The sequence below is a fragment of the Acinetobacter sp. KH_038 genome, from assembly GCF_057839405.1.
Map to the genome: position 1 here is coordinate 1,787,443 of NZ_CM174489.1, position 57,671 is coordinate 1,845,113.

Consider the following 57,671-nt stretch of genomic DNA (forward strand, 5'->3'; position numbering starts at 1 on the left):
TTTTTACCTGTATTAGACCATATTGGTGTTGAGTCATTGGTGACACCTGATTCGATTTCAGTGGTTTTAAGCTTTCCACTTTCATCAAATTCAATATCAGAATATACAGCATATTCTGGTAGATCCACTTTAGTATCAACTTCAAATCTGCGTTTAGCAATTACGTTACCATTTGATGTGAATCTGTGCAGTCTAACCTCATAGACACCATCAACTAATAATGCTTTATCAGCAATACTCAAAGTTTTTGCCCATTGGCTTGAACTACCTATTGATCCTAATTCTAAAACTCGAACACCTGTAGTTGCATTATATACATTGGCATATATTAGATTTGAACCTGAACGCACCCCACTAATAACTAGTGGGTTTACTGTATCAGCCTTTTCAGATGCATTAATGATGTCATCAGTAGCAGTAACACTAATGCTTGCACGATAACTTCCATCAACACTAGGTTCAGATGTAATTAAATTCGATGATGCAGTTGCTGTATTACCTGCAAGATCAGAATTAGTTGCCACAACTGTAAATGGTGCTGTTAATAGATTAGATTCTAAGGGAACTACATCTAAAACCCATTCACCGGCAGAGTTAGATTGAGCAGTTTTAGTGAATACGACAGTATTTGCACTATCTTTAAATTCAACTATGACATCAGAATTAGGTTCAGCTTTCCCTTTCACTGCAAATCCGAGAGCTTTTTCCTCTGGATTAAAGGCATTATTGTCTGCAACAGATGCAATCGTGACAGTAGGCGCAACAGTATCTATAACTACGACTTGATCCAGTAAACTAATAGAGCTATTACCAGCACTATCGGTTTGTTTTACTTGAATTTGACCAATTGGATATACACCATCCAAGCCAATATCAAGCTCTGCTTCTGTTGGCGTTACTGTAGATGAAGTAAATGTCTCAAATGTAGCACCACCATTAATACTATATTGGTATGTTGCACCTTCTTCTAAGCCTGTAACCTTAATTTTTTCATTGCTTGTAACGCCATCACCATTAATATTCGTATCATTTACTAATGTTAAGGTCGCTTGTGCAGGTGCTTGTGTATCACCAGTAATATCTTGATCTAATTGACCTTCTAGACCAGCTTTACCTGTTACTACACTTACGTAACTATTTGCAGGCACAGTGATCTCAACATCTTTAAGCTCACTAATTGCATTTGGCGTAAATCTTGCTGTGTAAATCAACGGATTGGTGACATCCTGTTGTAAACCTGTGAGTTTTCCACCTGCTACACGAATATCAGAGGCATCAAAACCTGACACCAATTCACTAAAAGCAAATGTAATGGTTGTGATTTCGCCTGCTTTAACCGTATAGCTATCAGATGTGATTGTCACACTTGGTGGCAAAGTCAGATTCACTAAAGGATTAACGACTGTCACTTGAGGGCTAAAGTTACCTGCTTCATCAGCAATTAGATCTTCTGCAACGATAACCTCTACGGCACCATAAAAATCTTCAGTATTTGGTTTAAATACAATAGCATCTTCACCTTCCTGATCTTTTCCTATAGCAAATTGACCTTGTTCACTACTTAAGATTGCAGCGAGCTCTGTTAAATCTGCAAGTTTAGGCAGACCTAGTGCATCAATCACATATAAATCTTCTGATGGATTAAAACTTACAATACCATCTTGGCTAATGCTCAAACCTAAATCAGGTGCTGTCTTATCAAGTGTATATGCACTATAAGACAGTGTGTCTGAAACGTTACCCGCTGCATCTACGGCTTGTACAGAAATATTAAGCTTACCATCTGCCAAAGTTGTTAATTCACTTGGATCAATTGATACATTCCAGCTGCCTTGCGAATCTGCGGTTACATTCAATGGCTGATTAAGACCCTCAATTTCTACTGTAACTTCAGCACCTGCTTCGGCTGTACCTTTGATGACAATAGCTTGTTGTTGCTCATCGGCATTAATAAACGAGTCTTGTTTGTATGCTGTACCAATCGATGCAGATGTCTCAATTTCAGATATTTTTGGAGTGATTGTTTTAGTATCAACAGTAAATACTTTTTCAACACGTTCAACTTCGCCAAGTGCGTCGGTTGATGTAATGACCAGTTTATTCTGACCTTCACGTACAACAACAGAAACAATCATCTCACTTGCTAAAAGATCATCAGCAGTTACAAGATATTTATCGCCATTTACACTAATGATATCGTCTTCTTGAGCATCCTCACCTAAGTTAATTTTGATATCTGTTCGTTGATCATTACCGATTTCAGCTTTATTCAACATGTCTAATGGCGCTAAAACATCATCAACTAAATCAATCGTCTCAATTTTATCACTATTAGAACTGATCAATTCAAATGAAATAATTTCTCTATCAATCTTCCCTGCTGCATCAACTGCTTCAACTAAATAGCTATTTTCACCCAATACAACAGGTACAGATAACTGAACAGAACCATTTGCAATGTCAGCTGCAGTCAAAGTATAGAGTGTAGTGCCGACAAGCAAATGATCACCCGCCTGAGCGCCCGTGATATCATTTGCTAAATCTACCGGGGTTAAATTAATCGTTAAATTAACTTTTCCTTGCGCATTTAGGTCTTGTTCTGTGATCTGAGCATTGTTGATCGGCTTACCAGTAACTTGAACACTTGTAATGATGTCTGTGAGACCCGTGCCATCAACACCATTTTGACCGTCAGTACCTTTTGCTGAGATGCCCGTATCCGTTGTACCAATGAACCAGTTACCGTTAGCACCAATGTATGGGGTTAAGCCATCCTTACCGTCTGTGCCATCAACACCATTTTGACCGTCAGTACCTTTTGCTGAGATGCCTGTATCCGTTGTGCCAATGAACCAGTTGCCGTTAGCACCAATGTATGGGGTTAAGCCATCCTTACCGTCTGTGCCATCAACACCATTTTGACCGTCAGTACCTTTTGCTGAGATGCCCGTATCCGTTGTGCCAATGAACCAGTTGCCGTTAGCACCAATGTATGGGGTTAAGCCATCCTTACCATCTGTGCCATCAACACCATTTTGACCGTCAGTACCTTTTGCTGAGATGCCCGTATCCGTTGTACCAATGAACCAGTTGCCGTTAGCACCAATGTATGGGGTTAAGCCATCCTTACCATCAACACCATCTGTGCCATCAACACCATTTTGACCGTCAGTACCTTTTGCTGAGATGCCTGTATCCGTTGTGCCAATGAACCAGTTGCCGTTAGCACCGATGTATGGGGTTAAGCCATCCTTACCATCAACACCATCTGTGCCATCAACACCATTTTGACCGTCAGTACCTTTTGCTGAGATGCCTGTATCCGTTGTGCCAATGAACCAGTTACCGTTAGCACCAATGTATGGGGTTAAGCCATCCTTACCATCAACACCATCTGTGCCATCAACACCATTTTGACCGTCAGTACCTTTTGCTGAGATGCCTGTATCCGTTGTGCCAATGAACCAATTGCCGTTAGCACCAATGTATGGGGTTAAGCCATCCTTACCGTCTGTGCCATCAACACCATTTTGACCGTCAGTACCTTTTGCTGAGATGCCCGTATCCGTTGTGCCAATGAACCAGTTGCCGTTAGCACCAATGTATGGGGTTAAGCCATCCTTACCATCTGTGCCATCCTTACCGTCTGTGCCATCAACACCATTTTGACCGTCAGTACCTTTTGCTGAGATGCCTGTATCCGTTGTGCCAATGAACCAGTTGCCGTTAGCACCAATGTATGGGGTTAAGCCATCCTTACCATCTGTGCCATCCTTACCGTCTGTGCCATCAACACCATTTTGACCGTCAGTACCTTTTGCTGAGATGCCCGTATCCGTTGTGCCAATGAACCAGTTGCCGTTAGCACCAATGTATGGGGTTAAGCCATCCTTACCATCTGTGCCATCTACACCATTTTGACCGTCAGTACCTTTTGCTGAGATGCCTGTATCCGTTGTGCCAATGAACCAGTTACCGTTAGCACCGATGTATGGGGTTAAGCCATCCTTACCGTCTGTGCCATCAACACCATTTTGACCGTCAGTACCTTTTGCTGAGATGCCCGTATCCGTTGTGCCAATGAACCAGTTGCCGTTAGCACCAATGTATGGGGTTAAGCCATCCTTACCATCTGTGCCATCCTTACCGTCTGTGCCATCAACACTATTTTGACCGTCAGTACCTTTTGCTGAGATGCCTGTATCCGTTGTGCCAATGAACCAGTTGCCGTTAGCACCAATGTATGGGGTTAAGCCATCCTTACCGTCTGTGCCATCAACACCATTTTGACCGTCAGTACCTTTTGCTGAGATGCCCGTATCCGTTGTGCCAATGAACCAGTTGCCGTTAGCACCAATGTATGGGGTTAAGCCATCCTTACCATCTGTGCCATCAACACCATTTTGACCGTCAGTACCTTTTGCTGAGATGCCCGTATCCGTTGTACCAATGAACCAGTTGCCGTTAGCACCAATGTATGGGGTTAAGCCATCCTTACCATCTGTGCCATCAACACCATTTTGACCGTCAGTACCTTTTGCTGAGATGCCCGTATCCGTTGTACCAATGAACCAGTTGCCGTTAGCACCAATGTATGGGGTTAAGCCATCCTTACCATCAACACCATCTGTGCCATCAACACCATTTTGACCGTCAGTACCTTTTGCTGAGATGCCCGTATCCGTTGTGCCAATGAACCAGTTGCCGTTAGCACCAATGTATGGGGTTAAGCCATCCTTACCGTCTGTGCCATCAACACCATTTTGACCGTCAGTACCTTTTGCTGAGATGCCTGTATCCGTTGTGCCAATGAACCAGTTGCCGTTAGCACCAATGTATGGGGTTAAGCCATCCTTACCATCAACACCATCTGTGCCATCAACACCATTTTGACCATCAGTACCTTTTGCTGAGATGCCTGTATCCGTTGTGCCAATGAACCAGTTGCCGTTAGCACCAATGTATGGGGTTAAGCCATCCTTACCGTCTGTGCCATCAACACCATTTTGACCGTCAGTACCTTTTGCTGAGATGCCCGTATCCGTTGTGCCAATGAACCAGTTGCCGTTAGCACCAATGTATGGGGTTAAGCCATCCTTACCGTCTGTGCCATCAACACCATTTTGACCGTCAGTACCTTTTGCTGAGATGCCTGTATCCGTTGTGCCAATGAACCAGTTGCCGTTAGCACCAATGTATGGGGTTAAGCCATCCTTACCATCAACACCATCTGTGCCATCAACACCATTTTGACCATCAGTACCTTTTGCTGAGATGCCTGTATCCGTTGTGCCAATGAACCAGTTGCCGTTAGCACCAATGTATGGGGTTAAGCCATCCTTACCGTCTGTGCCATCAACACCATTTTGACCGTCAGTACCTTTTGCTGAGATGCCTGTATCCGTTGTGCCAATGAACCAGTTGCCGTTAGCACCGATGTATGGGGTTAAGCCATCCTTACCATCAACACCATCTGTGCCATCAACACCATTTTGACCGTCAGTACCTTTTGCTGAGATGCCTGTATCCGTTGTGCCAATGAACCAGTTACCGTTAGCACCAATGTATGGGGTTAAGCCATCCTTACCGTCTGTGCCATCAACACCATTTTGACCGTCAGTACCTTTTGCTGAGATGCCTGTATCCGTTGTGCCAATGAACCAGTTGCCGTTAGCACCAATGTATGGGGTTAAGCCATCCTTACCGTCTGTGCCATCAACACCATTTTGACCGTCAGTACCTTTTGCTGAGATGCCCGTATCCGTTGTGCCAATGAACCAGTTGCCGTTAGCACCAATGTATGGGGTTAAGCCATCCTTACCATCTGTGCCATCCTTACCGTCTGTGCCATCAACACCATTTTGACCGTCAGTACCTTTTGCTGAGATGCCCGTATCCGTTGTGCCAATGAACCAGTTGCCGTTAGCACCAATGTATGGGGTTAAGCCATCCTTACCATCTGTGCCATCCTTACCGTCTGTGCCATCAACACCATTTTGACCGTCAGTACCTTTTGCTGAGATGCCTGTATCCGTTGTGCCAATGAACCAGTTACCGTTAGCACCAATGTATGGGGTTAAGCCATCCTTACCGTCTGTGCCATCAACACCATTTTGACCGTCAGTACCTTTTGCTGAGATGCCCGTATCCGTTGTGCCAATGAACCAGTTACCGTTAGCACCGATGTATGGGGTTAAGCCATCCTTACCGTCTGTGCCATCAACACCATTTTGACCGTCAGTACCTTTTGCTGAGATGCCCGTATCCGTTGTGCCAATGAACCAGTTGCCGTTAGCACCAATGTATGGGGTTAAGCCATCCTTACCATCTGTGCCATCCTTACCGTCTGTGCCATCAACACCATTTTGACCGTCAGTACCTTTTGCTGAGATGCCTGTATCCGTTGTGCCAATGAACCAGTTGCCGTTAGCACCAATGTATGGGGTTAAGCCATCCTTACCGTCTGTGCCATCAACACCATTTTGACCGTCAGTACCTTTTGCTGAGATGCCCGTATCCGTTGTGCCAATGAACCAGTTGCCGTTAGCACCAATGTATGGGGTTAAGCCATCTGTGCCATCAACACCATTTTGACCGTCAGTACCTTTTGCTGAGATGCCCGTATCCGTTGTACCAATGAACCAGTTGCCGTTAGCACCAATGTATGGGGTTAAGCCATCCTTACCATCAACACCATCTGTGCCATCAACACCATTTTGACCGTCAGTACCTTTTGCTGAGATGCCTGTATCCGTTGTGCCAATGAACCAGTTGCCGTTAGCACCAATGTATGGGGTTAAGCCATCCTTACCATCTGTGCCATCCTTACCGTCTGTGCCATCAACACCATTTTGACCGTCAGTACCTTTTGCTGAGATGCCTGTATCCGTTGTGCCAATGAACCAGTTGCCGTTAGCACCGATGTATGGGGTTAAGCCATCCTTACCATCAACACCATCTGTGCCATCAACACCATTTTGACCGTCAGTACCTTTTGCTGAGATGCCCGTATCCGTTGTGCCAATGAACCAGTTACCGTTAGCACCGATGTATGGGGTTAAGCCATCCTTACCGTCTGTGCCATCAACACCATTTTGACCATCAGTACCTTTTGCTGAGATGCCTGTATCCGTTGTGCCAATGAACCAGTTGCCGTTAGCACCGATGTATGGGGTTAAGCCATCCTTACCGTCTGTACCATCAACACCATTTTGACCGTCAGTACCTTTTGCTGAGATGCCCGTATCCGTTGTGCCAATGAACCAGTTGCCGTTAGCACCAATGTATGGGGTTAAGCCATCCTTACCATCTGTGCCATCAACACCATTTTGACCATCAGTACCTTTTGCTGAGATGCCCGTATCCGTTGTGCCAATGAACCAGTTACCGTTAGCACCAATGTATGGGGTTAAGCCATCCTTACCGTCTGTGCCATCAACACCATTTTGACCGTCAGTACCTTTTGCTGAGATGCCCGTATCCGTTGTGCCAATGAACCAGTTGCCGTTAGCACCAATGTATGGGGTTAAGCCATCCTTACCATCTGTGCCATCTACACCATTTTGACCGTCAGTACCTTTTGCTGAGATGCCTGTATCCGTTGTGCCAATGAACCAGTTGCCGTTAGCACCAATGTATGGGGTTAAGCCATCCTTACCATCTGTGCCATCAACACCATTTTGACCGTCAGTACTTTTTGCTGAGATGCCTGTATCCGTTGTACCAATGAACCAGTTACCGTTAGCACCAATGTATGGGGTTAAGCCATCCTTACCGTCTGTGCCATCAACACCATTTTGACCGTCAGTACCTTTTGCTGAGATGCCTGTATCCGTTGTGCCAATGAACCAGTTGCCGTTAGCACCAATGTATGGGGTTAAGCCATCCTTACCATCTGTGCCATCAACACCATTTTGACCGTCAGTACCTTTTGCTGAGATGCCTGTATCCGTTGTGCCAATGAACCAGTTACCGTTAGCACCAATGTATGGGGTTAAGCCATCCTTACCATCAACACCATCTGTGCCATCAACACCATTTTGACCGTCAGTACTTTTTGCTGAGATGCCCGTATCCGTTGTACCAATGAACCAGTTACCGTTAGCACCGATGTATGGGGTTAAGCCATCCTTACCATCAACACCATCTGTGCCATCCACACCATTTTGACCGTCAGTACCTTTTGCTGAGATGCCCGTATCCGTTGTGCCAATAAACCAGTTGCCGTTAGCACCGATGTATGGGGTTAAGCCATCCTTACCATCAACACCATTTTGACCGTCAGTACCGTCTTGACCTGTTTCGCCTTGTTCACCTTTTAATGATGCGAGCCATTCAGTAACTGTACCCACAAAGCCATTCGATACCGCAACGTCATACGCTGATTGACCAGCAGGACCAATCGCTGCTGAGGCCAAACTGTCTAACCAGTCTTGTAGTGAACCTTCGAAGCCATTTTCAACCGCCAATTCATAGGCAGATTTACCATTAGCACCATTCGCACCCGCTGCACCATTTTTACCGATCAGTGACGCTAACCATTCTTGTTCTGTGCCTGTGTAGCCATTAGCAACTGCAATTTGATACGCAGATTGACCAGCTTCACCAACTTGGCCGACTTCTCCCTTAAGAGTCGCTAACCATTCTGTTAATGAACCTGTATAACCACCTTCTACCGCAAGTTCAAATGCAGACTGACCATCCTGACCATCCTGACCATCCTGACCATCTGTACCTTTCAGTGATGCAAGCCATTCAGTAACTGAACCATCAAAGCCATTTTCAACAGCAAGTTCATAGGCAGATTGACCTGCAGGACCAATCGCTGCTGAGGCCAAACTGTCTAACCAGTCTTGTAGTGAACCTTCGAAGCCATTTTCAACCGCCAATTCATAGGCAGATTTACCATTAGCACCATTCGCACCCGCTGCACCATCTTTACCGATCAGTGACGCTAGCCATTCTTGTTCTGTGCCTGTGTAGCCATTAGCAACTGCAATTTGATACGCAGATTGACCATTAGCACCTGGTTCACCTTTCAGCGCAGCCAACCATTGTTCTAATGTACCGGTGTAGCCTTTATCTTGTGCCAATTCATAAGCAGACTTACCATCCACACCGTCTTTGCCATCACCCCCCTTGGCTACTGCAGCAATAACACCCACTCCTCCAGCCAAAGCTGCTGCTACTGGCCAAATAGATACTACTTCCCCACTTAGTTCTGAGGTTGGGTATAATAATGGCTCAATCTTATCAATCGGGTTATAACTAATAGTTTCAAAATCAAATAAATATAATTCTGAGTTTTCATTTCTAAAAACCAATGAGCTTTCTGCTTCATCAAATTTGTCAATTACTATTTTTTCACCATTTTTTAAAGTAATTACAGCTTGATTATTTAAATATTCAATCTTTTCTATATCTTCAACTTTTACATCTACTAAAACTATAGAATTTTTATTTAATACTATTTTTTTTAAGTATTTTTTTACTAATTGATTACTACCATCAACCTTTGAAATAACTTGAACTTGCATAAAAATCCAAAAAAAACCAACTATATTGGTGGGAATTAAACTGTGAAATACATCACTTTTCAAGTATTAATTAAGTATTAATTAAGTATTTTATAGGGTTAATTTTATTAATTTATGCTATAACACCCAAATAATTAAGTTTTTCTAAAATATTTTCATCAAAGAATTAATATGTATTTGATAAATAAATAATTTAAAATTATAAAAATAAAAATATATAAATTATTTTTAAAAATTACATAATATTTATAGCTTACATAAAATCTAATTATGCTCTAATTAACGTAATAAACCAAAACAATACGATTAATATTAATACAAAATAGAAATAAATATTATATAAATAATTCATCATCAAATTCACCATTTTTATATTCCTCATTAACTTCATGAAATACTTTAGTCTGAATTACTTTGGATTCTTCTTTCTGAAATGCTATGGTCAGCAAAATCCCCTATTCCTCACAATGTTATTGATTCATGAAGTATAAATTGAATGCCCGTCATCTAGTTTTAGACTTGTTATATGCGTCTCAAAATTCTACTGCCACTATCAAACAGCTGCTATGTGCTGCAGATTTACTGGATATTTCTCACAATAGCCTTCGGGTTGCCGTGGCCCGACTGAATCAGGAAAATATCATTCAGGCTGTAGAGCGCGGTGTGTATCAATTGCGAGAGAAAAAATTTGATACTTCCTTTATCAGCTTGAACAAACATCCCAATATGCAAATGGCATCTAGCTGGAAGGGAAAATATATGCTGGTCTATACCGGTGCTTTGGGACGCGTAGATCGCACTGCATTATCAAAAAGGGAAAAAGCGCTGCGTTACTATGGTTTTCAGGAAATAGAGCAAAATGTCTTTATTCGTCCAGACAATTTAATGCTGAGCCTAGCCGAATTAAAGACAGCGGTGATCCGGTTCGGACTAGATCCGGATGCACGTTTTTTTCAGGTTAGTGAGATAGATCCGGAACTAGATATCTGTAGGCTCTGGGATGTTCCCGCACTACATCGAACCTATCGGGAAGTTACTCAAGAAATTAATCAATGGTTTAATCATTACAAGAACTTACCCTTATCTGAAGCTGCAAAAACTGCTTTTTATTTAGCCAAACCTGCCCTATTCAGTTTACGCGCCGACCCCCTCCTGCCTGCAGAATGGCTAGATGCCGAAGCTCGGCAACAATTTGAGCTGGCAGTGCGTAAAATAGAAAGACAAGGACAAGTTTTATGGCAACAATATTTTAAAAATCAGGGCGTATAGTTTATTTCATATTTACTCACAAAAATAAATTGACTGTAATATTTACTGCAAATATATTGGAAGCAGATATAAGAATTAAAGACAGGCAGAATAATGAACAGCAAAGTCAGTGTTACCGAACTTTTTAGCCGTGAAGAAATCAAAGAACTTACGACAGGTTCTGACTTACATGGAGCTTGGGCTGTAGGTTCAACCTGGGCAGTGATTGTAATGACCTTTGGTACGGTGGCCTATAGCTGGGAATATTTGCCAGTATGGGGGAAAATTTTGATGTGTGCGCTGGCGCTGGCCATTCTGGCAGGTCGTCAGCTCGCCATGGCGATTTTAATGCATGATGCTTCACATCATAGTTTATTTAAAACCAAATGGTTAAATACACATTTGACAGATTGGCTCTGTGCACGCCCGATCTGGAATGAGGTCAACAAATATCGCCCTTATCATCTGAAACATCATGCCAAAACCTCTCAGACCGATGATCCGGATTTAGGTCTGGTGAAAAACTTTCCTATTACGCGAGGTTCATTATTAAGGAAATTTTTTCGCGACCTAAACGGTCAGTCTGGTCTTAAATTTCTGGCAGGCCGGATATTGATGGATTTAGAACTTCTGGAATGGAGTGTGTCCAATGACCCTCAACCTATCCCACGTGGCAATCGTAGCAAGTTAGATTTGGCCAGGAATCTGCTGAAAAACAGTTCCGGCATGCTACTCGCAAATGCCACGATTTTCTCTGCACTTTGGGCCAGTGGCCATCCTAGACTCTATCTACTTTGGCCTTTGGCGTATATCACACCATTTCCTTTATTTATTCGTATCCGGGCAATGGCTGAACATGCCGGTCTGCAAACCAGTCATTCTGCCCTAAGCAACACCCGTACCACCCGAGCAGGTTATCTGGCACGGGCTTTTGTTGCACCGATTCATGTGAACTATCATATTGAACATCATTTAATGGCATCTGTTCCGCATCAAAATCTACCCAAGATGCACCGGATGTTAAGGGAGCGCAATTATGTGGATGCTCCACCAAGTTATTTGAAGGTCATCCGCTCACTGTTAAAAAATGATTAAGCACTCCAATGCTCAAGTGGTTGTGCTTTAATGCTGATGTGGTTCGGTATGTGAATGCCGAGGCGGAGACTGTTCGCGCTGTTCTGGCAAGCAGTCTTCTGCCTCAATCTGTAAGGTCATTTCGGTAATATGATGCTGATGGCTTAACATCTCAAAAGCCTGATGATGCAGTTTTTTATAATCGACATGCGGCGCGACCAGATGTACCGTCAGCATGACTTTCTTGGAGGTAATCGCCCAGACTTTAAGCTGATGAATATCTTGTACGCCTTCGAGTGCTAAAAGGTCATGACGCAGTTTTTCAATGTCAATTTCATCCGGTACGCCTTCCAGCAGAATATTGATGCTCTGTTTGAGTAAAATCCAGGTGCGTGGCAAAACCCAAAATCCGATCAAGACCGCAATCAGTGTATCCACCCACATCCAGCCGGTAAAATAAATCACCAGCGCCCCGATTATCACGCCGACTGAACCCAGCGCATCACTCAGTACTTCCAGATAAGCGCCTTTGATATTCAGGCTTTCCTGACTGCTCGACACCAGAATTTTCATCGATATCAAATTAATGACGAGTCCTAAACTTGCCACGATCATCATCCCCAGACTCTGGATTTCAGCAGGATTGCTTAAACGTTGATAGGCTTCGAATAAAATATACATCGCCACTACAAAGAGCATTAAGGCATTAAACAAGGCTGCCAGAATTTCAAAGCGTTGATAGCCAAACGTGCGTTTGTTATCTGCCGGTTTTTGCCCAATCTTGATGGCCACCAGTGCAATGGCCAGTGCCGCAGCATCAGTAAACATATGTGCGGCATCAGAGAGCAAGGCCAGACTCTGCGTCAGAAAGCCGGCAATAACTTCCACAATTAAAAAACTGGTGGTAAGTGCCAGGGCAATCGATAATTTTTTGGCATTTTTTGCAGTCACGTTGACATGACTATGCTCATGATGATGTGAATTCCCCACCCCTGACTCCTTCCATATTTATTCAACCAGGATATGATTTTTCATACTATTCCACATTATTCTCATTCAGCTTAGGCTTGATATTTATCCATTGAGGTATTTTTTGTATCTGCTGGTTAATGAATCTGGGCAGACTCAAGCTTGAGTTTCTCATTTTCCATTATCCAGGCCTGGACTGAAACCCGCTGGAAATTGCGCTGAATATATGACTGAATTTTATCAGGCAGTTCAACCTGATGACTGCGCAAGCGGTGCAGCATAAAGGCCAGATCAAAATCTGCAATTGACCACTGCTCAGTCAGCCAGTACTCACTCAACAATGTTTCCGTTAGCGCCAATAAGCGCTGAATATCTTGCATAAGCTCAGCTGAGCCAATAAATAGTCCTTTAGGCGGCACAAAGATTGCGTCCGAAGGCATGGCCTGGCGGATCGCCATAAAGTCGGTTTTGACTAAAGCCTGAACTGCGCGACATTTTGCCCTGGCTTTGCTGTCTTGAGGATATAAGGCCGGATACTCAGGCGCTGGAAAAATATCTTCCAGATATTCGGTAATCGCCCAAGATTCAAATAAATGAAAATCATCCATCAGCAGACAAGGTACTTTGCCACTTGGACAAATATGCCGATATGCCACAGTTTGCTGCTCCAGCAGATCGAGATCAACTGCTTTTTCCTGAAAATTCAGACCTTTTTCTTTTAAAGCGACATAGACCGACATGGCATAGGGACTGATACGTTTTTTATCGATATAGAGACAGATAGTGTGCATTTTTTCTCCCTCAATCTTTTTATTCTATATTCCCCTCTACTGTACTGCCTTTCTGCTAAAAAATGAAAATCAGGCTGCATAATGCTACAAAGCCGGTTTAGAACCTTATAGCAGCATGCATTATTCAGCTTGAAAACATCTTCAGCTTTAAATTACCCAATGAAAAAGACTTCTATTTTTTTACAGAATGACGTTAAATAAATATTTCCCGTTTTAGATCAAATGACCATGCTGAACCTGGACCATTTCCCCGATACTGTATATGCAATCCAACATCTGGCTTTTGAAGATCTGGGTGCCTGGGAAGATGTATTTTACCAGCTAGGGCTACGCGTCCGCTATTTTGAAGCCGGGATTGATGACCTGCGTAAAGCATATGAGCACCCGGGTTTAACCGTGATTCTTGGTGGCCCGATTGGCGTATATCAAACAGAAGAATTCCCCTTCTTACAACAAGAAATAGACTTACTGAAAGTACGTTTGGATAAGAATTTACCGACTTTAGGAATTTGTCTGGGTGCCCAATTAATCGCTCATGCGCTTGGTGCCAAAGTCTATGCCGGACAGAGCAAGGAAATTGGCTGGTCTAAGCTGCGTCTTGCATCTATCGAGAACAATCCGCTGCAAAATCTGGAAAATACTGACGTGCTACATTGGCATGGTGATACCTTTGACCTGCCTGAACAGGCTGAATTACTGGCAAGTACTGAACTTTATTCAAATCAGGCTTTTCGTATAGGTACTCATATTCTGGCACTACAATTCCACCCGGAAGTGGCCAGTGACAGTCTGGAAAAATGGCTGATTGGTCATAGCTGTGAATTGGGTCAGGCTAAAATTGACATTCCTGCACTACGGGCTGCCAATCACCAATTTGCACCTGTACTGGAAACCGCTTCGAAAAGTGTACTAGAACAATATCTGGCGCAATTAAATATCACATCCTAGTTTCAGACAAATTCCAGGCTGAACCTTCCTTTTCAATTGTAGAAACCTTATGAGCGCATTACTCGGCATTGCCGTGATTCATTTTTTCGCCCTGATTAGTCCAGGGCCGGACTTTTTCTTTGTCACACAAAGTGCCATCCGGCAGTCCAGAAAGCATGCCTTATGCGCAGCCCTCGGAATTTCATTCAGCATTCTGGTCTGGTCAATTTGCGCACTCAGCGGCCTGCATTTTTTATTCCAGAAAATTGCCTGGTTACAGCAGGTGCTAATGCTATTGGGTGGCTTATATCTGCTTTACCTGGGTAGTTTGATGCTGAAATCGAGCTTTAAAACATCTCTGCCTTTAACAGAATCGAAGGTAGAAGCTCCTTCTATCGTTCAGCCCTCGTATCTTAAATTACTGCTTCAAGGTTTTTTCACCAACATGGCCAATCCTAAGGCCCTGATTTACTTTAGCAGTGTATTTGCATTGGCGATTAGTCCGCATGCAAAACTCTCAGAACAGTCTTCTCTTTTAGCTCTGGTCTTTATAGAAAGTTTGCTCTGGTTCGTGGTTGTAGCAGTTATTTTTTCAATGCCAAAGATGACGACTTATTACCAACAATTTGCCAAATGGATTGATGGGATTACAGGTGGAATCTTCATCAGTTTTGGCTGCCTGCTGATTCTAAATCGCGATTAGACTCACACCCAGTTGATACGATAAAAAAAGCACCTGAATCAGGTGCTTTTTTTATACTACTTATACAGAGAATCTTATTTCTTTGTAGGCGCAGGTACAGTTGCTTCAGTGGTAATCTGCACAGTAATTTTATCACCGACATTTGGTACGTTCGCACCTAGACCAAATGCAGAACGGTCAAATGAAGTGGTTGCATTGAAACCAATCGCTGGAACTTTCATCATTGGATGCTCGGCTTGCTTGTTTAAAACAGCATCCAGTACTACAGGTTTAGTCACACCTTTAATGGTCAGATCACCGGTAATTTTAAAGTTCTTTTTGTCCTGAGTTTCTACTTTGGTACTTTTAAAGCTAATGTTTGGATATTTAGCCGCATCAAAAAAATCGGCTTTCTTTAAATGATCATCTAAGGCTTTTACGTTGGTATTAATACTAGATACCGGAATTGTTACATTTACAGATGACTTTGCCGGCTGTTCATTATCTACTACGATTTTGCCCTGGATATCAGAGAAATTACCTGATGGCGTAGAAAAACCGAAATGATCCCAGCTAAATACAGTTGCAGTATGAGTCGGGTCAATTGTATAGCTTACCGGTTTTGCCATAGAAAATGTTGCTACCGATGAAACCGCCAAGCCTAGTGCTAATGTTTTGAAATTCATGTTTTTATCTCTCGTTTTGGATGTTTTCAAGTGTATAGAATTCAGAAATATTTACAGCCCTAAAGATAAAACGTTTTGTTGCAGCGATGAAACGATAAATTTGTAAGTTATTTTTTAAATTTCTACTATTAATCCATTCGGTATTGGATGAAGCCGGTTTTCTTGGCGACTTTATTATAGAGCAGCTGTGCCTGATGATTCGACTCCTGAGTCAGCCAGTACACACGGTCGCAATTACGTTGCTGCGCCACCTGATAGACATGCTGAAGCAACATGCTTGCCACGCCCTGCCCGCGATAATCCGGATGGGTAAACAGATCCTGCAAGTAAGCATAAGGCCTGACTGTCCAGCTACTGTTATGTTCAATCACATGTACAATCCCCACCACCTTTCCATCAATCAGTGCAGCAAAACCGTACATCGAATCCAATTCATAACTGCTTAATTTATTCCAGGTATTTTCACTTACTTCATCCGAGATTTGTGTTTGATAAAAGCGCTGATAACCTTGCCATAAAGGTAGCCATTCTTGCTGCGATATTTGCTCTAAAGATTTGATCTGAATGTGGGGATTTATTTTCATGTTTACCAACGTCTTCGACTTATTGCATTCATCTAGGTCATCTAGGTCATCTAGGTCATCTAGGTCATCTAGGTCATCTAGGTCATCTAGACAGGATCGCTGAGTCCGATCTCGCGTTATACACTTAGCTTTATCTCATCTGCTCCTGATAAGCAACTGTCAGCCAGAAATTAACTGGCATAAAAAAAAGTCCCGCTCAGGGACTTTTCAACGCTTCAGATTTAAAGTTTTTCAACCAGAATACGATCAATCTGTTTGAGGCCAGTGGTCTTTTCATGGTTTTTACGACGAACTTTAATGACCTTTTCTTCTGCTAGCTCTTGCAGCATTAATTCAACCGCAACCATCGCCTCAAGAGGCAGATCCTGTCCGATCCACTTCTGCTCACCAGCATCCATCAGAGTCACTTCATCGCTAATTTGCGCGTACAAGCTCATGTCTATCTCACTTATTTACATTCAATCATCAAGAGAATTTTACAACTCTTGTTCCAAGAAACCAGAGCTGAAAGGCAAAAACAAAAGGACGCCCCAAAATTGGGACGCCCTTTCAAAATATTAAATGAGTGGTTAAGCTGTCAGTTCTTTTACTGCTGCAACAACCGCTTCAGTAGTAATTCCAAAGAACTGGAACAGGTCTTTGGCAGGTGCAGATTCACCATAGGTCGTCATACCAATCACACGACCATCAAGACCTACGAATTTCCACCAGTAATCGACATGTGCCGCTTCAACAGCAACACGTGCACGAATATTCGATGGAAGAACTGCTTCACGGTACGCAGCATCCTGCTTCATGAACTCTTCAGCACATGGCATAGACACAACACGCACGCCTTCAAGTTGTGCATAAGCTTCCATCGCCAGAGATACTTCTGAACCCGTCGCAATAATAATTGCTTTTAACTCGCCTTTTTCTTCAGCCAGTACATAACCACCTTTCGCAGCGTTCTCGATTTGTGCTTGAGTACGGGTCTGGAATGGCAGGTTTTGACGAGAGAAGATTAACGCTGTCGGACCTTCGGCACGCGTTAATGCCGATTTCCAGGAAATTGCAGCTTCAACGGTGTCACATGGACGCCAGGTATTCAGGTTTGGTGTACCACGAAGTGATGCAATCTGCTCCACTGGCTGATGCGTTGGACCATCTTCACCCAGACCGATTGAGTCATGGGTATATACATGAATCACACGCTGTTTCATCAATGCAGACATACGTACCGCATTACGTGCATATTCCATGAACATCAGGAAGGTTGCAACATAAGGGATGAAACCACCATGCAATGCAACACCATTGGCAATTGCAGTCATACCGAATTCACGTACACCATAATGCACGTAGTTACCCGCCGCATTGTCTTGCACGCCTTGCGCACCTTTCCACAGCGTCAGGTTAGAACCGGCAAGATCCGCAGAACCGCCTAGCACTTCTGGCAATAATGGAACCAGTGCCTGCAATGCATTCTGGCTTGCTTTACGTGTCGCAATTGTTTCTTGTTTTGCATTTACTTCAGCGATATACGCATCTGCTTTTGCTACAAAGTCAGCCGGTAATTCACCCGATAAACGACGTTTCAGTTCAGCCGCTTCAGTTGGATATTTGGCAGCATAGGCAGCAAATGTTTCGTTCCAGGCTGCTTCTGATTCAGCACCTTTGGCTTTGGCATCCCAAGCTGCATAGACATCTTCAGGAATTACAAATGCTTCGTCAGTCCAACCTAATGCTTCACGCGTCAACACGATTTCGTCATGACCCAGTGGCGCGCCATGACTGTCTTCTTTACCTTGCTTGTTTGGTGAACCCAGACCAATCACGGTTTTACAAATAATGATGGTTGGTTTAGCGGTTTCAGCTTTGGCCTGGTTCGTTGCTGCACGTAACGCATCTGCGTCATGACCATCAACTTTAATTACTTGCCAGCCGTAAGCCAGGAAGCGCTGCTCTGTATCATCAGAGAACCAGCCTTCAACTTCGCCATCAATCGAGATGCCATTGTCGTCATAGTAAGCAATCAGTTTACCCAGACCCAATGTTCCAGCCAATGAACACACTTCATGTGACACACCTTCCATCAGGCAACCATCGCCAAGGAAGCAGTAAGTGAAGTGATCAACCACCTGGATGTCATCTTTGTTGAATTGTGCTGCCAGGGTTTTTTCAGCCAGCGCAAAACCAACAGCATTCGCGATACCTTGACCCAAAGGACCAGTCGTCGTTTCAATCCCTGGCGCATAACCCAGTTCCGGGTGACCCGGTGTTTTAGAATGAAGCTGACGGAATGCTTTTAGATCTTCAATTGAAAGATCGTAGCCCGTTAAATGAAGAAGCGCATATTGAAGCATAGAGCCATGACCATTTGACAATACAAAACGGTCACGGTTTGCCCAATTCGGGTTGCTCGGGTTGTGGTTCATGAATTCACGCCAAACCACATCCGCGATATCTGCCATCCCCATTGGAGCACCTGGATGTCCTGAGTTTGCTTTTTGCACAGCATCCATTGCCAATACACGAATTGCGTTTGCAATACGACGTTCATTAAGCGGGGTTGTCATAAATCAGAGTCCAAAATATTCAGAAATAGGAAATGATGAAAAGACTTTCAAAACTGCCGTCTATTGTCTTAAAAAAACAGCGAGGGGTAAAGACTAACCAACAATATTTATCAGTTAATTGATAGTCTCTTGGCTTATCGTACAATTATTCCACATTTCTTCTTCGGCTTCGATGCACCCTGCCTGTTTTAAGGTTGAATTATTCAGTATCTCTCGGATGATTTTATTTTATGGATCTGGGTTTTTAGCTGATCCACAGGATTGGATTTTTACTTATTTTCTCCCTCTCATTTTATGAAAGTTTCTCTATTCAAAGCCAAGCCAGATCATTCACTGGTCTCTTTATGCAGCAATTTATACTTAAATTTTCTAAAATATGAATCAAGGATCTGTATATAAAATCTGAATATAGCACCCGAACCTATTTGCTTAGGCTAAATTTCAAGATCGGCACCGCCTATTGTCCTTGGCAGCTTTTAGGTAAATAGCGCGGACTAATGTCTGCCGAAAAACATTTGCCGGTATAGACATCGAATGCAATGGATTTACCCCGAATCGCTGCATCTACCCCCTGTTGCTTCAATTTAAATTCAATTCGGCACCCGGCATTAATGATGACTTTTTCGACATACTGAGTGCCGCCGCCAATCTGACGCCCGGCATCACAGTATTGCTCCGAGGCAATAAACCGGGTTCGATATGCTCCGGCCTGCTCAAAAACTTCAGCCAATTGAGTACGTACGATATAGCCTTGATAACTCATCACGGCCATTGTCGCGAGAATGACTAGCATCGTCAGTACGATCATCACCTCAATCAGGGTAAATGCTTTCTGATCAATCATGTTCTATCTCCGTATGGTCTTGCTAAAAGCAGTCCATACAAAAGGATCTTGGCTCTTCTTGAGCGGCCAATGTTCAAGACTTAGACCTAATATGCAGAGAAGTCCACGTAACCACAATACAGTCAGTCCAGTAGCGTCGAGGCACATTCGAGTTTATTAATGTAATGATCACTTGCTAAATATTGCCCAGATTTTTAGCTTTATATTTGCTCTCTACACTATCTTTTAAAATTTTACTCAAAAATATAACTGTTTAATTCTGCTACATCCGGGAAAATCCGGCTGGATTTGTCGATCCCTGCAAAATCGTTAAGGCAGCTTAAATCGGCATATCAGTTTTTTTAATTCTAATAATCAATTAAAAACACAATAATTTGAAACAATTTCCGCCAATTTTGTCCTGTTAAGCTAGTCCTAGAGCGCAACTCGATGTAACATATCGGGTCTTTAAAATTAACTGTGATAGGACTATGCGCGAGTACGCTGTATTTACTTCGGAATCTGTAAGCGAAGGCCATCCAGATAAAATGGCTGACCAAATCAGTGACGCTATTTTGGATGCAATCTTAAAAGAAGACCCATATGCACGGGTTGCTTGTGAAACGCTTGTAAAAACAGGTGCGGTTGTACTTGCCGGTGAAATCACAACGACGGCCAATATCGATTTTGAAGCGGTGGTACGCCATACCGTGAACGGCATTGGTTATCACCATTCTGATCTTGGTTTTGATGGTTCGACCTGTGCTGTCATCAATATGATTGGCAAACAGTCACCTGAAATTGCTCAGGGTGTCGACCGTCAGAAACCTGAAGACCAGGGTGCCGGTGACCAGGGTCTGATGTTTGGTTATGCCAGCCGCGAAACTGACGTGCTTATGCCAGCCCCGATTTCTTATGCGCATCGCCTGATGGAAAAACAGGCAGAGTTGCGCCGTAATGGCAGCTTGCCCTGGTTACGTCCAGATGCGAAAAGCCAGGTAACCTTTGCCTATGAAAATGGCATGCCTGTTCGTCTCGATGCAGTGGTGCTTTCTACCCAGCATGATCCTGAAATTTCACAAGCCAACTTAAAAGAAGCTGTGATTGAAGAGATCGTGAAGAAAATCATTCCGGCTGACATGTTCCATGCAGACACCAAATTCCACATCAACCCAACCGGTATGTTTGTGATTGGCGGTCCTGTGGGTGACTGTGGTCTGACTGGCCGTAAAATTATCGTAGATACCTACGGTGGTATGGCACGTCATGGTGGTGGTGCGTTCTCCGGTAAAGATCCATCCAAGGTTGACCGTTCTGCTGCGTATGCAGGTCGTTATGTTGCCAAAAATATCGTTGCTGCCGGCCTTGCAGACAAGTGTGAAATTCAGGTGTCTTATGCGATTGGTGTTGCTGAGCCAACGTCGATTTCAATCAACACCTTCAATACTGCAAAAGTATCTGAAGAGCTGATTATTGCCTTGGTACGTGAGCACTTCGACTTACGTCCATACGGTATTACCCGTATGCTTGACCTGATTCAGCCAATGTACAAGCAGACAGCAGCTTATGGTCACTTTGGCCGTGAAGGTTCTGATACTGCATTTACCTGGGAAAAAACCGACAAAGTGGAAGCACTTAAAGCTTCTGCCGGTCTCTGATTTTTTCTTTAAAAAGCCCGCTCTATGCGGGCTTTTTTTATGGCCTGGATTTTATCTCTTCAGATCATTTTTGAGTGTGTGCAGTGGATCATTTAAAACCCAGCTGTAACTATATCTGCGGCACATAAATTATTTCTTAATAGTAGTTATAGCAGTTATAGCAGTTATAGCAGTTATAGCAGTTATAGCAGTTATAGCAGTTATAGCAGTTATAGCAGTTAGATTAGAACACATCTGTATCGCTGCTCAGGGTTATTCTATGAAACTTAACACAAGCTGTTAAATGAGTTCAGGGAAGTTAAAGCAGCATAAGTATTGAAAAAAGTTACAGTTAATCAACAAATTTCGATCTATTTTCTAGCATAAACCTCAATAAATGCCTGCTAGATTATATGACAGCTCTACAACAACAAAGGATATTACTCGATGAATAAATTACTTATTGCTTTAGGTTTGGCAACAACTGTTGCTTTAGTTGGCTGTAGTAAAGAAAAAGCACCTGAAACAGGCGCAACCACAGGTGAGCATTTAGAAAATGCAGCCAACCAGGCCGGTCATGATATGGAAGATGCCAGCCGTGAAGCTGCGGTAGAAACCGAAAGAGCGTTGGATAATGCTGCTGAAAATACGGCTCAAGCAGCCGATGAAGCTGCTGCTGCAACTGCTCGTGCAGCGGATGCCACTGCTGAAGCAGCACGTGATGCCACTGCTGCGACTGCCGCTGCGGTTGAAGAAGGTGCTGGTAATGTACGGGAACGTGCTGAAAACTAATTTTAGCGCTTAATTTCATATAAAAAGGCCTGCAACTATGCAGGCTTTTTTTGATATGCACTTTATTAAACTTCTAGACTTCTAGATGGGCATTTAAAGTACAACCCCATAGCCTGAATACGCTGATAAAATATCATAATGCTCAAGGTGCAGTTCAGTTAGGCTATGAAGGTTTTAAAAATAAGAAAATAAAATTTATATGCGGTTGATCAGCTTCCATTTTCACCACCTATAAATCAGATAAAGTGATAAAACTTATCAACTATCAGGATGACTTAATCCTGATCAGAAGCCCAAAATTGAAGCCTTCCTATCTAAAATTAAGTAAAATAACCATCTTTATTTTTAAAACTTAATCTCCCATGTCAGTCATTGTTGCTGCTTCCCAACGGTCGAATATTTCGGTCTGGGTGGCTTGTATTTTACTTATGGTCGGCACAGTAGGTGCCTATCAAATCGTCGGCTTGAATCAAGCTCTGTTGTTTTTAATTGGTGGTGCGCTGGGCATGACTCTGTACCATGCCTCATTTGGTTTTACTTCGAGCTGGCGCGTTTTTATTAAAGAGCGTCGTGGTCGTGGTTTACGCGCACAAATGATCATGTTAGCTCTGGCCGTGCTGCTGTTTTTCCCGGCTTTAGGCGCAGGAGAATTATTCGGTCAACCTGTGACAGGAAATATAAGTCCGGTTTCGACCTCTGTCATGATCGGTGCATTTATTTTTGGTATCGGCATGCAACTCGGTGGTGGTTGTGCATCAGGTACACTTTATACCGTGGGTGGTGGCAGTGCGCGGATGCTGGTGACCTTGCTATTTTTCTGTCTGGGTTCACTGATTGCAACCTCACATCTGGACTGGTGGTTTGCCCTGCCACATCTTGAGCCGATCTCACTGGTGCAAAGTCTGGGTGTACTCCCTGGTTTGCTGGTAAGTTTTATTGTGTTTGCCATCATTGCTGCGGCCACTGTTTACTTTGAGAAGAAGCGGCATGGTCGTCTGGAAGTTGAGCCAAGCAGTGAATATCAAGGCTGGAAACGCTTTATCCGTGGGCCATGGCCTCTGATTTGGGGCGGTATTATTCTGACCCTGCTCAACTTTGCCACGCTGGCACTCGCAGGTCGTCCTTGGGGCGTGACGTCTGCTCTTGCTGTCTGGGCTGCCAAAGGTGCTACCTTGGTGGGTGTTGATGTCACTGCCTGGGATTATTGGCAAAAAGCGGGCAATGCCAAAGCACTCGCTGAATCGTTGTGGTTTGATATTACCTCGATGATGAATTTTGGCATCATGCTCGGCGCTTTGCTGGCAGCCAGTCTGGCAGGTAAATTTGCCCCGAATTTCAACATTCCAAAACGCTCGCTTATTGCTGCTGTTGTAGGTGGTTTGATGCTCGGCTACGGCGCGCGCCTGGCTTATGGTTGTAATATTGGCGCATATTTCAGTGGTATTGCCTCAGGCAGTTTGCATGGCTGGTTATGGCTGGTATTTGCCTTTATTGGTAATGGGATTGGTGTGAAACTTCGTCCGATCTTCTTTCCCGGTGAAAAGCCGCAAGCTGAAAAACTAACTGGTTGTTAAACCTTTAAATGAACAAGCCCATCCTATGATGGGCTTGTTTGCTTCTATGATTAGCGTTTTTTCATCACACATTTTTTAATCACTCTAATGAAAATCCCCCTCTCCTTGTAAAAGATACTGCTTAGAGAAAAGTTCTTATAAAAATATGCCTGCATCTTCTTGCAAAGCAATGCTGTGTACTTCGATGATGATAGAAAAAACTTTCAATATGAATAACACGATCATTTTTTGCTCTATAAAAAAGATATTAAAGCGCAGCTTTTAAATTACAGCCATAGCCCATGGTCTGCTGCACCTGACGATACGTGGTATAGCGATCTAAAATAAAGGTATAAAAGTGATCGGCATCGGAAAAGTTTTCTTTCAGATTTTCATTGCTGGCATTCGGCAGCTTGATCTCATCGACCAGCTCCAGATTATAATGCCCCAGACGGTACATATCGGCGAAATAACTATTCATCATATCGCAATAAGCAATTTTGCTCGGCTTTAAGGCCGTACTGCTCACCAGATGCCGGTTCAAGCTTTGCAGGTTGTTGGCATCCAAAGGAAACTGATGCGAAAAAGCGATACTTTCGACTTTCTTGAATCGCTGAAAATCTTGAGCTAACTTGATATTGAGTGCATCAAAACGCTGCTGCAATTCCTGCGCTGTCTGCACCTGATACTTGACTGGATCTACTACGGGCTTTTGTGGCTCTTTTGAGCAGGCAGTCAATCCAATGAGCAGCGCCAATGATGTTAGCCATACCTTCATATCTATGCACTCAATCTAAATATAAACGCTTATTATGCCTGAAAGACGCCAGCTATATTGTTTAAAGTGTTTTCTCATTCATATAGCGCCAGTAACGCTTTGGCACATATTGAATGTGCAATTTCATGTTATTACGAGCCTGAATATTCACACTGTTAAAATAATCTTTCCAGAGCTGATCATACAGCCATTCCTCATCATCCAGTTCAATACTAAATGACTGGCTGTGTCCAATGCGGATTTGCGGATCGATCAGTTCGGCATTCATTTCAACCTGATGAACCTGTTTTAAATCATAATAAATCCCGAAGTTGCGCTGCTCATCATAAATCAGCCAGCTTTGATCCTGATAGCGCTCCTGAAAATGTCGGGAAATAATTGGTAATACATTAAAGTCTGGTTTGACCAGACTCAGGAACAGTCCATTCTTGGCTTTCTTAAAACGCACAAAAGCTTCCATACGATGCTTTTCCCTTCCAACCTGCTTGGCCCATTGCGACATGCCAATCACTGCATGATGACCATAATCTTTATCGACAGGTCGCTGGTTTTGAAATACATAGACCGCAAAATCAAACAGAATCTGGAACGCTGCTTCTTGCTCTGACAGAAAAGTATAATAAAAAGCACGCAAACTGCTGGAAGATATTTTTTGTTTTAAGCCCTGCCAAACCCGCTGTCCATGTTCATCATTAGAGCTCACCTGAATAAATTCATCAAACAGGCCCGTCTGCGCTTGAGGATTGGCAGTGATGCGGACGTCCAGTTCCTTAAACTCAAAAGCCCGAAATACACAACTGAGCAAGCCGGTCATGCTGCCATCAAAACAGTAACAGGCCATTAGAATGCCAGTCCGAGCTGCGGCGATAACTGCTGTTGATATTTGGATTGACCAGACTGCAAGATTTGCTGACGGATCTGGTGCGATTGCTGCTCCTGCTTGAATTTTGGCGTATCGGCACAGCGAATAAAATGCTGTGCACGGTTATAAGCCACACCCATGCGTTTAAGCTGATCGATATGAATCTGACCAAAACGGCGCGCTTGCACAATCTTTTTGGCCGAACGCACCCCAATTCCAGGCACCCGTAAAATCATTTTATAATCTGCACGGTTAATATCTACCGGAAAGGCTTCAGGATGACGCAAGGCCCAGCTGAGCTTGGGATCAATATCCAGATCCAGATTCGGGTGCTGGTCATCGACAATTTCATCGGCAGCAAAATCATAAAAACGCATCAGCCAGTCAGATTGATACAGACGGTTTTCTCTTAATAATGGCGGAGCCGAACCAACAGCCGGCAAGGCTTTCTCTTCAGGATTAATTGGAATATAGCCCGAGAAATAGACCCGTTTCAGCTTAAATTCCTTGTAATGCCGGTCGGCCATCAAAATAATGTCCTGGTCGGTTTCACTATGCGCACCGACCACCATCTGCGTGGTCTGTCCGGCAGGTACAAATTTTGGCACCGATTTAATCAGCTTGCGTTCATCTTTGAGCTGGATCAGGCGATCCCGTACAATTCCCAAATCCTTTTGTACTTCGGCATGGGTTTTCTCCGGCGCAAATTTCTGTAGCCCGGCTTCAGTCGGCATTTCCAGATTAATGCTCATCCGGTCGACATACAGTCCGGCTTCGGTAATGATCTCCTGAGATGCACCCGGAATGGTTTTCAGATGAATATAACCATTAAAATTTTCTTCCAATCTTAATTTTTTCACCACCTGTAGCATCCGCTCCATGGTGTGATCTGCCGATTTAAAAATTCCTGAGCTAAGGAACAGACCTTCAATATAATTGCGCCGATAAAAATTCATGGTCAGATCTACCACTTCCTGCACGGTAAATGCTGCACGCTGCACGTCATTGGAACGGCGCGAAACACAATAAGAGCAGTCAAAGATACAGACATTGGAAAACAGAATTTTCAGCAAGGAAACGCAGCGCCCATCTTCAGTATAGCTATGGCAAATACCATTGCCGGTATTTCCCACACCTTTATCTTTATTTTTACGGTTACTTCCACTGGAGGAGCACGATACATCATACTTGGCAGCATCGGCTAAAATTTGCAGTTTTTCACGGATACGATCAGACATGAGCTCAGAAAGATTTGACCAAAATGCTATTATAAAGTTTTAGATTCCGGCGCTATAGGCACTCTGTCTTGCTGGCGACAAAACGTGTCGTAAAAAGTGTAAACACCACGTCAACAAAGTTTAAGTATTTCAAAATAAAATAACCAATATGATTTGCTTAATTTGGTTCTCAAGGGCAAAGTAAATACAATAAGAAGGAGCAAATCTATGTCTTTACTAGAAAATCTCGGAATTAAACATCCTATTTTCTTGGCGCCGATGGCAGGTGTCTCTACACCTGAACTTGCAGCTGAAGTATCGAATCAGGGTGGCTTGGGCTCACTGGGTTTGGGGGCCAGCAGTATCGAGGCAGCACGACAACAGATTTTAAAAACGCAGGAACTGACAGACGGCCCTTTTCAGGTCAATTTTTTCTGTCATGACAGTGTGCCCTTGGATGAAGCTGTTGCTCAGGCCTGGATTGCGCAGTTTAAACATAAATTTAGCGAATACGGAGCGCAGGCACCTGATCATTTAAACTGTATTTACCCGAGCTTTAAAGATAATGATTACTTTCTGAATCTGGTACTGGAAACCAGACCACAGGCTGTCAGTTTTCATTTTGGTATTCCGCATCCGCATCAGATTCAAGCCTTAAAACAGGCGGGAATTTTGACCATGGTCTCTGCTACCAATTTTGCCGAGGCCAAAGCTATTGAAGCTGCCGGCATTGACATTATCATTGCTCAAGGCATTGAAGCCGGTGGTCATCGCGGGATTTTCAACACCAAATTTGATGCTTCGGTTAAAACCTCTAATCTGGTTAAACTGATCAAACAGCATTGCACCCTACCGATTGTTGCCGCAGGCGGGATTATGGACGGCCAGCAGGCGCGCCAGATGCTGGATTTCGGGGCTGATGCCGTACAACTCGGTACTGCATTTGTCCAGTGCAAATCATCCAATGCCAATGAAGCCTATCGTAAAGCCCTGCTTGGCAAACCGCTTACCCAAGTCAGTGCCAGTATCTCTGGGCGTCCTGCTCGCGGAATCATCAATCACTGGCATATGGAAGTCGACACACCAGACCGGCTGGATGTGCCGGCTTATCCTTATACTTATGATCTGGCCAAACAGTTGCATACCGCCGCAGCCGAACACGGTGATCAGGGTTATGGCGCCTTCTGGGCAGGCTCAAATGTGGCACAGATTCGTGAAATGGAAGCTTCTGATCTGATCAATCAGCTCGTTCTGGAAATGAAGCATCCTTAATGTAGGGTCATCATCAAAAAACCTCTCGCAGTGGAGAGGTTTTTTTATTCATTCAGACTTAGCGTGTAAGCCGATGCCAGGCATCCTTGACCGCAAACTTGGCTTCTTCCCAATTTAAGCGGGATTCACCTTTGACCTGTTCCCATTTGGTACGCAACTCAGGTTCTGCACGATCAAAATCTGTATCACGATCATACATTGCACGGTTTTCATAGCCTACACGGTAGGCACCACGATAATCACGATCGTAATCTAGATCGCTATAGCTATTCCGCGTTTCATTAAAATACGGGCGATTATGATACTCATCGCGCCAGTAATTATCTTCGGCAGTCAACTGGTCAGGATGCTGATAATTGTCCGCCTCACTGCGAATCTCTGGATGCTGATAGTTATCTGCCTGTTTCTGGCGATCTGATGTTGCAATATCATTACCGGCAATACCGCCTACTACTCCACCAATAATACCACCCACCACTGCACCTGGAGGTCCACCCACCAGACCTGCAACAGCACCTACAGCAGCACCGCCGACAGTACCAGCACCGGTTGCAGCCAGATTATCTTTACCTTCATTCATGTCTGGAACATGAGTATTATCTTTTTCAGGAGTATTCAAATCCGGGCGTGCATTAGCATCAGTAGGATTTACATTTAGGCCTTCACTGCGTTCTTGTGGCAATTCCGTTGATGTTTTATGGCTAAATTCTGTTACTGGACGATTGGTATTTGTCATTACAGATCTCCCTTAATGATGACTACAAACAAGAAGCATGACCTCCTGTTCATATGTAGATAGACTCATCATAGAGCAAGCTTAAGTAAGCAATGTCCAAGTCCTGTCCAGTTTAAGTCAACAAAATGTTGTGCTATGTATTTGACAGAGCAAAGTGTAAACAGAATGCTAAAAACCGTTTGCTCAAGATAACAAAGGTAGTGCTTTCATACAAAAAACATTTCTTGAGGATGTCCCACCAGCCTGTGCTTACTTGGTCGCCAATAAGTTGACCTGCTCGACCTGTACGTCACTCATGGTCAAACCATGTTGCAGTAGCGCATTAAAATAATCCTCTACCACGCGATACTGATCTGCCGTATTTTCTACCTGATACATATTCTGGCGAAATTCGTTACTTGAACGCAAACCCTTGGTATACCAGGCAATATGTTTACGCGAAATTCGGCAACCGGAATACTCACCATAGAATTCATAGAGTTCAGACAGATGTCCCAGCAGAACCTCTTTTACTTCTGCAATACTCGGTGCATCCAGGTGCTGACCGGTTTTTAAATAATGTGCGATTTCACGGAAAATCCAGGGACGCCCCTGTGCTGAACGACCAATCATGATGGCATCTGCACCGGTATAGTCCAGTACATATCGGGCTTTTTCAGGACTGTCGATATCTCCGTTGGCAATCACGGGAATATTCAACATATCTTTTACATCTTTAATCAATGCATAACGTGCGGTATTTAAATACATGTCTTCACGGGTACGGCCATGTAAGGCCAGTGCGGCAATACCGGCATCTTCCGCACGTTTTGCCACCCGCATAATATTTTCCTGACCATTCAGATAGCCCAGACGGGTTTTTAAGGTCACCGGCACATCAACTGCAGCCACGACGGCATCCAGAATACGTGCAACCAGGTCTTCATCCTGAAGTAAGGCTGAACCGGCTAAGCGGTTGCAGACCTTTTTGGCTGGACAGCCCATATTAATATCAACAATCTGTGCGCCATTGGCCACCTGATAACGTGCGGCCTCAGCCAGATCCTGCGGGTCTGAACCGGCAATCTGGGCAGAAATCGGTGCCAGCTCACCGTCAAAGTTGGCACGGTACAAACTCTTCTTGCTCATGCGCAAGGTCTTGTCTGAGGTCATCATTTCACTGACTGCATGACCTGCACCAAAATATTTGCACAAGGTTCTGAACGGACGGTCAGTTACACCTGCCATGGGAGCGACAATCAAATTGTTTGACAGTTGATAGGGACCAATATACATATAAATTCATCACTTTTTTGATGGGCATAGTATACTGCATCTGCCTTATTCGCTCATCTTTTCAAGTTATTTACCACACCATGAATAAAACTTTTACTTATTCTTTGCCTTTTAAGACCTTGTCTGTACTTGCACTTTCTCTTGGCCTTGCTGGCTGTGGCAATGGTTCATGGTGGTCAAAAAATGATGAACCGACTCTTGAAGTTGAACATATTCGCAAGGCTATTCCGAGCCGGGTGAATCAGCGGGAGTCCTGGGCACAAGATATTTATGACATCACCGAACAGCTCGGTATTCCGCAAACCAAGGAAAATGTCTGTACGATTGTCGCTGTGGTAGATCAAGAATCAAACTTTGTGGCAGACCCTACCGTTCCAGGCCTGGGTGAAAAGGCAGTGAAGGAAGTTCAAGACCGTCTAGAAGAAAAATTTAAAGACAAACTCGGTCAGGCGATTGGTGGCACAGTTGCAGGATATTTCCAGGAAGTTCTCAAAAATCATCCAAGCCCTGAAAACAATTACTTAAGCCAGATGCGCCGGGTCAAAACTGAACGTGAACTGGACGAACTTTATCGTGAAATGTTTGATTATATGTCAAAGCATTATCATGTCAGCGCACTTACCGGTGCTGCCAAACTGGTCGGGCAGAATATTGGCGAGAAAATGAATCCAATTACCACTTTGGGCTCAATGCAAGTGCATATCAGTTATGCCAAGGAATATAAACGCCAAGGTGGCAATATCGCTGAACTGCGTACCGATCTGTATAGCCAGTATGGCGGCCTCTATTACGGGATTCATCGTCTGATGATGTATCCGGCGGACTATGACAAACCGATCTACCGCTTTGCAGACTATAACTCGGGCATGTATTCCAGCCGGAATGCAGCTTTCCAGAGCATGCTCAATGCTTTAACCGAGGCTGAACTCGATCTGGATGGTGATTTATTGCTCTACAGCAAGGATGGCGCGATCCGTTCCCAGAAAAGCCAGTCCGAGCGTGAGCTGATCAGCGTATTTGCCAAAAATAATTTTATTATTACCGAACGTCAAATCCGTGCCGACTTAAAGAAAGAAAAAGAGAAAGACTTTGAAGATACCATGACCTATCGTGGCATCAGCAAGCTCTATCAAGAACAAACCGGCAAAGACCCGATCTATGCCATCATGCCTGAAGTGGTCATTTCCGGACCAAAACTGAGTCGTGATTATAATACCAACTGGTTTGCCACCCGTGTCGATGGTCGATATCAAACATGCATGCGAAAAATCAAAAACCTAAAACTCTAGCCTTATTTGATTTTGATGGCACCCTGTATGCAGATGACAGCTTTACCGGGTTCATTTTCTATGCCTTGAGAAAAAGGCATATTGTAAAACGCGGCCTGCAGATTTTACCGTGGATTCAAGCCTATTATTTAAGGCTTTATCCGGCACATCGCATGCGCCCCAAACTGTATGCCAGCATGTTTAAGGACAGTGATGCAGAAGAAATTTTGCAACTGACTGAAGATTATGCTGCAATATTAGTGGATAAACTTGATCCAGCTTTATTTAATCAACTTCGAAAGCATCAACAACTTGGTCATGAGATCGCACTGGTCTCTGCTTCACTGGATTTGTATTTAAAACCGGTCTGCAGCTATTTAAATATCGATTTGCTGTGTAGTGAAGTTGAAATCAAAGCCGGAAAAATCACAGGATTTTATCAAACACCAGACTGTAGCAATCAGCAGAAAAAACTGAGAATTTTGGAAAAATATAATCTGGAAAATTATGCTGAAATTTATGCTTATGGGAATAGCGATGAAGATGAGGAAATGCTGAGTCTGGCGCAGCATAGCTATATGGTAGGACGGGATAAGCAGTTACCCAAAATCAATATACCATCCGAATCCATAGCATATTAGAACTTTAAGATGTCTGCTTTATCGCAGCAACATAATAGAAGTAGAAGTCTTGAGCAAGCATTTAAATACAAGATGCGCTGTCACTCAGTGATGTTGTTGCATCATATTTTATGACTGCATCATCAGGGCTTTTTTTCAACCTTAAGCTTGATTCATAAAAAAACCACCTTTGATCAGGTGGTTTTTGATGTTAAGAAATATTATTTCTTAAACGGGAAGGCATACTTCACAATACGTTTGATCACGCTACCATACTGTTTTACCAGACTGGCGTTGTTATAGTTCAGACCATATTTCTCACATACTGCTTGAACTTTTGGTGCCATTTGACGGTAGCGACGTGCAGGCACATCCGGGTACAGGTGATGTTCAATCTGGTGACTCAAATGCCCGGTCAAGATATGGAACGCTTCAGAACCAGTCAGGTTTGATGAACCACGAATCTGGCGCATATACCAGTGACCGCGACTTTCATCCTGCAATACCGATTTCGGGAACACTTCTACATCTTTGGTAAAGTGACCACAGAAAATAATACTAAAGGTCCAGATGTTACGCAGACCATTGGCCACCATATTACCGGTCAACACAGGCAAGGCTGCAGGACCCGCGATCAATGGAAAGAACACATAATCTTTAAACAATTGTTTGCCGATTTTGTTCTGCATTGGGCGCCATTCTTCTTTGGTCTGTTCTTTGCTTTTGCGACCTTTGAAATATTTACCCAGTTCAAGGTTCTGAATTGCAACACCCCACTGGAACAGCAAGCAGAACGGTACTGCATAAATCGGTTGCAATAAATAACCCGGTTTCCAGCGCTGTTCCGGGAACAAACGCAATAGACCATACCCGATATCATCATCCATACCCTTGATATTGGTATAAGTATGATGTTTAAAGTTATGCGTTTGACGCCAGTTATCCGACGTACCTACAATATCCCATTCATAGGTCTGGCCATTCATTTTAGGATCATTCATCCAGTCATATTGACCGTGCATGACATTGTGGCCAAGCTCCATGTTTTCCATGATTTTAGCAAAGCCTAACAGACCTGTGCCGAGTAACCATGCTGGCGGAAACCAGCCTGCAAACAAGAGCGCACGGCCGGCAATTGATGAATAACGGATGGTTGAATAGACACGACGGATATATTTCGCATCCTTTTCACCTAAGTCATCCAGCACTTCTTGCTTGATCGCATCAAGTTCACGTGCAAGTTCATCAAGTTCTGCTGCTGATAATTCACGGTTTTTAGGATTTTTAAAATATTGAAATTTTACTGGCATATTCATAGGATAAAACTCGCTTATAGGTCGATGACTAGATCAGTCTGCGCTGAATTAACACAAATTTTGAGCAGATTACCTGGCTCGGTATTTTGTGCGCCGTTGACCAAATTCTTGGTCGAACCTTCCACTTTATTGCAGGCGCATTTATTACAAATGCCCATACGGCAACCATGTGTCGGTTTGATATTTTGTTGTTCCAGACTCACCAGAATGGACTGGCCTTTTGGAATACTGACGATTTTTTTTGATTGGGTTAGCGTCACGTTAATAAAGCCGGTATCGCTTTGATCCGCCAAACTCATGCTAAAGGCTTCACCCTTAAACTCTTGTGCTGAAGCAAAAAGCTGTTCTGCAGTTGATACAAAACCTGAAGGGCCACAGCAATAGACCGTGCTATTTTCCAAATTTTGCAGATTGCTCAGATAAGTTTCATCCAGACGGGCTGCCGCAGGTTGTTCCTGCGTAGCATAGACATGGAATGAAAAATTTGCATGTTTCTGAGCAAGCTCTTCAAAACGTGCTTTAAATGCTGCATCCTGATCTTTTTTAACCCAGTACCACAGACTCACCGGAGCAGATAGTTCACCCTTTTTGCTCAGGCTTTCCAGCATGCTTAGCATAGGAGTAATTCCGCTCCCTGCTGCAAGCAGGAGCAGCGGACTTGCCTGCTTAGGCAAGGTCATATCACCATAAGGCTGACCAAATTCGATGATATCACCCACTTGTGCCTGCTCTGCAAACCAGGTGCTGACCTTACCGGCATTGACTTTTTTCACGGTCAATAACACATGCTGAGCATCTACCTGGGTCAAACTATAGCTACGTTCATAGCGGATTCCCTTAAGCACCACATAAACCGGGTGATGCTGGCCTGCTTCACCAAACTTAAATAAACGATTGACCTGAATTTTCAGACTCAGCATATCCTGTGCGGCATTTTCTTTATGCACAATCTTGCCCAATGGCTGATTCAACGACCATATCGGATTGAGTTTCTGAATCCAGAAATTAATCGCATGCTGATCAACAACACTATCAGACAGTGCATTCAACGGCGTTTTAAGTTTTTGGAGTACATGCATCGTTATCGACATCACCTTGAGGTTTTGAATTATTATACACATGTATATATATTTGTATATACGACTGTATTGTTTCTATTCATTTCACAAGCTTGACTGGCTCGGTTATAATAAAATGATTCATGCATGAACCTATTGATGAACGAGCCTTCAATGAAAATAAGCAGTGACGCGTCTTTATTACAATCGAAAAGCATTGATGAGCCGATTATCGTACGGAGTGTCGGTCGCAAGGCCACTATTACCAAAGAAGAGCTGTTTCAGGCAGCCCTAAACCTGATTGGCCCGCAAAAAAGTATTGCGTCCTTAAGCCTGCGCGAAGTCGCACGTGAGGCTGGCATTGCGCCAAACAGTTTCTATCGTCATTTTAAAGATATCGATGAACTGGCGATTGAGCTGATTGATCGTGCCGGGATTGTACTACGTCAGATTTTGCATGAAGCACGCTTAAAAGCCTCTCGCCAAAGCAGTATTATCCGGAGTTCGGTTGAAATTTTTATTGCCCAGCTCGATGCAGATGAAGGTAATTTAAGCCTGTTATTACGTGAAGGTTATACTGGCTCAAAATCGTATAAGCAGGCAGTAGAACGCCAGTTAAATTACTTTCAGCAGGAACTTCAGGACGATCTGATTCGTCTGGAACGCCTGAATAATAAAAAGTTATTACATGCCGATATTGCTGCCAAAGCCATTACCCAACTGGTATTTAATATGGGCGCCAATGTGATTGACATGCCGGCTGAAGACCGCCAGGAAATTGCCGAGCAGACCATGATCATGATCCGCATGATTCTGGAAGGTGCGCGCCATCTGGAAGATTCTCAGCTACGTTAAGCATGGGCGATAGAGCAAAAGAGACGGAAAAGTCTCTTTTTTTATGGCAATGATAATAAGACAAGTTGGGTTTTGACTGCTTCTGCGGTAGCTTCCGGATATTCAAGTGGGAACATATGCCCGCCTTCGACCACTGAATAATTCATCTGATAAATTTTTTGCATGCCTTGCGGCAAACCCTGCTGATAAAACTGGCTTTGCTGTGCAGTGATCAGATGAATCGGCACTTCAGGCGGGCGTCTTGGTGTACGCCACCACCATGCGGGCACAGTCCGGAAAATATCTGCTTCAACCTGTTTTGCAATGGTTAAAGTCACCCCGCCGCGCTCAGGATCTTGCCGAATGCCACTGTCAATGTAATCAGCAAAACATTGTTCATCGAAATTTTTAAACAGACGGTTAAATCGGAGTGCATCAACTGCGGCCTGTTTCGATGGCCAATGATCCTTGCGTTTTAATGTGACTCCGGCGGGTGTATAACGATCCAGGCTTTTCAGATTCAGCATTTTGATCAGTTCAAACATGGCACTGTTTTTGCCAATCACAAAGGGTGGATCCATAATCAATAGCTTGGAAAATAATTCTGGACGTCGATACGCCGCCATAAGAGTCACCAGACCACCGAAGGAATGTCCGAGACCAGTCACCTGCTGCTGAGGAAATTGCTGCTCGATATCGGCAATCACTTCATCGACCAGATAACGCCAGTCTCGCGTAATCGGATAGTGCGGATTCATGCCAATCAAGGGAATCGCTTTGACTTCATATTCGGACTGAAAACAGTCCAGAAACTTCTGATACGTTGCCGCAGGGATACCATTGGCATGGGTAAAATGCAGGGCTTGCTTCATTATTTTTTAAACGCAATGCGTATTCATCCTGAAATCATCGGACGAGCTTACAGCCCTGAAAAATGATGTGGCAGGGCAAAAATGCTCAAATGATGACCTTAAAGTCATTTCTTGCTATTTTTCAGATTTTAAAATTTATTTCTGCGCTACCGTCAAATGCTGCATCGGTAGAAATATCGCACCACAACTGGTCTGATCTCCTGCGATAACCACGGCGCGCCCCTTAACTGTAATTGAAGAATCGCTGGCAATGGCTATGACCATGCTTTGACATTTGGGACAATAATGCTTCATGCCGGTTAAATGCACGGCGATACCATTCATAAGCAAAGACGGCTCACTTTCGACCACAATCCCCCCGTGTGTGGTTTTGGCACCGAGACCAATAAAGGCTTTGGACATACTTTTTAGTTCTTGTTATTTAAGTAAGTCGATTTTAAACAGGGGGAAAATAACAGACCAGCATTCCCCGACCAAAAGAAGATAAAAGTAGAATTTTAGCCATTAAAAAAGCAGCCCGAAAGCTGCTTTTCTAAAAAATTGATCTTATGGTTTAACCACCACCATCACCTGAATGGCTTCTGGAGTCACAGATAAACCATCCAGCAGGCTGAGACCTTCTTTCTGCAACTTCTGTAAACGTGAAATTTCATCTTCACGGATACTTGGGTTGAACTGTTTCAGATAGGTCAAACGGTCAATTTCATATTGCCATTTATTGCCATACACTTCTTTGGCCTGCTGCTTGAAACTAGGCAATGCACTACGTGCCAGTTCAAGTGCTTGCTGATAACGTGCTTCAATCACATCACGACGTGCTTTGACTACCTGACGGCAGCTGTTGCCATCCAAATGATGCAGGTATGGTTTTAAAATTTCAGGTGCAATTTTTTGTGAAAGATCCTGCCCTTTCTCGCTCAATAACACACGCACCAATTGTTGCGGCAAGCTTGACGGCAAGTTCAATGCTTTCGGTGCGACAACATCAACCTTGAACCAGACTTCCAGCAATACCGAACCTTGTGGCAGTGCCGCAGATTTTAATACTGCCACATTGGTGCTGCCAAAGCCTTGGGTATTGATCATTTCCATCACGCTTTCAGTGAATGGATGTTCCAGGGTCAGGTATTGCGCATCTTCACGGATCTGTGCCTGATCGCGATAGAAAGTGGCAGTGATGCCTTCTTCATCCAGCGTCAAACCTTGAACCTGCATTTGATCTGTTGGCTTGATGATCACGGTACCATTACTTTGCTCATCAAAATCAATATTCGTGGACGCCATAAAGCGTTTCATGAAAATCGGCAAAGTGGTGTTGTCATCATAGTCTTCAAGCGCGTTGACAATTTCCTGTGCGACTACTGGACGGCAAGAGTTGTACTCCAACAGACGGTCACGACCTTCCTGCAATTCAGCTTCCAGCGCTTCACGTTGCACGCTGACTTCTTCCAGCAGGTCTTCAAAGGCTTGACCTTTGTCTGCCAGTAGACAGTCTTTCAAGCGAACAATAAAGTTTTCCTGCAAGGTTTGTGCAGTTGGAGAAATATTGCTGAAAATATTCAAGGCTTCGTTATACCAGCGGAACATGCGCTCTTGTGCAGTTCCCACCAGATAAGGCACATGAATCTGAATCCGGTTTTCCTGACCGATACGATCCAGACGACCGATACGCTGTTCCAGCACGTCAGGATTGGCAGGAAGATCGAATAAAATCAGATCAGAGGCAAACTGGAAGTTACGCCCTTCCGAACCAATTTCCGAGCAGAGCAAAATCTGTGCACCATACGCATCTTCAGCAAAATACGCCGCAGCCTGGTCGCGCTCCAGCAGGCTCATGCCTTCATGGAACATCGCAGTACGGATACCGGCATGTAGACGCAGTACATTTTCCAGTGCTTCAACCACTGGCCCGCTACGTGCAATCAGTAAGACTTTCTTGTGTTTGAGATCGGTACGTAAACGCTCCATCAGCCACATCACGCGCGGATCAGTTTCCATCCATGCGCCATCGAGCTGCGCCTCTTCAGGCCACATCTGTTCACGCAGTTTGCCATCTTTTGACCAGTTTTCTGGTGCTGGCAATGGTGCCGGCTGACAGTCCCGCCCCGGGAAACCTTGAATGGCTTCACGTGTGTTACGGAACAGGATACGACCTGTACCATGACGGTCCAAAAGTTCGTGAATGGCACGGAAACGCTGTTCAGGATGATCTTCAATCGCATGACCCAACAAGGCCTCAATCGCGGTCAAATGTTCTGCTTCAAGTGGCAGGTCTGACATCAACACTTCTGCAATTTTAGCGGTATGCTGATATTGCGCTTCTTCATCGAGGAAACGATCCAGCGAGTTAAAGCGCTGCGGATCGAGCAGACGCAGGCGTGCAAAATGACTTTCTACACCGAGCTGTTCTGGGGTTGCGGTCAATAACAATACGCCTGGCGTATGTTCAGCCAGTTCTTCGACCAGATCATAGCGGTCATTACCACCGTCTTCTTCGCTCCACATCAGGTGATGTGCTTCATCGACCACCAGCAAGTCAAAACCGGCTTCAAGCGCCTGTTCACGCAAATCTTCATGGTCAATCATCAAATCGACAGAGGCAATGATTTTTTGCTCGGTCAGGAACGGATTCTGTTCAGGATCATGTTCTTTGATTGATGCAGTACGGGTCAAGTCAAATAACGAGAATTCAAGATTGAAACGACGGCGCATTTCGATCATCCACTGATATTGCAGTGAATCTGGCACCAGAATCAGGATACGTTCAGAACGGCCAGTTTTCAGCTGTTGATGGATGATCAGACCCGCTTCGATGGTTTTACCCAGACCCACTTCATCGGCCAGCAATACACGCGGTGCAAAACGCTGACCCACTTCATGGGCAATATATAACTGGTGTGGAATCAGGCCAACACGTGAACCGACCAAACCACGCAGTGGACTGCTTTGCATATTGGCCTGCATCAGCAGTGCTTCAATACGCAGGTCATACCATTCTTTATAATCGACCTGACTGGCCAATAGACGGTCTAAAGGCTTGGACAGCTGGATGGTGGCACCAATACGGGTTTCATTCAGCGATTTACGCTCTTCAGTTCCATCTTCCAGGGTACGGCGCACGTGATAACGCACTACACCATGACGGTCTTCAACGGATTCTACAATCCACTTGGTGCCTTCCTGATCTTGCAGTTCATCTTTCACATTAAATACGATACGAGATAAGGGTGCATTGCTGCGTGCATAGACGCGGGTTTCGTCGCTTTTCGGGAATAAAATGCTAACCGACCGCTCATCAACATCAATAAGAACGCCTAAGCCGAGTTCTGTTTCAGTATCTGATAACCAACGTTGACCAATAGCAAATTGCTGCAATTTTTCCACCTTTATCTTAAGTACAAGATTATGAATATCAGGCTCAATCACGAAACGTCATTGGAGCAAAATTCCACACCTTCAAGCAATGTATTTTGACATAAAGCTCACTAAAAAGTGAGCATAATTCACGCCGATTAAAGAAGTATTTCCTAGAACGGCGCCGGACAATAAAATTTCACCAGCTGCTCCGTTTGCGGATGATAAAAACTCAAACGCTCTGCATGCAGGCATAAGCGTGGCATCAACTGTTGTTGTTCAGCTGTGGCATATAGCGTATCGCCGATAATCGGATATCCCAGATATTGCATATGTACACGTAGCTGATGCGAACGGCCGGTAATGGGTGTCAGTTTCACCCGGGTCACAGGCTGTCCCTGAAGATTAAAATGTTCGATTGCCTGCCAATGCGTGATGGCCGGCTTGTTATGTGCGGGATCTGCGATATGTAAGGGCGGACGGCTTGGGTCATATACCACTGGCACCTCAATCGTGCCTTCACCTTCGAGTGTACCGGCAACTACAGCCTGATAGGTTTTATCGGTCTGGCGTTCCTGAAACTGGCGGGAAATGGTTTTTTGACCCCATTTGCTTAGACCAAACACTAGAATGCCGGAAGTATCACGATCCAGTCGATGAATGAGTAAGGTTTTTGGTTCTATTTTTACTAATCGGCTGATCAGGCAATCTTGTAAATCTTCTGTTTTACCGGGAACTGTGAGTAAACCTGCAGGTTTGTGGATGACCATAAAATCGTCATCACGATGTATCAGATGTTCGGTTAGAAAATTACTCAAAGTTCAATCCCAGGCTGATCGCGAAAAACAAGGCGGCAATGATAGAAAGCTTAGCCAATAATTACAATGCGCTTTTATGTAAATGCTGATGAAATTTCCGATTTAGCTCATAAAAATGCCCAATTGAAGCGCATCAATCGGAGGATTGTAAAATGAAGCTTGCCAATTCATGTAAAGATGAATGCTGTAGTATATCTTCATAGCGGATATTGGCACCATGCGCACGCCATACACCGACCAGACTCACTACGGCTACGGAGTCCAATCCATATTTTTTTAAGTCGACATAGGGATCAATTTCCAAAGCATCCATATCCAGCTGTTCAGCGACTGCCAGCATAATACCTTTGCTCGATAGGACATAGTCCGAGGGTGCACTTAAATCCCACAACCGGGTCAGACTATAAGTATTTAAATGATGTACCCCTTGTCCCGAGATATTTTCAATCCATTGAATATGCTGTTCCTGACTGGCTAATAAAATTGCGTCATCGACCACGCCAATTTGATCCGTCACACTCATCAGATGGGGCAAGATTTGCTTGAGCATAGGTGTAACCTGCCCTGCAAAAAGCAATTGTGGATGGGTAGAGGCATATTCACCGAGTTGCTGCATACCCTGTATCAAATCATCACCATACAAATCAAGAATTGGAATATCCAGTGCTTTGGCTTTATTAGTCAATTGAATCAAATTCACCATGAGTTCACTTTCTGCTATGCCCTGTTGCACACGCAAATTTTGTAATCCAACCAAGACTAAAACCGATTGGTTCGATGCAAGCTGCCATTTGGCTTGTGAGGGAGAAAGCTGGATTTTTTTGGGGATGGGATACAGCATGGGAGGCTCTTATAAATACAAAATAGCATGATGATTCATGCTACTTTAGTTTAGCATCGATTTGAAAAACACTTTGATTTCACAGACGCTTATTGTTCTAATTTCGTATAACCGCCATTATATTAAATGGTTGAGTTAAATCCATCCGCCAGTAATGAAATCTCCTGAATCATATCCAACAGAATACCCAATCTTTCTCTCTGGATAAGCGGTTTTATAATGATTGATTGACGTTTGTGCCAGTTTAAGAGCATAAGCTAAGAACAAAGGATATTCAGCATAATTATCTAGTTCCGTTTCATCTGCTAAATCTTCAATAGATCGTAAAATTTTAGACCTAAAAGCTCCTTGCTCAGGATAATATGTTTTGGCTTCAGACATCCAATCTAGGTTATCTTCTTCTGCAATATATTGATCTGATACTGCAAAATATAGATACCCATTATCAGAAAGACCAAACCAAAACCCTTGCTCAATAAAGGGAGCAGTTTCTTTTTCTAAAGTATCAATTATATGGGTCGTTAAACTTTTAACTTCAGTTGTGTAATCTAATTCTTTGAATAGATCCCAACTTTTGTTTGGCTGCATTTCATAGCAATGATTAATAATGATGGTCATGAAATTATCAATATCTGGATCATTTTTATGAAGATCAATTTCTTTAAAGATTTTTACAAAGTCAAATGACATAAACAGCCTACATTTCCCAAGATTTTAATAAGTTAGATATTTTTTAGATTGTATAAAATTAACATAATACGAGTCATACAAAGCGTGAGTCAATTTCCTACGCTTTTTGCTTCGTGTAACAGCCCTTATGTTAAACATTTGCAGATATTAGATCATTGTTTCCACAAATGAATACTGCTTGAGAGCAGTCATCTAAGCTATCCATTAAAATTTCATTTGTTCTTCTTTTATGAAAACTAAGAGTGGCATTACTTCCAAATTCACTTTCTAAAACAGATGATAAAATTATAGTGCACTCATCATCCCTTAGCTGATTCCATAAGTTTTGAACTAATTTAACTAATGCGAATCCGATGTTGATTATTTCATTCATTTCATACTGTTGATTATCCACGTAATCCTCGATATGAATCTTATTATTGGAGGCTTCAAACCCTGTTAGATTTCCGTAAACATCAGCTATGGCTTCGTAATTCACCTGTTCTAACCGATCTTTGTAAAAATTAAAGACAATAGCATCCGAATCCTCATAAAAGCCTTCTAGTATCATAAGTTCTAAAATTGAGGGAAGCTGGACATCATGTCTGGATAGAAAGAATGCATCCATTTGGGAACTTAGAAGTATCACTTTTACACCTGGAATATTTTTGCTGTTATTAAAATTAGATTTTTAGTATTTCTAAAATTAACATAATACACGTTATATGAAGTTCTAAAAACGAGTTTATTATACTGATTTTTATATATTTTTAAATTTTAAAACCTAGACCAGTGTCTAGGCTTTTTGATTTCGTACAACAACCATTATATTAAATAGAGGAGTTACTCTGTTGAGTTTTTACAGTTTAGTAGCATACATTTTCCGTCAATTTTACCAACTAAGCTTATAGGTTTAGATGTTTCTCCATCATCAAAAGATATCTCAACTAATAAGTTTTGATCCTCGAAAGATTCTAATTCTTTAATTAATTGTTTGATGCTTTTACCCTGTATTACCCACTCTGGCTGTTTAGGCATATTACTCCCAGCTATTAAATATCTCTAAAATCAACATAATACACCTTATACGAAATGCTTTTGATTTCCTTTTTAAATCATAGCTTTATTACATATAGGAAAGCCCAATCATTAGCGATTGGGCTTTTTAGTTGATATTTCACGTTCCACGCTTCATTTTGGTACAACTTTGAATGAGTTTATTGAGTTGAGCTAATCAATTTTTTTCTTGAATTAACTTTGCTGCGCCAAAAACTTCTCAATCGTCACCTGAGCAATCTCTGCATCTTCAAAAGACTTCACCCCAGAAACCCCCATCGCACCGACCAACTGTCCTTGATACAGAATCGGCTCGCCGCCTTCCAGCATGCCTGAAAATGATTCCATGGTCAGAAAGCCCATTTGGCCGCCTTTGATAATATCTTCAAACAGTTTGGATGGACAACGACTCATGGCAGAACATTTGGCTTTTTCAATGGCCAGATTTGCAGTCATCGGTGCTGCACCATCCATGCGTTTCATCGCAAGCAAATTACCGGTTTCATCTACAACTGCAATGCTGACATTAAAGCTATTCTGCATCGCATATTGATGTGCTTCATTTAATAAAAATTCTGCATCACTTAAAGTCAAATAATGTTTGGTTTGCATTTTGATCTCAAATTAACTGAAGCCTCCCTCTCCTTTTAGGAGAGGGTTAGGAAGAGGTACGATCTTTATTTACAACTTTGAAAACCCTCTCCTGAGCGAATATTTAAAGCATTACTTTTAAAATGAGGCACAAGTGAGGATTAAGGAGAGGTCAAATTAACCTTTCATCTCAGCAAAAGTTTCTTTTGCTGCTTGAATGGTGTAGGCAATATCTTCATCAGAATGTGCAGCCGAAATAAAGCCAGCTTCAAATGCAGAAGGTGCAAGGTTTACCCCACGGGTTAGCATGCCATGGAAGAATTTACGGAAAGCATCGACATCGCATTTCAGCATCGAGTCGAAACTGGTAATGTCTTCCTGATCGGTAAAGTACAGACCAAACATACCGCCGACTTGTTGGGTTTCGAACGGAATACCTGCTTCATCTGCTGCTGCTTGTAAACCTTCAAGAAGTTTTGATAACTGCGCAGATAAGTTTTCATAAAAACCTTCAGCACGTAGATGCTTAAACATCTCGATTCCGGCACGCATTGCCAATGGATTACCCGACAATGTGCCAGCTTGATAAACTTTACCAAGTGGCGCGATGCATTCCATCACTTCACGTTTACCACCGAAAGCACCGACTGGCAGACCTGCACCGATGATTTTACCCAAAGTGGTCAAATCCGGAGTTACCCCATAATGAGCCTGCGCGCCACCAAGACCAACACGGAAACCGGTCATCACTTCATCAATAATGAAAACTGAACCATGCTCATCACAAACATCACGAATCGCTTGCAGGAAACCGTCAATCGGTTTCACCAGGTTCATGTTGCCTGCCACAGGTTCCACAATCACGCCGGCAATGTCCGAGCCAAACTTGGCAAAGCATTCTTTTAAAGTGGCAATGTCATTGTATGGCAGGGTTAAGGTATGTTTGGCAAAATCAGCTGGCACACCCGCAGATGTTGCTTCACCTTCACCACTGGTCAACAAGCCTGAACCGGCTTTTACCAATAATGAATCTGAGTGACCGTGGTAACAGCCTTCAAATTTTACAATCTTGTCACGGCCGGTATAACCACGTGCCAGACGGATCGCGGTCATGGTGGCTTCTGTACCCGAGTTGGTCATACGCACCAATTCAATTGAAGGCATGATTTCGCAAATAATATCGGCCAGTGTGGTTTCATGAACTGTAGGCGCACCAAAGCTCAAACCATCTACAGCCGCATCCTGAACCGCTTTAATAATCGCAGGATGGGCATGACCCAGAATCATCGGCCCCCATGAGCCGACATAATCCACATAACGCTTGCCATCGACATCATACAGATATGCACCCTGTGCTCTCTCGATAAATACTGGCGTACCACCGACCCCATTAAATGCGCGCACAGGTGAATTGACACCACCTGGAATATGTTTATTGGCTTGTTTGAACAATTGTTCTTGCTTTGGAGATAAGCTCATGAAGGCACTCGACTCAAAATTAAATCAATCAAAAAATTTTATGCTGTAGCTTGAAAAAGCGCAGACCATTCATCTAAACGTTCAGGAATGGCATTCATCGGAAGTCCCAATATATCACTAATCACGGCACAATAATCCGCACCTGACTCAATGACTTCTTTGGAATTTTCAACTGTTAAACCACCAATCGCACAAATCGGCACCTGCAGTTGCTGTTTTGCCAGTTTTAAGGTTTCCAGGCCAATATTACCGGCTTCAGGTTTGCTGTCAGTGGCGTAAATTGCACCAAATGCCACATAGTTGGCGCCATCAGCAATCGCCTGTTCAGCCAGCTCAAGCGAATTATTACAGCTTCGACCAATCAAGACATTCTTAGGCAAGCGTGCAACAGCATCGACAATAGAGCCATCATCCTGACCTAAATGCACACCAACACCGTATTTAACTGCCATTTCAAGATCGTCATTAATCACAAAAGGCACCGCATATTCAGCACACATGGCTTTCATATACTCGATTTCGTAAATCTGATCTTGTTTGGCGACTTTTTTACGGCGATATTGCAGAACCGCCACACCGCCATTGGCCATTGCGCCTTCCAGTTTCGCCAGTAAAAGCTCTAAAGGATCATCATTGGTAATTAAATATAAACCGCGCATCTTGCTCGCCATTTCCTAGAATGGCTCTATTATAGGCATAACTCCGCCAGATTTCCGCAGTGCGCCTGTTTCTAAAACCGGGAATCAATAGATTTGAGGTTTTTTAAAGCAATTTGTCAATGAGAGATTAAATATCACCATTTTCAGGGATATACCGACTATAAAATATACGTTTTAATCGCTTTATAACAAAAATTATAAAGTGTTAATGCTTACGCCCTCCGACAAACGCTTTTAGGATTTTGCAGATAACTTGGTGGAGAAGTTGCAAAATTCTAAGAGCGGTTTTTTTTGCCTTTATATTTTCACTCTCGTTAAGCGCATTCAAAATCAGGTTCTAACAGACTAAAAATACCCAATTTCAGGGATAGCCCAATTTGCCTGAAGAGACTTAAATAGCTTTAGACACAGACAATAATCAGAAAAATAAATAACTGTGTTGGTAACACCCAATCCTTTCTAGTTTTGAGTCATCCGTTCATGGGGAAACGTTTCAAAGCTAGGAAGGATTATCTTTTTATGCATAATCTGCATGACTTCTTCTATAAATATTTACGCAATAATGACAATGAAGTCAGCTCATTATTTTTAAATAATAGGGACATAAAAAAAGCCCGGAGAAGGTCGCTCCAGGCTTGGAAAACTTTTTTATTCAGCAAAATATAATTTTCGTTCAAATTTTATTGAAGCCGAACAAGTCATAACACAATTAATAGAATAATAAATCGGGACTTGCAAGTCTTTTATCGAAATATCATGTGCGATGCAGACACAATCCGATGAAAGTGGTCCTTGCCTAACTTGGAATCTTGTCGTATTTGCGCTCAACCAGACTGAGATTGCCGCGCAGAACATCTGCGAACATACGCCAGTCCGAGATAAAGCTATACACAGGCTGTTTGAAGCTGGCCGGTTTATTTCGTTCAAAGATAAAATGGCCAATCCAGGCACAGGCATAACCCGAGAGCAAACCATAAGCAAAATATCGCGGTTTGCCCTGACGAATGGCTTTGGCAAAACAATATAGACCGATACTACTGCCTGCGACATGTAAACGACGACTGACAATATGCCGATGTTCGGTCAAATAGAAACGGTAAAACTCATGGTAATTGGCAATTGGCATCTGAGGCTGAACCGCGTCCACACTGCTATTCTCTGGCTGTACTTGTATATTCATTTCTCATCATCCTGATGGTTTCTTTTACCTTAGCGTATATTTTAGCCAATTAACAGCCTGTTGATTGGCCCGAAAAAGCTTAAATATTTTCAGGCCAAGCCTTGAGTGTTCTAGCTTTACAGCACTTTGAACAGATCAAAGCCAATATTTAAATAGTTGTTCGATATTTTTATATGCAGGTCAAGTCTTACATGCATTTTGATTTTGGTTACAATCTGCTGCGCACAAATCTAAAAATATAATTACGGCTTTGTCTGCCGAATTTTCAGCATCTCATTAAAGCGAAAAATGTCAGTGCATGATCCGTGTACTGAACTGATAGGAAAATCATTATGGTTGAAGTTGAACTCAAGTTCCAAATTCCTGCGGCACGACGCACTGCACTGCTCAAGGCACTTGATCCCAAAAAATCTCAACAGATCCAGCTTCAAGCCAAATATTATGATACTGCCGACCGTCAGCTGGCCCGGCATGGCGTTGCACTGCGTCAGCGTCTGGAAGGCACGTGCTGGGTTCAAACCCTGAAAGCTGCCGGAAAAAGTCATATCGAACGCTTTGAGCATAATCATGATCTGGGGGAATTAACTGAATCTCCTGAACTGGATGTAGAGATTTATAAAAACTTCCCAGAAGCACAGGCGATTCTGAAGCATGCGCTTGGCAATCAGTTTGATCAGTTACAATTACAGTTCGAAACCGATATTGCCCGCACCCTGCGTGTAATCGAATATCAAGATACCCAGATTGAAGTCAGTCTGGATATTGGACAGATTCGTACCAAAGATGCCGAACAGGAAGTGCATGAAGTCGAATTCGAGCTTAAAAATGGTTCAATTCAAAATTTACTGGCATTCAGCTTTGAATGGGTTAAGAAGTATCAACTGTGGCTGGATGTACGCAGCAAGGCGGAAATAGGCAATTTACTGGCCACATCACAGTGCGTTAGCGCTGCGACCCTTGCCAAAGAATTCCAGATCAGTAAAAAAGACAGCGCCCGTAAAACCCTGTGCAACCTGATTGCACAGCAGATGCAGCATTTGTTGCCAAATATCGCAGCGATTTCAGCTCAGGTTGCAGAGCAGCAACATATTCAGCAAGCTCAACTGGCACTGGAGCAGCTGTATCTCACTTTGCTGCTGTTTAAAGACTGGCATCCGCAGCTTTCGGATAAATGGGCACATCAGATGGCTGCCTTCAAGCAGCAGTTCGAGCATCTGCAACATTTGCAGCATATGCAAAATACCCTGGCCGGTTTCCTGAAAAATCCGACCACGGCGGAAAATCTGAGTAAAGATATCCTGTATGCTCAGGAAAAACTGGGCAATCTGGTCAAATCCACCCAGAATGTGCATCATTATCTGGAATTACTGACTTTTAGTTTAACGGAAGATGAACAAGCCGGTCTGGATTTAAAAACTGCGGCACAAACGACGCTGCAACAGCAGTATAAAGCACTGCAAGAACAGATGAACCAGACGGAAATTAACAATTTTGAAAGTCTGGATCAATTGGCAAGCCGGATTCAGGAACTAAAATTCAGCTTCCCGATTTTAACCACAATCTATGATGTCAAAAACTTGCAGAAATACAGTAAAGCACTGAATGATGCGCAACTGGCAGCCAGTGAATATCAGACTCTGGCCTCTTCTGCGCTGTATATTCAGCAGACTGAACTGGAAGCCAGTGACTGGTTTGTGCTGGGCTGGCTGACTGCCAAGCAGGAAGTCTATGCCCAGAGACTGCTTGAGGCGACAGAACAGTTCCTGGTCAGCCGTAAATTCCTGAAATAAAGATACTGAAATAAATCTCACAACAAATACTCCAAGCACGCCTTTTCTAGCGTGCTTTTTGTTGCAGAAGCACATCACACCACTGCTGATCTTTGGGCTATATTAATCTATAAAACCAACATCGCGGAGGAATGACCCGATGGCAGAAATAGAACTCAAATTCCAGATCCCGCCCCAGTCACGTGCGCAATTTGAACAGGATATTCAGAAGCTTCAGCCGACCCGGCATCGCTTATGTGCACGCTATTTCGATACTGAAGCGCAGCAGTTACAACAACATCAAATCGCCTTGCGACAACGTCTGGAAGACCAGCAGTGGATGCAAACCCTGAAAGCACCTACCGAACAGCAGTTTGAACGCTTTGAACTTGAGCATGAATTAAAAAGCCCGCCAGAACATTGTGATTTTCAGTTATACCGCAAACATAAACCGGCAAAAAAAATCCTGAAACAGGCGCTTGGTGATCTGGACACCCCGCTGATGCTGCAATTTGAAACAGATGTTGCCCGTTATGTCCTGAATGAAACCCACCTCAACAGCAAGATTGAAATTGCCTTTGATGTCGGCGAAATTCGTCATGACGATCAAGCCATCGACATTTATGAAGTTGAATTTGAGCTTAAATCCGGTGAATTAAACGAATTGATTGCTTTCATTCAGCCGTGGGTTCAGCGTTATGCCTTATGGCTGGATACGCGGAGCAAATCGGAACGCGGTTATGCCTTACTGCATACTGAAGAAAGTCTGCCGGTTCAGCATCAGCTGCCATTAGAACTTGAACAGCACGATCAGGTCAGCACGATTTTGCAAAAAATTGTTGCCAACTGCCTGGCCCACCTTTTTCCAAATGCGACCGCAATTGCTGCTGATCATTACAATAGTGATCATGTACATCAGGCACGTGTCGCAATCCGGCGCTTACGCAGTGCCTTTAAAATTTTCCAGTCCGCGACTGAACATGTACAGCCAGAATGGCCAGAACAGCTACGAGATATTTTCCAGCAACTGGGTTCTACCCGAGATCGCGATGCTCTCGCAGAAAGCCTGATTCCGCAACTGGAAAAAGCCGGCTCACCTTTACTGAAGCTGCCACCCCATCGTCAAAAACAGCCAGATATTAGTGCACTGTTCAGAAGTCCGGCCACCGTAGACCTGATCCTGCAACTGCTCAGTTTTAGTCAGGACAAAATGGATCACAACGCCAAGTCTTCGCATAAAATCTTGTCTAAAGGTTTGAGCAAATTACATCGTCAAATTTGCCAGGATGCCGAGAACTATCAGGAACTGGATATTGAATCGCGACATCGCACGCGCAAACGGGTTAAACGCTTACGCTATAATGTAGAGTTTTTACAAAGCCTGTTTCCTGAAAAAGAAGTGAAAGCTTATCTGAAAGCGCTCAAACCCTTACAGGAAAGCCTGGGGCATTATAACGATCTGTTTGTGGCAGATGAACTGTTTAGACCCTATGTCAAGCAAAATGCTAAAGCATGGTTTGTACTGGGCTGGCTGACTGCCGAGCAGCAGCGTTTATCTGCCGAAGCGGCTGTTCGCCTACAGGAGTTCGCTGAAAATACCAAACCATTCTGGTGAAAAATGGCCTGATCAAGCAGCATTAGCGATATTTACCAAACACTTTCCAGGTATGGTTATCGGCCAGCGGGTCATTATAACTGTCGCTACGTTGCTTACGTGGTTTATCACGAGCATCGATCAGTTCAAAGTGTGGCTCGACACTCAGCACGATACCATTCACATAAAAACGTGTGCGTGTATATTCACTTTGTCCATGCTGAAACACATAAGTGCGCAGATCAACAAATTCACGGTGTGCAACCAGTGCTGCGGTATCGTCACTGTCGAGCCAGTGTCGCATGGCTGCAACCTGCTCAGCTTCGAATTGCCCGCATTTTTCAATCAGGCTAGCGACACCACGAAAAGTTTTAGATTCTTTGGCCCGGGTTTTATTGACCCTGATTCGATCCACATGAAAATAAAATAGTGGCAGGTTTAAATGACTGGGCAGATGAATAGCATCTGGTATTTCATCTTCCATAAAAGGCTGAAACAGATCCTGTGCCCTTTCAATCAGACCAAGCCACTGGGTATAGTATTCCTCGACCTGCGATTTGCTTCCATAATAAATCGGCAGACCTTCAACATTGGCCAGATTTGCCGGTGGCCAGATATTCTGGCGCAATAAGGCAATATCACTTTTCAGGCTTTGTACTGCAATGGCATCCTGCATGGCATTCACTTTTATATGCTTAGGCTATTTTTAGATTAAGGCAAAGGTTTAGTTTCTGCAAGGCTTTGCCTATAATTAGGCATTAAGATTTTATGATGGTCAGGAAAAATTCATGGTTCAAAAGATTGAAGCAACCGATGTAACCGAAGAAGAAGCGTTAAATGCAGCATTCTTTGAACGCGCTGATGAATTTATTCAACAAGCCAACGAATTTTGCCGTGTAGAAAAAGGCTCGCAGGAAAAGCCAAGCGACAAGCGTGGCCAAGTCAGCGCAGCGATGTTATTTGGTACTGCCCGTTTCAATACCTGGGTTGCAGCCAATAATTTTAAAGATGGCAACGAAATGCGTGATGCCAAAGATCAGGTAATGTCTTACATCCTGCAGCAGTTCCAAATGATGCTGGAAGATAACTATGACGAATACTGTGAACAGTTCGAAAACTATTTACGTTTCCGTCACAATGAAGAGTTTCACGCCAACAAGCATAACCATGATCACAAGCACGATCATTGATAAAAACAGGAAAAGCCCCGCGGGGCTTTTTTTATTTGCTGTAATTTAAAATATTGACTTTAAACTGATTTTAGCTCTATATAAATTGAACAATAAATAAACTAAAACAAGGCATCTTATGCAGCAGCTTCCCTTTCCAATCATTGACCCGCATATTCACCAATGGGATCCGTATAACACGCCACATGCGGCAGCATTTGCTGTAAAACTGTTTGGCAAATATCCCAAACTGCTGGACAAAATGGTGCGGCTGCTTAAACCTAAAGATGTGATTGAAACCATTGGCTTGACTCAGCACCTGACCGCCCCTTATCTGCCTGCAAATTACCGGAAAGATCTTGGGCATTACCAAGTTGAGCAAGTGGTGCATGTCGAAGCCAGCTGGCATGATCAGAAAGGTACAGGCGTGGTAGATGAAACGCATTTTATCGCCGGACTTCCTTTTGATCAGCACAATATCCAGCTTGGTGGGATTGTTGCCACGGCGGATCCGCGGCAGAAGAACTTTAAGCAACTGATTCAACTGCACCGGGAAGCTTCTCCAAAATTTCGCGGCATCCGTAAAATGGCTGCGGTACATCCAGACAAAGGGGTTCATGCCTGGACAGATGAGCCACATCTTTATCGTAATAAAAACTTCCTGACAGGATTTGAGGAGCTGGCCAAGCAGGATTTAAGTTTTGATGCCTGGGTCTATTCGACCCAGATTGCGGATGTAACTGCCCTGGCCAAAGCCTTTCCGGACACACCCATCGTACTGGATCACCTCGGTACGCCTGCTGGCTTATTTGGTAAAGTCGGTAAGGCTACAGGCAAGACCGAACGAGATCGTGCCCAGATATTTTCAGGTTGGAAAGATCAACTGGCGGAACTGTCCGAATGCGGCAATGTATCGACTAAAATGTCTGGCCTGTTTATGCCGGTATTGGGACATGATTTTCATCAGCAGAAAAGGTTGGCAAATAAAGAGGAATTATTGGAAGGTGCTACGCCCCTGATCCAGCATGCCTTAGCCTGCTTTGGTTCTGAACGCGTGATGTTTGCATCCAACTTTCCCATGGACAGTGTCAGCAGTTCACTCATCAATATCATTGATGCCTTTAGTGATATTGTCCAGGACTATGATGAAAATGCCTTAAAGCCGATCTTTTATGAAAATGCTAAAGCGTTTTATCAATTATAAGAAGCGCCTGAATCCTTAAAAAAAGCAGGAAAATACATATGCTTTGGGAGGAAATAAGCACAAGTCCCTGATCGGATAAGCTTTTCTATCCCCAGTGCTGTTCAACCTGAAATTTTAGGTGGAATCCTGTTTAGCAGAAAAGTGGCTTAAATCAGAGCTTATAATCATCAGAACTAAAAAGTCCCCCTTAAAGGAGGACTTTTTTAATGTAGAGCAATTCTATGATTTTTTCACTTCTTTGCCATACTGATCGGCCATCACTTCAATCAGCTGATCCAGCTTGATATATTTTTTAATCATCGCATCAATATCAGCTTTACTCAGTTTAGCAATCGCCTGATCACGTTTTTCCCGGTAAACCAGATTACGGTCTTTTTCCAGTTGAGGAATCAACATACTGTGAATAAGGCGATCATCCTCCAGAACATTGACACGTTTTTTCAAAATACTGGCTTTGGCCGCTTCTACTTCCTGTTCAGTTACACCACGTGCTAGCAGCTGATTAAGTACCTGATGCACTGTTTGAGAGACCTGTGCAGATTTACCCGCAGTATAATTGGCACTAATCATCAAGGCACCGACATCTTCCCATTTATCGAGTTGCACATCTGCACTAAAACCATAGACCAGTGCATTTTTCTCGCGTAGCTCTTGTGCCAGTCGTGACGACAGCTGTGAATCGCCCAGAATATGTCGGAATACCTGCAATGCAGGTGCATCGGCATGATCGGCACCGACCGGCATGCTCATAAATGCCTGATAACTGCCAAACTCACGTTGCTCAGACAAGGCATGAATTTTCTGGGCCGGATAGCTTCGATATTCCGATTTCAGACGTTCATAAGGCTGGGGAGCTTTCCAGTCTGCAAAACTATTTTTCAGCATTTTTTGCATGGATTTTGGCTGAAACTCACCAGTTACTGCGATTTGGGCATGATGCGTTTTCACGAACTGCTGATATAAAGCGACCACTTGCTCACGAGTGGCTGCTTTAAACTGCTGGGTGGCCAGCTCAGGTTCAAAATGGAAACGAATATCACCGGGCTGGTACACTTCGATGGTGCGCGCCATGGCGAGACTCGACACCGTATCTGGCTCGGTATAAGGGCGATCCAGACTGGACAAGGTCTGGCCCTTGATCAAATCAAACTGGCTTTGCTCAAATGCGGGCTTTTTCAGTACATCGACCACGTACTGAAAAAATTCTGCAAATTTCTCTTTTTTGGCACTGATCTGTATGCTCAGACCATTGCCGGATGCACTGGCAGTCGCTGAACCACCGACCTCAATAATCTTGTCGGCAATCTGCTGCAAGCTTTGGCTTTCCGATGAGCGCAGCATTAAATATGCGGTCAGATCCAGAATCTCGCCTTTATTCATCAGACTTTGAGCAGTCCCGAAATCCAGAGAAATCGTGGCATAAACTTTGTCGTCGCGGGTGCTGGTTGGGAACAGCGCGTATTTAATGCCATTTTTTAACTTGCCACGCTGGATCTGCTTATCCTTGGCATACAGATACTGCTTGGATTGCGCTACATACTGTTTTACTTCGGCCTGATAGACACTGACATCTTTGAGTGGTTCTTCTAGCTCAGCCTGTTGATCGAGTGTTTTTTTCGGGACTTCAGTCTGGGTAAGTTCCTGTGCTGCTTTTTTCTGATCTTCCGGTGTTGGTAAAATATTGCCGGAAATACGATGCTCAGGTTTTAAAAAGCTCTTATAGACCTGATTGACCTGACTCACATTCAGGTTTTGAATCGCGTTCAGATCTTTAAAGTACTGGCTCCAGTCACCCGAATAAGCCACGGCATAATCGCTTAAACGTGAACCTAAGGCAGTCGCGCTATTTTTAATATTGTCAGCCTGATTTCGGGTCAAATTTTTGACTCGGTTTAATTCAGCCTCGGTAAATGGCTGGCTCTGTTCCACCCCTTGAATTAAGCCCTGTTCCACTGTTTTTGCCTGATGATTGGGGGCATAGATTGCACCCATAAACACCAGATTAAAGTCTTTATCTAACCAGGTACTGGATTGCACCATGGTCGATTTTCCACTTTCCACCATGCTCTGATATAAGTGCCCGCTGGGTTGCAAAGTATAAAGCGTCGGCGAGACAGCCAAAGCCGTCTTGACCTTTTCATCCGGGCCATTCAGATAAATATTGAATTTGGCCAGATCACTGCCCTTTTGTACGGTAAATTCACGCTGTTGAATCTGCTCGGGTTTTAAAGCTGGAACTTTCACTTGCGCCGGTACACTGCGTGACTGAATCGGGCTGAAATGGGTATCAATCTGCTTTAATACTTCTGTCTTATCAAACTTACCTGAAATCACCATAAAGGCATTATTCGGCGCATACCAGCTACGGTAAAACTGATTCAATTCCTGCATATTGATGGATTGCAGCTCGTTCAGATCCCCAATCGGTAACCGGCCCAGATACTGATTGCCATACGCCGACTTGAAGATCTGATCCATGAGTACTGAAAATGGCTGATCCAGACGGATTTCACGTTCGCGTTTTACAATATCAATTTCTGTCGGTACATATTTTTCCTGCAGAACCAGTTGATCCATACGCTCCGCTTCAAGAAAAATCACTTCATTGAGCGCAGTTTTTTCAGGACGAATGACATTGGTATATTTGGTAGAATAATAATCAGTACTGGCATTGGTCATTAAGGTATATTGATCGAGCCGACGCTGAAACTCGTCACCTTTGACATTTTCAGTACCTTTAAAAGCCAGATGTTCCAGCAGATGTGCCAGTCCACCCTTGCCCTGAGGATCATTCAGTGAACCGGTCAAGTACACTGTATTCATAAAAATTTTATTTTCTTTATCATTGGGTGCCAGGATAATTCGCAACCCATTATCAAGACGATATTCTTCTATATTTTGTTCAGTTTTCACTAAAACAGGTTGTGCAAAACTCAGCGCACTACAACCAGACAACAAAATAGCCAGGCTTAAATTTTTATAACATACCAACATTATTCATCCAAATTCTAAATGTAAATTTTTATCCGCGTTCATTCTAGAGAATGATTCTTATTCTGAATAGTCTTTTCCAAGCGGAATCCTTAAAATAACATGCCGCCTTTCCTGACGACATGCATTTCTTTGTAATTAAAGATAAAGTTCAGCCTGCATATATAACTTACCATAACCCGAAATTTCAATTCGTTCCTGATCTTGCAAGGCACAATACAGTACGCCACCACGCGCAGATGCCTGATAAGCGACCAGTTCATTTTTACCGAGTTTTTCTGCCCAAAGCGGTGCAATTCCGGTATGAATAGAACCTGTGACCGGATCTTCATTGATGCCATTACTCGGAGCAAAATAACGTGAAATACAGTCATATTGTGTATCTTGCGAGGTAATTGCGACATCCAGTAAAGTCGCTTGAGCCGTAATCGCAGCACGCTTGCCATTTAACTGTTTTAACAGTTCAAAATCAGGGGTTTCATCCAGTACATCCTGTACCGATTCATATTCAACAATATAGGCTTGTGCATTCAGATATACCTGCTTGAACGGTTTGCTTAATGCCTGTCTTAAAGCTGCTGGATATTCTGTAACGGCTACTGCACGGCGGATTGGAAAATTCATTCTGATCTTACCATCCGCATCCTGATGGACCACAAATATACCCAGATCTTTCACATGAAATCGAATCGTTTTTGCCGTACCAAATTGATTGAAAAGTACGAAGCTGCTCGCTAATGTCGCATGACCACAAAAATCGACCTCTTTGGTCGGGGTAAACCAGCGAATGGCATAATTTTCGCTATCAATAACTTTAACAAAGGCCGTTTCAGAGAGATTATTTTCCAGTGCGATATTTTGCATCAGGCCATCTTCAAGCCAGTCATCCAGTACAATCACGGCTGCGGGATTGCCTTTAAACAGTTCCGTAGCAAAGGCATCGACCTGGTACATTTTCATTTTTTGCATTCCTGAATCTAACAATCTCTAGTTTAAAAGCTTTTTTGCAAGAATGAACTTGAATATGTTAATGATCTCATCAGGGGCTGTTGATATTTCATAAATGGCTTGCGTTGTAGGCTAAAATTGAGCAAACAAGGAAGGAAATGCAAAAATGGTGGTTCCATTTTTAAATTTCATGACGCAGTTGGAGATAATTTTAACCACAACCCTTCGGGACTAGAGTATTTTTTGATACTACGTCGTTGTGAACTACGCATTTAGAATGACTAAATTTTGTATTTCACGCCTAGTATCCTCCAAAAATACGCTTAGTCGCAAACATAGATGAAGTTTCAACAGCCCCTAATCTAGGCTGTGAAATAATTAGCGTAAATGGTACTGCATGACAAACTCCCATATTCAAAGCGTTCCTTTAGAAAAAGCCTATCGCCTGATTACCCATGGCCCCACTGTGCTGGTGTCTGCTCAGGATCAGCAGGATACTGATGTCATGGCAGCAGCCTGGGCATGTGCCCTGGAGTTCAACCCTGCCAAAGTGACTGTGGTTCTGGATAAAAGTACCAAAACCCGAACTATTATTGAAAATTCAGGTTATTTTGCCCTGCAAATTCCCACGCTGAAACAGCTGAACATGGTTTATAAACTGGGTACACAGAGCCTGCATGATGTCCCGGAAAAACTGGCACAATCCGGAGTGGAACTATTTCATTTTCCTGATGCTGATATTCCTGTAGTACAAGGCTGTGCAGCCTGGATCCTTTGTGAACTGATTTCCGAGCCACATAACCAGCAGACGCACGACCTGTTTATTGGCAAGGTGATTGCCGCCTATGCCGATGATCGGGTGTTCCGCGACGGTCACTGGCATTATCATGAAGTGGCGGAAGAATGGAAAAGCATTCACCATGTCGCCGGTGGACATTTTTATACCATTGGCAATGCGGTGAGCGTTGATGATCCAGAAGCATAAATGAAAAGAATCGCGGATGAACAGAGCATATCTGCAAGTCCCCGAGCCTCTGAAATTATGCTACTTTATCTTTAATCTCTATTTGGTTTGATGCGCGATGATGCCTTTTAAAATTCACTGTATTGATGTTCAAAACTCGCTACAAAATTATATCTGGTTACTTGAACATACTGTTTCTCATCAGGTCGCAGTCATTGACCCGACCGAAGCCGGATTGGTGCAGGATTATTGTGCCAAACACAATTTAATCTTGAGTCAAATCTGGCTGACACACTGGCATAAAGACCATATTGGCGGTGTACCTGGCTTAATTCAGGGGCAAAACCTGCCTGTTTATGGCCCACGTGCAGAACTGAGCAAAATCCCGTTTATCACCCATCCGCTTGAGCATGAAGA

At 43.5% G+C, this 57,671-nt stretch carries 47 protein-coding genes and 1 pseudogene (2 of these 48 only partly in view); 17 read left to right on the forward strand and 31 right to left on the reverse strand.

The window, feature by feature from the left end:
• On the reverse strand, positions 1-9,176 hold the 5' portion of the coding sequence (locus AC3IT7_RS08365; RefSeq protein WP_489249993.1) for an Ig-like domain-containing protein. 3,721 nt of this gene lie to the left of the window's left edge; the window shows 9,176 of its 12,897 coding nt (coding positions 1-9,176); its start codon is at positions 9,174-9,176; its stop codon lies beyond the left edge, outside the window.
• Between the two features lie 102 nt (positions 9,177-9,278).
• Positions 9,279-9,536, reverse strand: a pseudogene (locus AC3IT7_RS08370) (BapA/Bap/LapF family prefix-like domain-containing protein); the annotation flags it as partial.
• Positions 9,537-10,016: 480 nt separating this feature from the next.
• Here AC3IT7_RS08370 and AC3IT7_RS08375 point away from each other — a divergent pair.
• Complete coding sequence (locus tag AC3IT7_RS08375; protein WP_489248124.1) at positions 10,017-10,805, forward strand: hypothetical protein; 789 nt, start codon at positions 10,017-10,019, stop codon at positions 10,803-10,805.
• Positions 10,806-10,898: 93 nt separating this feature from the next.
• Positions 10,899-11,879: a fatty acid desaturase family protein gene (locus tag AC3IT7_RS08380; RefSeq protein WP_489248125.1), complete on the forward strand. Its 981-nt coding sequence runs from the start codon at positions 10,899-10,901 to the stop codon at positions 11,877-11,879.
• Positions 11,880-11,906: 27 nt separating this feature from the next.
• Here AC3IT7_RS08380 and AC3IT7_RS08385 read toward each other — a convergent pair whose 3' ends face one another.
• Positions 11,907-12,848, reverse strand: coding sequence for a cation diffusion facilitator family transporter (locus AC3IT7_RS08385; RefSeq protein WP_489248126.1), 942 nt, complete (start codon positions 12,846-12,848; stop codon positions 11,907-11,909).
• 116 nt (positions 12,849-12,964) lie between these two features.
• Positions 12,965-13,618 carry a glutathione transferase gene (gene yfcF / locus AC3IT7_RS08390; protein WP_489248127.1) on the reverse strand — a complete coding sequence of 218 codons (654 nt, stop codon included), beginning with the start codon at positions 13,616-13,618 and terminating at the stop codon, positions 12,965-12,967.
• Between the two features lie 228 nt (positions 13,619-13,846).
• On the opposite strand from yfcF, the gene AC3IT7_RS08395 reads away from it, so the two are divergent.
• Complete coding sequence (locus AC3IT7_RS08395; protein WP_489248128.1) at positions 13,847-14,566, forward strand: glutamine amidotransferase; 720 nt, start codon at positions 13,847-13,849, stop codon at positions 14,564-14,566.
• A 49-nt stretch (positions 14,567-14,615) separates the two neighbouring features.
• On the forward strand, positions 14,616-15,248 hold the full coding sequence (locus AC3IT7_RS08400; protein WP_489248129.1) for a LysE family transporter: 633 nt from the start codon (positions 14,616-14,618) through the stop codon (positions 15,246-15,248).
• A 74-nt stretch (positions 15,249-15,322) separates the two neighbouring features.
• Here the strand turns inward: AC3IT7_RS08400 and AC3IT7_RS08405 are convergent, their stop codons facing one another.
• From AC3IT7_RS08405 to AC3IT7_RS08425, 5 genes are all read right to left on the reverse strand, one after another.
• Positions 15,323-15,913 carry a YceI family protein gene (locus AC3IT7_RS08405; protein ID WP_475653454.1) on the reverse strand — a complete coding sequence of 197 codons (591 nt, stop codon included), beginning with the start codon at positions 15,911-15,913 and terminating at the stop codon, positions 15,323-15,325.
• A 128-nt stretch (positions 15,914-16,041) separates the two neighbouring features.
• Positions 16,042-16,497, reverse strand: coding sequence for a GNAT family N-acetyltransferase (locus tag AC3IT7_RS08410; RefSeq protein ID WP_489248130.1), 456 nt, complete (start codon positions 16,495-16,497; stop codon positions 16,042-16,044).
• 221 nt (positions 16,498-16,718) lie between these two features.
• Positions 16,719-16,934: a hypothetical protein gene (locus AC3IT7_RS08415; protein ID WP_475653452.1), complete on the reverse strand. Its 216-nt coding sequence runs from the start codon at positions 16,932-16,934 to the stop codon at positions 16,719-16,721.
• 132 nt (positions 16,935-17,066) lie between these two features.
• Complete coding sequence (gene tkt / locus AC3IT7_RS08420; protein ID WP_489248131.1) at positions 17,067-19,055, reverse strand: transketolase; 1,989 nt, start codon at positions 19,053-19,055, stop codon at positions 17,067-17,069.
• Positions 19,056-19,512: 457 nt separating this feature from the next.
• Positions 19,513-19,896 (reverse strand): pilin, encoded by a 384-nt coding sequence (locus tag AC3IT7_RS08425; RefSeq protein ID WP_489249994.1) that lies wholly within the window; start codon positions 19,894-19,896, stop codon positions 19,513-19,515.
• A gap of 473 nt (positions 19,897-20,369) precedes the next feature.
• Between AC3IT7_RS08425 and metK the strand changes: the two genes are divergently transcribed.
• The 3 genes from metK (at position 20,370) to AC3IT7_RS08440 (ending at position 23,881) form a co-directional block, all read left to right on the forward strand.
• Positions 20,370-21,536 carry a methionine adenosyltransferase gene (gene metK, locus AC3IT7_RS08430; protein ID WP_489248132.1) on the forward strand — a complete coding sequence of 389 codons (1,167 nt, stop codon included), beginning with the start codon at positions 20,370-20,372 and terminating at the stop codon, positions 21,534-21,536.
• Positions 21,537-21,962: 426 nt separating this feature from the next.
• Positions 21,963-22,307: a hypothetical protein gene (locus tag AC3IT7_RS08435; protein ID WP_475655224.1), complete on the forward strand. Its 345-nt coding sequence runs from the start codon at positions 21,963-21,965 to the stop codon at positions 22,305-22,307.
• A 362-nt stretch (positions 22,308-22,669) separates the two neighbouring features.
• Entirely contained in the window at positions 22,670-23,881 is a 1,212-nt protein-coding gene (locus tag AC3IT7_RS08440; RefSeq protein WP_475655223.1) for a YeeE/YedE family protein, read from the forward strand.
• A gap of 247 nt (positions 23,882-24,128) precedes the next feature.
• Here the strand turns inward: AC3IT7_RS08440 and AC3IT7_RS08445 are convergent, their stop codons facing one another.
• The 3 genes from AC3IT7_RS08445 to AC3IT7_RS08455 all read right to left on the reverse strand — a co-directional run bounded on the left by AC3IT7_RS08445 (position 24,129) and on the right by AC3IT7_RS08455 (position 26,738).
• Positions 24,129-24,638, reverse strand: coding sequence for a hypothetical protein (locus tag AC3IT7_RS08445; protein WP_475655222.1), 510 nt, complete (start codon positions 24,636-24,638; stop codon positions 24,129-24,131).
• Positions 24,639-24,699: 61 nt separating this feature from the next.
• Entirely contained in the window at positions 24,700-25,479 is a 780-nt protein-coding gene (locus AC3IT7_RS08450; protein WP_489248133.1) for a TIGR03915 family putative DNA repair protein, read from the reverse strand.
• On the reverse strand, positions 25,479-26,738 hold the full coding sequence (locus AC3IT7_RS08455) for a putative DNA modification/repair radical SAM protein (RefSeq protein ID WP_489248134.1): 1,260 nt from the start codon (positions 26,736-26,738) through the stop codon (positions 25,479-25,481). The genes AC3IT7_RS08450 and AC3IT7_RS08455 overlap by 1 nt, the downstream gene beginning before the upstream one ends.
• 207 nt (positions 26,739-26,945) lie before the next feature.
• Here AC3IT7_RS08455 and AC3IT7_RS08460 point away from each other — a divergent pair, with 207 nt between their 5' ends.
• Positions 26,946-27,989, forward strand: coding sequence for an NAD(P)H-dependent flavin oxidoreductase (locus tag AC3IT7_RS08460; protein ID WP_489248135.1), 1,044 nt, complete (start codon positions 26,946-26,948; stop codon positions 27,987-27,989).
• A 58-nt stretch (positions 27,990-28,047) separates the two neighbouring features.
• On the opposite strand, the gene AC3IT7_RS08465 is transcribed toward AC3IT7_RS08460, so the two are convergent.
• Together AC3IT7_RS08465 and dusB are read right to left on the reverse strand one after the other, a co-directional pair.
• Positions 28,048-28,725, reverse strand: coding sequence for a hypothetical protein (locus tag AC3IT7_RS08465; protein WP_489248136.1), 678 nt, complete (start codon positions 28,723-28,725; stop codon positions 28,048-28,050).
• A gap of 249 nt (positions 28,726-28,974) precedes the next feature.
• Positions 28,975-30,000: a tRNA dihydrouridine synthase DusB gene (gene dusB, locus AC3IT7_RS08470; protein ID WP_489248137.1), complete on the reverse strand. Its 1,026-nt coding sequence runs from the start codon at positions 29,998-30,000 to the stop codon at positions 28,975-28,977.
• Between the two features lie 80 nt (positions 30,001-30,080).
• Between dusB and AC3IT7_RS08475 the strand changes: the two genes are divergently transcribed.
• Together AC3IT7_RS08475 and AC3IT7_RS08480 are read left to right on the forward strand one after the other, a co-directional pair.
• Entirely contained in the window at positions 30,081-31,289 is a 1,209-nt protein-coding gene (locus tag AC3IT7_RS08475; protein ID WP_489248138.1) for a DUF1615 family protein, read from the forward strand.
• Positions 31,256-31,909, forward strand: a complete 654-nt coding sequence (locus AC3IT7_RS08480; RefSeq protein WP_489248139.1) for an HAD-IB family hydrolase — start codon at positions 31,256-31,258, stop codon at positions 31,907-31,909. Before AC3IT7_RS08475 ends, AC3IT7_RS08480 begins: the two co-directional genes overlap by 34 nt.
• Before the next feature lie 200 nt (positions 31,910-32,109).
• Here AC3IT7_RS08480 and AC3IT7_RS08485 read toward each other — a convergent pair whose 3' ends face one another.
• Positions 32,110-33,204, reverse strand: a complete 1,095-nt coding sequence (locus tag AC3IT7_RS08485) for a fatty acid desaturase family protein (protein WP_489248140.1) — start codon at positions 33,202-33,204, stop codon at positions 32,110-32,112.
• 14 nt (positions 33,205-33,218) lie between these two features.
• Positions 33,219-34,283: a flavin reductase family protein gene (locus AC3IT7_RS08490; protein ID WP_489248141.1), complete on the reverse strand. Its 1,065-nt coding sequence runs from the start codon at positions 34,281-34,283 to the stop codon at positions 33,219-33,221.
• Between the two features lie 153 nt (positions 34,284-34,436).
• On the opposite strand from AC3IT7_RS08490, the gene fabR reads away from it, so the two are divergent.
• Positions 34,437-35,117, forward strand: coding sequence for an HTH-type transcriptional repressor FabR (fabR, locus tag AC3IT7_RS08495; RefSeq protein ID WP_475655226.1), 681 nt, complete (start codon positions 34,437-34,439; stop codon positions 35,115-35,117).
• Between the two features lie 41 nt (positions 35,118-35,158).
• Here the strand turns inward: fabR and AC3IT7_RS08500 are convergent, their stop codons facing one another.
• The 12 genes from AC3IT7_RS08500 to AC3IT7_RS08555 form a co-directional block, all read right to left on the reverse strand.
• On the reverse strand, positions 35,159-35,968 hold the full coding sequence (locus AC3IT7_RS08500; RefSeq protein WP_489248142.1) for an alpha/beta fold hydrolase: 810 nt from the start codon (positions 35,966-35,968) through the stop codon (positions 35,159-35,161).
• A 135-nt stretch (positions 35,969-36,103) separates the two neighbouring features.
• Entirely contained in the window at positions 36,104-36,370 is a 267-nt protein-coding gene (locus AC3IT7_RS08505) for a PAAR domain-containing protein (RefSeq protein ID WP_489248143.1), read from the reverse strand.
• Between the two features lie 144 nt (positions 36,371-36,514).
• Positions 36,515-39,352 carry an RNA polymerase-associated protein RapA gene (rapA, locus tag AC3IT7_RS08510; RefSeq protein ID WP_489248144.1) on the reverse strand — a complete coding sequence of 946 codons (2,838 nt, stop codon included), beginning with the start codon at positions 39,350-39,352 and terminating at the stop codon, positions 36,515-36,517.
• 143 nt (positions 39,353-39,495) lie between these two features.
• Complete coding sequence (locus AC3IT7_RS08515; RefSeq protein ID WP_489248145.1) at positions 39,496-40,140, reverse strand: RluA family pseudouridine synthase; 645 nt, start codon at positions 40,138-40,140, stop codon at positions 39,496-39,498.
• A gap of 133 nt (positions 40,141-40,273) precedes the next feature.
• Positions 40,274-40,981, reverse strand: a complete 708-nt coding sequence (locus AC3IT7_RS08520; RefSeq protein WP_489248146.1) for a phosphopantetheine-binding protein — start codon at positions 40,979-40,981, stop codon at positions 40,274-40,276.
• A gap of 135 nt (positions 40,982-41,116) precedes the next feature.
• Positions 41,117-41,671 (reverse strand): hypothetical protein, encoded by a 555-nt coding sequence (locus tag AC3IT7_RS08525; RefSeq protein ID WP_489248147.1) that lies wholly within the window; start codon positions 41,669-41,671, stop codon positions 41,117-41,119.
• 130 nt (positions 41,672-41,801) lie between these two features.
• Positions 41,802-42,278 carry a hypothetical protein gene (locus AC3IT7_RS08530; RefSeq protein ID WP_489248148.1) on the reverse strand — a complete coding sequence of 159 codons (477 nt, stop codon included), beginning with the start codon at positions 42,276-42,278 and terminating at the stop codon, positions 41,802-41,804.
• Positions 42,279-42,493: 215 nt separating this feature from the next.
• A complete protein-coding gene (locus AC3IT7_RS08535; protein WP_489248149.1) occupies positions 42,494-42,688 on the reverse strand; it encodes a hypothetical protein in 195 nt (64 codons plus the stop codon).
• A 213-nt stretch (positions 42,689-42,901) separates the two neighbouring features.
• The gene (locus tag AC3IT7_RS08540) at positions 42,902-43,318 is read right to left on the reverse strand and encodes a GlcG/HbpS family heme-binding protein (protein WP_489248150.1); all 417 of its coding nucleotides are present in this window, start codon (positions 43,316-43,318) and stop codon (positions 42,902-42,904) included.
• Between the two features lie 156 nt (positions 43,319-43,474).
• Positions 43,475-44,776 carry a glutamate-1-semialdehyde 2,1-aminomutase gene (hemL, locus tag AC3IT7_RS08545; RefSeq protein WP_489248151.1) on the reverse strand — a complete coding sequence of 434 codons (1,302 nt, stop codon included), beginning with the start codon at positions 44,774-44,776 and terminating at the stop codon, positions 43,475-43,477.
• Positions 44,777-44,814: 38 nt separating this feature from the next.
• Positions 44,815-45,435 carry a thiamine phosphate synthase gene (gene thiE, locus AC3IT7_RS08550; protein WP_489248152.1) on the reverse strand — a complete coding sequence of 207 codons (621 nt, stop codon included), beginning with the start codon at positions 45,433-45,435 and terminating at the stop codon, positions 44,815-44,817.
• Positions 45,436-46,231: 796 nt separating this feature from the next.
• Positions 46,232-46,615 carry an Mpo1-like protein gene (locus AC3IT7_RS08555; protein ID WP_489248153.1) on the reverse strand — a complete coding sequence of 128 codons (384 nt, stop codon included), beginning with the start codon at positions 46,613-46,615 and terminating at the stop codon, positions 46,232-46,234.
• 332 nt (positions 46,616-46,947) lie between these two features.
• Here AC3IT7_RS08555 and AC3IT7_RS08560 point away from each other — a divergent pair, with 332 nt between their 5' ends.
• Both AC3IT7_RS08560 and AC3IT7_RS08565 read left to right on the forward strand, forming a co-directional pair.
• Positions 46,948-48,405, forward strand: coding sequence for a CYTH domain-containing protein (locus tag AC3IT7_RS08560; protein WP_489248154.1), 1,458 nt, complete (start codon positions 46,948-46,950; stop codon positions 48,403-48,405).
• A 139-nt stretch (positions 48,406-48,544) separates the two neighbouring features.
• Positions 48,545-49,999, forward strand: coding sequence for a CYTH and CHAD domain-containing protein (locus AC3IT7_RS08565; protein WP_489248155.1), 1,455 nt, complete (start codon positions 48,545-48,547; stop codon positions 49,997-49,999).
• 22 nt (positions 50,000-50,021) lie between these two features.
• Here the strand turns inward: AC3IT7_RS08565 and AC3IT7_RS08570 are convergent, their stop codons facing one another.
• Positions 50,022-50,654, reverse strand: coding sequence for a hypothetical protein (locus AC3IT7_RS08570; protein ID WP_489249995.1), 633 nt, complete (start codon positions 50,652-50,654; stop codon positions 50,022-50,024).
• A gap of 112 nt (positions 50,655-50,766) precedes the next feature.
• On the opposite strand from AC3IT7_RS08570, the gene AC3IT7_RS08575 reads away from it, so the two are divergent.
• On the forward strand, positions 50,767-51,168 hold the full coding sequence (locus tag AC3IT7_RS08575) for a DUF3144 domain-containing protein (RefSeq protein ID WP_004280011.1): 402 nt from the start codon (positions 50,767-50,769) through the stop codon (positions 51,166-51,168).
• A gap of 118 nt (positions 51,169-51,286) precedes the next feature.
• Positions 51,287-52,351 (forward strand): amidohydrolase family protein, encoded by a 1,065-nt coding sequence (locus AC3IT7_RS08580; RefSeq protein WP_489248156.1) that lies wholly within the window; start codon positions 51,287-51,289, stop codon positions 52,349-52,351.
• A gap of 219 nt (positions 52,352-52,570) precedes the next feature.
• On the opposite strand, the gene AC3IT7_RS08585 is transcribed toward AC3IT7_RS08580, so the two are convergent.
• The gene (locus AC3IT7_RS08585) at positions 52,571-55,345 is read right to left on the reverse strand and encodes a M16 family metallopeptidase (RefSeq protein WP_489248157.1); all 2,775 of its coding nucleotides are present in this window, start codon (positions 55,343-55,345) and stop codon (positions 52,571-52,573) included.
• Positions 55,346-55,480: 135 nt separating this feature from the next.
• Positions 55,481-56,302: a PhzF family phenazine biosynthesis protein gene (locus tag AC3IT7_RS08590; protein WP_489248158.1), complete on the reverse strand. Its 822-nt coding sequence runs from the start codon at positions 56,300-56,302 to the stop codon at positions 55,481-55,483.
• Between the two features lie 385 nt (positions 56,303-56,687).
• Here AC3IT7_RS08590 and AC3IT7_RS08595 point away from each other — a divergent pair, with 385 nt between their 5' ends.
• On the forward strand, positions 56,688-57,275 hold the full coding sequence (locus AC3IT7_RS08595; protein ID WP_489248159.1) for a flavin reductase family protein: 588 nt from the start codon (positions 56,688-56,690) through the stop codon (positions 57,273-57,275).
• Positions 57,276-57,372: 97 nt separating this feature from the next.
• A protein-coding gene (gene gloB / locus AC3IT7_RS08600) for a hydroxyacylglutathione hydrolase (RefSeq protein ID WP_489248160.1) crosses the window boundary here: on the forward strand, positions 57,373-57,671 show its 5' end (the start). The gene runs 436 nt beyond the window's last position; the window shows 299 of its 735 coding nt (coding positions 1-299); its start codon is at positions 57,373-57,375; the stop codon falls past the right edge of the window.

What these genes read in the sequence shown, in the direction of transcription:
- AC3IT7_RS08500 (WP_489248142.1), bottom strand. Translation starts at nt 35,968, where the DNA reads ATGAAGCAAGCCCTGCATTTTACCCATGCCAATGGTATCCCTGCGGCA.
- AC3IT7_RS08565 (WP_489248155.1), top strand. Translation starts at nt 48,545, where the DNA reads ATGGCAGAAATAGAACTCAAATTCCAGATCCCGCCCCAGTCACGTGCG.
- AC3IT7_RS08400 (WP_489248129.1), top strand. Translation starts at nt 14,616, where the DNA reads ATGAGCGCATTACTCGGCATTGCCGTGATTCATTTTTTCGCCCTGATT.
- AC3IT7_RS08490 (WP_489248141.1), bottom strand. Translation starts at nt 34,283, where the DNA reads ATGCATGTACTCCAAAAACTTAAAACGCCGTTGAATGCACTGTCTGAT.
- thiE (WP_489248152.1), bottom strand. Translation starts at nt 45,435, where the DNA reads ATGCGCGGTTTATATTTAATTACCAATGATGATCCTTTAGAGCTTTTA.
- AC3IT7_RS08480 (WP_489248139.1), top strand. Translation starts at nt 31,256, where the DNA reads ATGCATGCGAAAAATCAAAAACCTAAAACTCTAGCCTTATTTGATTTT.
- AC3IT7_RS08435 (WP_475655224.1), top strand. Translation starts at nt 21,963, where the DNA reads ATGAATAAATTACTTATTGCTTTAGGTTTGGCAACAACTGTTGCTTTA.
- AC3IT7_RS08595 (WP_489248159.1), top strand. Translation starts at nt 56,688, where the DNA reads ATGACAAACTCCCATATTCAAAGCGTTCCTTTAGAAAAAGCCTATCGC.
- AC3IT7_RS08395 (WP_489248128.1), top strand. Translation starts at nt 13,847, where the DNA reads ATGCTGAACCTGGACCATTTCCCCGATACTGTATATGCAATCCAACAT.
- tkt (WP_489248131.1), bottom strand. Translation starts at nt 19,055, where the DNA reads ATGACAACCCCGCTTAATGAACGTCGTATTGCAAACGCAATTCGTGTA.
- AC3IT7_RS08505 (WP_489248143.1), bottom strand. Translation starts at nt 36,370, where the DNA reads ATGTCCAAAGCCTTTATTGGTCTCGGTGCCAAAACCACACACGGGGGG.
- AC3IT7_RS08485 (WP_489248140.1), bottom strand. Translation starts at nt 33,204, where the DNA reads ATGAATATGCCAGTAAAATTTCAATATTTTAAAAATCCTAAAAACCGT.
- AC3IT7_RS08460 (WP_489248135.1), top strand. Translation starts at nt 26,946, where the DNA reads ATGTCTTTACTAGAAAATCTCGGAATTAAACATCCTATTTTCTTGGCG.
- AC3IT7_RS08520 (WP_489248146.1), bottom strand. Translation starts at nt 40,981, where the DNA reads ATGCTGTATCCCATCCCCAAAAAAATCCAGCTTTCTCCCTCACAAGCC.
- AC3IT7_RS08570 (WP_489249995.1), bottom strand. Translation starts at nt 50,654, where the DNA reads ATGCAGGATGCCATTGCAGTACAAAGCCTGAAAAGTGATATTGCCTTA.
- AC3IT7_RS08410 (WP_489248130.1), bottom strand. Translation starts at nt 16,497, where the DNA reads ATGAAAATAAATCCCCACATTCAGATCAAATCTTTAGAGCAAATATCG.
- metK (WP_489248132.1), top strand. Translation starts at nt 20,370, where the DNA reads ATGCGCGAGTACGCTGTATTTACTTCGGAATCTGTAAGCGAAGGCCAT.
- AC3IT7_RS08415 (WP_475653452.1), bottom strand. Translation starts at nt 16,934, where the DNA reads ATGAGCTTGTACGCGCAAATTAGCGATGAAGTGACTCTGATGGATGCT.
- AC3IT7_RS08465 (WP_489248136.1), bottom strand. Translation starts at nt 28,725, where the DNA reads ATGACAAATACCAATCGTCCAGTAACAGAATTTAGCCATAAAACATCA.
- AC3IT7_RS08525 (WP_489248147.1), bottom strand. Translation starts at nt 41,671, where the DNA reads ATGTCATTTGACTTTGTAAAAATCTTTAAAGAAATTGATCTTCATAAA.
- AC3IT7_RS08455 (WP_489248134.1), bottom strand. Translation starts at nt 26,738, where the DNA reads ATGTCTGATCGTATCCGTGAAAAACTGCAAATTTTAGCCGATGCTGCC.
- AC3IT7_RS08540 (WP_489248150.1), bottom strand. Translation starts at nt 43,318, where the DNA reads ATGCAAACCAAACATTATTTGACTTTAAGTGATGCAGAATTTTTATTA.
- AC3IT7_RS08475 (WP_489248138.1), top strand. Translation starts at nt 30,081, where the DNA reads ATGAATAAAACTTTTACTTATTCTTTGCCTTTTAAGACCTTGTCTGTA.
- AC3IT7_RS08380 (WP_489248125.1), top strand. Translation starts at nt 10,899, where the DNA reads ATGAACAGCAAAGTCAGTGTTACCGAACTTTTTAGCCGTGAAGAAATC.
- AC3IT7_RS08530 (WP_489248148.1), bottom strand. Translation starts at nt 42,278, where the DNA reads ATGGATGCATTCTTTCTATCCAGACATGATGTCCAGCTTCCCTCAATT.
- dusB (WP_489248137.1), bottom strand. Translation starts at nt 30,000, where the DNA reads ATGTATATTGGTCCCTATCAACTGTCAAACAATTTGATTGTCGCTCCC.
- AC3IT7_RS08445 (WP_475655222.1), bottom strand. Translation starts at nt 24,638, where the DNA reads ATGAAGGTATGGCTAACATCATTGGCGCTGCTCATTGGATTGACTGCC.
- AC3IT7_RS08560 (WP_489248154.1), top strand. Translation starts at nt 46,948, where the DNA reads ATGGTTGAAGTTGAACTCAAGTTCCAAATTCCTGCGGCACGACGCACT.
- AC3IT7_RS08535 (WP_489248149.1), bottom strand. Translation starts at nt 42,688, where the DNA reads ATGCCTAAACAGCCAGAGTGGGTAATACAGGGTAAAAGCATCAAACAA.
- hemL (WP_489248151.1), bottom strand. Translation starts at nt 44,776, where the DNA reads ATGAGCTTATCTCCAAAGCAAGAACAATTGTTCAAACAAGCCAATAAA.
- AC3IT7_RS08555 (WP_489248153.1), bottom strand. Translation starts at nt 46,615, where the DNA reads ATGAATATACAAGTACAGCCAGAGAATAGCAGTGTGGACGCGGTTCAG.
- AC3IT7_RS08580 (WP_489248156.1), top strand. Translation starts at nt 51,287, where the DNA reads ATGCAGCAGCTTCCCTTTCCAATCATTGACCCGCATATTCACCAATGG.
- AC3IT7_RS08440 (WP_475655223.1), top strand. Translation starts at nt 22,670, where the DNA reads ATGTCAGTCATTGTTGCTGCTTCCCAACGGTCGAATATTTCGGTCTGG.
- AC3IT7_RS08405 (WP_475653454.1), bottom strand. Translation starts at nt 15,913, where the DNA reads ATGAATTTCAAAACATTAGCACTAGGCTTGGCGGTTTCATCGGTAGCA.
- AC3IT7_RS08450 (WP_489248133.1), bottom strand. Translation starts at nt 25,479, where the DNA reads ATGGCCTGTTACTGTTTTGATGGCAGCATGACCGGCTTGCTCAGTTGT.
- AC3IT7_RS08575 (WP_004280011.1), top strand. Translation starts at nt 50,767, where the DNA reads ATGGTTCAAAAGATTGAAGCAACCGATGTAACCGAAGAAGAAGCGTTA.
- AC3IT7_RS08375 (WP_489248124.1), top strand. Translation starts at nt 10,017, where the DNA reads ATGAAGTATAAATTGAATGCCCGTCATCTAGTTTTAGACTTGTTATAT.
- AC3IT7_RS08585 (WP_489248157.1), bottom strand. Translation starts at nt 55,345, where the DNA reads ATGTTGGTATGTTATAAAAATTTAAGCCTGGCTATTTTGTTGTCTGGT.
- AC3IT7_RS08590 (WP_489248158.1), bottom strand. Translation starts at nt 56,302, where the DNA reads ATGAAAATGTACCAGGTCGATGCCTTTGCTACGGAACTGTTTAAAGGC.
- yfcF (WP_489248127.1), bottom strand. Translation starts at nt 13,618, where the DNA reads ATGCACACTATCTGTCTCTATATCGATAAAAAACGTATCAGTCCCTAT.
- fabR (WP_475655226.1), top strand. Translation starts at nt 34,437, where the DNA reads ATGAAAATAAGCAGTGACGCGTCTTTATTACAATCGAAAAGCATTGAT.